The sequence below is a fragment of the Shewanella avicenniae genome, assembly GCF_017354945.1.
GTDB lineage: Bacteria > Pseudomonadota > Gammaproteobacteria > Enterobacterales > Shewanellaceae > Shewanella > Shewanella avicenniae.
Genome location: NZ_CP071503.1, coordinates 3,976,799 through 4,034,469 on the forward strand (window position 1 = coordinate 3,976,799; position 57,671 = coordinate 4,034,469).

At 50.2% G+C, this 57,671-nt stretch carries 54 protein-coding genes and 3 rRNA genes (1 of these 57 cut by a window edge); 26 read left to right on the plus strand and 31 right to left on the minus strand.

The genetic code is table 11. The annotated features are described in order from the left end of the window. Nucleotides 1-295: 295 nt before the first annotated feature. From rrf to JYB87_RS17595, 3 genes are all read right to left on the minus strand, one after another. Nucleotides 296-411: ribosomal RNA gene (gene rrf, locus JYB87_RS17585) — 5S ribosomal RNA — on the minus strand. Between the two features lie 136 nt (nucleotides 412-547). Then, nucleotides 548-3,437: ribosomal RNA gene (locus tag JYB87_RS17590) — 23S ribosomal RNA — on the minus strand. 267 nt (nucleotides 3,438-3,704) lie between these two features. After that, nucleotides 3,705-5,247, minus strand: a 16S ribosomal RNA gene (locus JYB87_RS17595). Together the 16S, 23S and 5S rRNA genes form the textbook arrangement of a ribosomal RNA operon. A 523-nt stretch (nucleotides 5,248-5,770) precedes the next feature. Between JYB87_RS17595 and JYB87_RS17600 the strand changes: the two genes are divergently transcribed. Next, nucleotides 5,771-6,220 (plus strand): RNA-binding protein, encoded by a 450-nt coding sequence (locus tag JYB87_RS17600; protein ID WP_207354717.1) that lies wholly within the window; start codon nucleotides 5,771-5,773, stop codon nucleotides 6,218-6,220. A 17-nt stretch (nucleotides 6,221-6,237) separates the two neighbouring features. Here JYB87_RS17600 and murI read toward each other — a convergent pair whose 3' ends face one another. After that, nucleotides 6,238-7,050, minus strand: a complete 813-nt coding sequence (murI, locus tag JYB87_RS17605) for a glutamate racemase (protein WP_207354718.1) — start codon at nucleotides 7,048-7,050, stop codon at nucleotides 6,238-6,240. A 187-nt stretch (nucleotides 7,051-7,237) separates the two neighbouring features. On the opposite strand from murI, the gene trmA reads away from it, so the two are divergent. After that, the gene (gene trmA, locus JYB87_RS17610; RefSeq protein WP_207354719.1) at nucleotides 7,238-8,341 is read left to right on the plus strand and encodes a tRNA (uridine(54)-C5)-methyltransferase TrmA; all 1,104 of its coding nucleotides are present in this window, start codon (nucleotides 7,238-7,240) and stop codon (nucleotides 8,339-8,341) included. Nucleotides 8,342-8,351: 10 nt separating this feature from the next. Here trmA and fabR read toward each other — a convergent pair whose 3' ends face one another. Next, nucleotides 8,352-8,993 carry an HTH-type transcriptional repressor FabR gene (gene fabR, locus JYB87_RS17615; protein ID WP_207354720.1) on the minus strand — a complete coding sequence of 214 codons (642 nt, stop codon included), beginning with the start codon at nucleotides 8,991-8,993 and terminating at the stop codon, nucleotides 8,352-8,354. A gap of 142 nt (nucleotides 8,994-9,135) precedes the next feature. On the opposite strand from fabR, the gene JYB87_RS17620 reads away from it, so the two are divergent. From JYB87_RS17620 to mnmH, 3 genes are all read left to right on the plus strand, one after another. Further along, nucleotides 9,136-10,242: a fatty acid desaturase gene (locus tag JYB87_RS17620; RefSeq protein ID WP_207354721.1), complete on the plus strand. Its 1,107-nt coding sequence runs from the start codon at nucleotides 9,136-9,138 to the stop codon at nucleotides 10,240-10,242. A gap of 102 nt (nucleotides 10,243-10,344) precedes the next feature. Continuing rightward, nucleotides 10,345-11,379, plus strand: a complete 1,035-nt coding sequence (gene selD, locus JYB87_RS17625) for a selenide, water dikinase SelD (protein ID WP_207354722.1) — start codon at nucleotides 10,345-10,347, stop codon at nucleotides 11,377-11,379. After that, nucleotides 11,380-12,489, plus strand: coding sequence for a tRNA 2-selenouridine(34) synthase MnmH (gene mnmH, locus JYB87_RS17630; RefSeq protein WP_207354723.1), 1,110 nt, complete (start codon nucleotides 11,380-11,382; stop codon nucleotides 12,487-12,489). On the opposite strand, the gene cysQ is transcribed toward mnmH, so the two are convergent. Beyond that, nucleotides 12,490-13,302, minus strand: a complete 813-nt coding sequence (gene cysQ / locus JYB87_RS17635; protein ID WP_207354724.1) for a 3'(2'),5'-bisphosphate nucleotidase CysQ — start codon at nucleotides 13,300-13,302, stop codon at nucleotides 12,490-12,492. Nucleotides 13,303-13,349: 47 nt separating this feature from the next. Next, nucleotides 13,350-13,904: an ADP compounds hydrolase NudE gene (nudE, locus tag JYB87_RS17640; protein WP_207354725.1), complete on the minus strand. Its 555-nt coding sequence runs from the start codon at nucleotides 13,902-13,904 to the stop codon at nucleotides 13,350-13,352. Between the two features lie 81 nt (nucleotides 13,905-13,985). On the opposite strand from nudE, the gene yrfG reads away from it, so the two are divergent. Further along, nucleotides 13,986-14,669, plus strand: a complete 684-nt coding sequence (yrfG, locus tag JYB87_RS17645; RefSeq protein ID WP_207354726.1) for a GMP/IMP nucleotidase — start codon at nucleotides 13,986-13,988, stop codon at nucleotides 14,667-14,669. Here the strand turns inward: yrfG and JYB87_RS17650 are convergent. The 12 genes from JYB87_RS17650 to gspC are packed head-to-tail and all read right to left on the minus strand — an operon-like array spanning nucleotide 14,666 to nucleotide 26,038. Then, nucleotides 14,666-15,424, minus strand: a complete 759-nt coding sequence (locus JYB87_RS17650) for a type II secretion system protein N (protein WP_228729904.1) — start codon at nucleotides 15,422-15,424, stop codon at nucleotides 14,666-14,668. The genes yrfG and JYB87_RS17650 overlap by 4 nt on opposite strands. Before the next feature lie 3 nt (nucleotides 15,425-15,427). Beyond that, nucleotides 15,428-15,913 (minus strand): type II secretion system protein M, encoded by a 486-nt coding sequence (locus JYB87_RS17655; protein WP_207354728.1) that lies wholly within the window; start codon nucleotides 15,911-15,913, stop codon nucleotides 15,428-15,430. A gap of 1 nt (nucleotide 15,914) precedes the next feature. Next, nucleotides 15,915-17,102: a type II secretion system protein GspL gene (gene gspL, locus JYB87_RS17660; RefSeq protein WP_207354729.1), complete on the minus strand. Its 1,188-nt coding sequence runs from the start codon at nucleotides 17,100-17,102 to the stop codon at nucleotides 15,915-15,917. A gap of 41 nt (nucleotides 17,103-17,143) precedes the next feature. Continuing rightward, a complete protein-coding gene (gene gspK, locus JYB87_RS17665) occupies nucleotides 17,144-18,136 on the minus strand; it encodes a type II secretion system minor pseudopilin GspK (RefSeq protein WP_407695855.1) in 993 nt (330 codons plus the stop codon). A 2-nt stretch (nucleotides 18,137-18,138) separates the two neighbouring features. Continuing rightward, a complete protein-coding gene (gspJ, locus tag JYB87_RS17670; protein ID WP_207354731.1) occupies nucleotides 18,139-18,858 on the minus strand; it encodes a type II secretion system minor pseudopilin GspJ in 720 nt (239 codons plus the stop codon). Next, nucleotides 18,839-19,207 carry a type II secretion system minor pseudopilin GspI gene (gene gspI / locus JYB87_RS17675; RefSeq protein ID WP_207354732.1) on the minus strand — a complete coding sequence of 123 codons (369 nt, stop codon included), beginning with the start codon at nucleotides 19,205-19,207 and terminating at the stop codon, nucleotides 18,839-18,841. The genes gspJ and gspI overlap by 20 nt, the downstream gene beginning before the upstream one ends. Continuing rightward, nucleotides 19,194-19,769, minus strand: coding sequence for a type II secretion system minor pseudopilin GspH (gspH, locus tag JYB87_RS17680; protein WP_207354733.1), 576 nt, complete (start codon nucleotides 19,767-19,769; stop codon nucleotides 19,194-19,196). The genes gspI and gspH overlap by 14 nt, the downstream gene beginning before the upstream one ends. Then, nucleotides 19,769-20,203, minus strand: a complete 435-nt coding sequence (gene gspG / locus JYB87_RS17685; RefSeq protein WP_207354734.1) for a type II secretion system major pseudopilin GspG — start codon at nucleotides 20,201-20,203, stop codon at nucleotides 19,769-19,771. Before gspG ends, gspH begins: the two co-directional genes overlap by 1 nt. A 37-nt stretch (nucleotides 20,204-20,240) precedes the next feature. Further along, nucleotides 20,241-21,464, minus strand: coding sequence for a type II secretion system inner membrane protein GspF (gene gspF, locus JYB87_RS17690; protein WP_207354735.1), 1,224 nt, complete (start codon nucleotides 21,462-21,464; stop codon nucleotides 20,241-20,243). A 3-nt stretch (nucleotides 21,465-21,467) separates the two neighbouring features. Continuing rightward, nucleotides 21,468-23,036 (minus strand): type II secretion system ATPase GspE, encoded by a 1,569-nt coding sequence (gene gspE / locus JYB87_RS17695; protein ID WP_207356759.1) that lies wholly within the window; start codon nucleotides 23,034-23,036, stop codon nucleotides 21,468-21,470. A 4-nt stretch (nucleotides 23,037-23,040) separates the two neighbouring features. Next, nucleotides 23,041-25,128 (minus strand): type II secretion system secretin GspD, encoded by a 2,088-nt coding sequence (gspD, locus tag JYB87_RS17700; RefSeq protein WP_207354736.1) that lies wholly within the window; start codon nucleotides 25,126-25,128, stop codon nucleotides 23,041-23,043. 25 nt (nucleotides 25,129-25,153) lie between these two features. After that, nucleotides 25,154-26,038 (minus strand): type II secretion system protein GspC, encoded by an 885-nt coding sequence (gene gspC / locus JYB87_RS17705; protein WP_207354737.1) that lies wholly within the window; start codon nucleotides 26,036-26,038, stop codon nucleotides 25,154-25,156. Nucleotides 26,039-26,300: 262 nt separating this feature from the next. Here gspC and hslR point away from each other — a divergent pair, with 262 nt between their 5' ends. After that, a complete protein-coding gene (hslR, locus tag JYB87_RS17710; protein ID WP_207354738.1) occupies nucleotides 26,301-26,702 on the plus strand; it encodes a ribosome-associated heat shock protein Hsp15 in 402 nt (133 codons plus the stop codon). A gap of 12 nt (nucleotides 26,703-26,714) precedes the next feature. Beyond that, complete coding sequence (gene hslO, locus JYB87_RS17715) at nucleotides 26,715-27,578, plus strand: Hsp33 family molecular chaperone HslO (RefSeq protein WP_207354739.1); 864 nt, start codon at nucleotides 26,715-26,717, stop codon at nucleotides 27,576-27,578. 84 nt (nucleotides 27,579-27,662) lie between these two features. On the opposite strand, the gene rpoH is transcribed toward hslO, so the two are convergent. From rpoH to ftsY, 4 genes are all read right to left on the minus strand, one after another. Further along, nucleotides 27,663-28,523 (minus strand): RNA polymerase sigma factor RpoH, encoded by an 861-nt coding sequence (rpoH, locus tag JYB87_RS17720; RefSeq protein WP_207354740.1) that lies wholly within the window; start codon nucleotides 28,521-28,523, stop codon nucleotides 27,663-27,665. Between the two features lie 204 nt (nucleotides 28,524-28,727). Then, entirely contained in the window at nucleotides 28,728-29,693 is a 966-nt protein-coding gene (gene ftsX, locus JYB87_RS17725) for a permease-like cell division protein FtsX (protein ID WP_207354741.1), read from the minus strand. Nucleotides 29,694-29,703: 10 nt separating this feature from the next. Beyond that, nucleotides 29,704-30,387: a cell division ATP-binding protein FtsE gene (ftsE, locus tag JYB87_RS17730; protein WP_207354742.1), complete on the minus strand. Its 684-nt coding sequence runs from the start codon at nucleotides 30,385-30,387 to the stop codon at nucleotides 29,704-29,706. A gap of 1 nt (nucleotide 30,388) precedes the next feature. Beyond that, nucleotides 30,389-31,972 carry a signal recognition particle-docking protein FtsY gene (gene ftsY / locus JYB87_RS17735; protein ID WP_207354743.1) on the minus strand — a complete coding sequence of 528 codons (1,584 nt, stop codon included), beginning with the start codon at nucleotides 31,970-31,972 and terminating at the stop codon, nucleotides 30,389-30,391. Nucleotides 31,973-32,228: 256 nt separating this feature from the next. Here ftsY and rsmD point away from each other — a divergent pair, with 256 nt between their 5' ends. Together rsmD and JYB87_RS17745 are read left to right on the plus strand one after the other, a co-directional pair. Continuing rightward, nucleotides 32,229-32,819: a 16S rRNA (guanine(966)-N(2))-methyltransferase RsmD gene (gene rsmD, locus JYB87_RS17740; protein WP_207354744.1), complete on the plus strand. Its 591-nt coding sequence runs from the start codon at nucleotides 32,229-32,231 to the stop codon at nucleotides 32,817-32,819. Then, nucleotides 32,813-33,100, plus strand: a complete 288-nt coding sequence (locus JYB87_RS17745) for a DUF1145 domain-containing protein (protein ID WP_207354745.1) — start codon at nucleotides 32,813-32,815, stop codon at nucleotides 33,098-33,100. The genes rsmD and JYB87_RS17745 overlap by 7 nt, the downstream gene beginning before the upstream one ends. An 18-nt stretch (nucleotides 33,101-33,118) precedes the next feature. On the opposite strand, the gene JYB87_RS17750 is transcribed toward JYB87_RS17745, so the two are convergent. The 5 genes from JYB87_RS17750 to JYB87_RS17770 form a co-directional block, all read right to left on the minus strand. Continuing rightward, nucleotides 33,119-33,466, minus strand: coding sequence for a DUF4870 domain-containing protein (locus JYB87_RS17750; protein ID WP_228729905.1), 348 nt, complete (start codon nucleotides 33,464-33,466; stop codon nucleotides 33,119-33,121). A 5-nt stretch (nucleotides 33,467-33,471) separates the two neighbouring features. Further along, on the minus strand, nucleotides 33,472-34,167 hold the full coding sequence (locus JYB87_RS17755; RefSeq protein WP_228729906.1) for an MOSC domain-containing protein: 696 nt from the start codon (nucleotides 34,165-34,167) through the stop codon (nucleotides 33,472-33,474). A 27-nt stretch (nucleotides 34,168-34,194) separates the two neighbouring features. After that, nucleotides 34,195-35,652: a sensor domain-containing diguanylate cyclase gene (locus JYB87_RS17760; protein ID WP_207354747.1), complete on the minus strand. Its 1,458-nt coding sequence runs from the start codon at nucleotides 35,650-35,652 to the stop codon at nucleotides 34,195-34,197. Between the two features lie 389 nt (nucleotides 35,653-36,041). Beyond that, the gene (locus tag JYB87_RS17765; RefSeq protein WP_207354748.1) at nucleotides 36,042-36,887 is read right to left on the minus strand and encodes a PfkB family carbohydrate kinase; all 846 of its coding nucleotides are present in this window, start codon (nucleotides 36,885-36,887) and stop codon (nucleotides 36,042-36,044) included. Nucleotides 36,888-36,914: 27 nt separating this feature from the next. Then, nucleotides 36,915-37,769: a patatin-like phospholipase family protein gene (locus JYB87_RS17770; protein WP_207354749.1), complete on the minus strand. Its 855-nt coding sequence runs from the start codon at nucleotides 37,767-37,769 to the stop codon at nucleotides 36,915-36,917. 148 nt (nucleotides 37,770-37,917) lie between these two features. Here JYB87_RS17770 and JYB87_RS17775 point away from each other — a divergent pair, with 148 nt between their 5' ends. Continuing rightward, nucleotides 37,918-38,226: an excalibur calcium-binding domain-containing protein gene (locus JYB87_RS17775; protein ID WP_207354750.1), complete on the plus strand. Its 309-nt coding sequence runs from the start codon at nucleotides 37,918-37,920 to the stop codon at nucleotides 38,224-38,226. Between the two features lie 83 nt (nucleotides 38,227-38,309). Here JYB87_RS17775 and JYB87_RS17780 read toward each other — a convergent pair whose 3' ends face one another. Further along, nucleotides 38,310-40,481, minus strand: a complete 2,172-nt coding sequence (locus JYB87_RS17780) for a TonB-dependent siderophore receptor (RefSeq protein ID WP_207354751.1) — start codon at nucleotides 40,479-40,481, stop codon at nucleotides 38,310-38,312. Nucleotides 40,482-40,721: 240 nt separating this feature from the next. On the opposite strand from JYB87_RS17780, the gene JYB87_RS17785 reads away from it, so the two are divergent. From JYB87_RS17785 to JYB87_RS17815, 7 genes are all read left to right on the plus strand, one after another. Then, nucleotides 40,722-41,318 (plus strand): DUF4919 domain-containing protein, encoded by a 597-nt coding sequence (locus JYB87_RS17785; RefSeq protein WP_207354752.1) that lies wholly within the window; start codon nucleotides 40,722-40,724, stop codon nucleotides 41,316-41,318. Between the two features lie 164 nt (nucleotides 41,319-41,482). Further along, a complete protein-coding gene (locus tag JYB87_RS17790; RefSeq protein ID WP_207354753.1) occupies nucleotides 41,483-42,640 on the plus strand; it encodes an iron-containing alcohol dehydrogenase in 1,158 nt (385 codons plus the stop codon). A gap of 140 nt (nucleotides 42,641-42,780) precedes the next feature. Further along, nucleotides 42,781-43,548, plus strand: a complete 768-nt coding sequence (locus JYB87_RS17795; protein WP_207354754.1) for a CDP-diacylglycerol diphosphatase — start codon at nucleotides 42,781-42,783, stop codon at nucleotides 43,546-43,548. Between the two features lie 133 nt (nucleotides 43,549-43,681). Next, complete coding sequence (locus tag JYB87_RS17800) at nucleotides 43,682-44,452, plus strand: S1/P1 nuclease (RefSeq protein ID WP_207354755.1); 771 nt, start codon at nucleotides 43,682-43,684, stop codon at nucleotides 44,450-44,452. Between the two features lie 406 nt (nucleotides 44,453-44,858). Further along, complete coding sequence (locus JYB87_RS17805) at nucleotides 44,859-47,114, plus strand: TonB-dependent receptor (protein ID WP_207354756.1); 2,256 nt, start codon at nucleotides 44,859-44,861, stop codon at nucleotides 47,112-47,114. 85 nt (nucleotides 47,115-47,199) lie between these two features. Next, nucleotides 47,200-47,874: a Fe2+-dependent dioxygenase gene (locus JYB87_RS17810; protein ID WP_207354757.1), complete on the plus strand. Its 675-nt coding sequence runs from the start codon at nucleotides 47,200-47,202 to the stop codon at nucleotides 47,872-47,874. A gap of 427 nt (nucleotides 47,875-48,301) precedes the next feature. Beyond that, a complete protein-coding gene (locus tag JYB87_RS17815) occupies nucleotides 48,302-48,955 on the plus strand; it encodes a DUF4937 domain-containing protein (RefSeq protein WP_207354758.1) in 654 nt (217 codons plus the stop codon). A gap of 63 nt (nucleotides 48,956-49,018) precedes the next feature. On the opposite strand, the gene JYB87_RS17820 is transcribed toward JYB87_RS17815, so the two are convergent. After that, the gene (locus JYB87_RS17820) at nucleotides 49,019-50,065 is read right to left on the minus strand and encodes a CDP-glycerol glycerophosphotransferase family protein (RefSeq protein WP_207354759.1); all 1,047 of its coding nucleotides are present in this window, start codon (nucleotides 50,063-50,065) and stop codon (nucleotides 49,019-49,021) included. Between the two features lie 215 nt (nucleotides 50,066-50,280). Here JYB87_RS17820 and JYB87_RS17825 point away from each other — a divergent pair, with 215 nt between their 5' ends. The 8 genes from JYB87_RS17825 (at nucleotide 50,281) to JYB87_RS17860 (ending at nucleotide 55,756) form a co-directional block, all read left to right on the plus strand. After that, nucleotides 50,281-50,709: a hypothetical protein gene (locus JYB87_RS17825; protein WP_207354760.1), complete on the plus strand. Its 429-nt coding sequence runs from the start codon at nucleotides 50,281-50,283 to the stop codon at nucleotides 50,707-50,709. Between the two features lie 98 nt (nucleotides 50,710-50,807). Continuing rightward, nucleotides 50,808-51,275: a hypothetical protein gene (locus JYB87_RS17830; protein ID WP_267459554.1), complete on the plus strand. Its 468-nt coding sequence runs from the start codon at nucleotides 50,808-50,810 to the stop codon at nucleotides 51,273-51,275. Between the two features lie 60 nt (nucleotides 51,276-51,335). Next, entirely contained in the window at nucleotides 51,336-51,653 is a 318-nt protein-coding gene (locus JYB87_RS17835; protein ID WP_207354762.1) for an MliC family protein, read from the plus strand. A 136-nt stretch (nucleotides 51,654-51,789) separates the two neighbouring features. Beyond that, the gene (locus JYB87_RS17840) at nucleotides 51,790-52,326 is read left to right on the plus strand and encodes a hypothetical protein (RefSeq protein WP_207354763.1); all 537 of its coding nucleotides are present in this window, start codon (nucleotides 51,790-51,792) and stop codon (nucleotides 52,324-52,326) included. Between the two features lie 71 nt (nucleotides 52,327-52,397). Then, nucleotides 52,398-52,922 (plus strand): hypothetical protein, encoded by a 525-nt coding sequence (locus tag JYB87_RS17845; protein WP_207354764.1) that lies wholly within the window; start codon nucleotides 52,398-52,400, stop codon nucleotides 52,920-52,922. Between the two features lie 3 nt (nucleotides 52,923-52,925). Further along, the gene (locus tag JYB87_RS17850) at nucleotides 52,926-53,072 is read left to right on the plus strand and encodes a hypothetical protein (RefSeq protein WP_207354765.1); all 147 of its coding nucleotides are present in this window, start codon (nucleotides 52,926-52,928) and stop codon (nucleotides 53,070-53,072) included. Nucleotides 53,073-53,190: 118 nt separating this feature from the next. Continuing rightward, a complete protein-coding gene (yqfB, locus tag JYB87_RS17855) occupies nucleotides 53,191-53,559 on the plus strand; it encodes a N(4)-acetylcytidine aminohydrolase (protein WP_207354766.1) in 369 nt (122 codons plus the stop codon). Between the two features lie 112 nt (nucleotides 53,560-53,671). Beyond that, on the plus strand, nucleotides 53,672-55,756 hold the full coding sequence (locus tag JYB87_RS17860; protein WP_207354767.1) for a M13 family metallopeptidase: 2,085 nt from the start codon (nucleotides 53,672-53,674) through the stop codon (nucleotides 55,754-55,756). Nucleotides 55,757-55,856: 100 nt separating this feature from the next. Here JYB87_RS17860 and JYB87_RS17865 read toward each other — a convergent pair whose 3' ends face one another. Continuing rightward, nucleotides 55,857-57,671, minus strand: the 3' portion of a protein-coding gene (locus JYB87_RS17865; RefSeq protein ID WP_207354768.1) for an EAL domain-containing protein. Its footprint extends 237 nt past the window's final position; only the last 1,815 of its 2,052 coding nucleotides appear in the window; its start codon lies off the right edge, out of view; it ends in the stop codon at nucleotides 55,857-55,859.

Sequence of the window (57,671 nt, forward strand, 5' to 3'; positions counted from 1 at the left end):
ACGACTAAGCTGAAATAGTCGTTGCGCCACAAAGTTCACATCGCACCAAGAGTGGGCATAAATGCACCAATAGAACACTAGTTTGGTGACGCAGAACTCACGTTTTGAATCAGAACTGAAATGATAGCTGCGCAAGTAGAACGAGTTTTGAGATGCTATAAAGAGATGTTTGCAAGCAAATTTTGGACGAATAAACCAGCTTAACTGTCTAAATTAACACCGGCTTTCTATAAGAAAATTTAAAAACTCACAAAGTGAAAAGGCCACCCGTTTGGGTGGCCTTCTCTAATTGGGCGTCTGGCGATGACCTACTCTCACATGGGGAAACCCCACACTACCATCGGCGCGATTGTGTTTCACTTCTGAGTTCGGGATGGGATCAGGTGGGACCACAATGCTATTGTCACCAGACAAATTCTTTTCTGTTTCCGCCTTCTAGGCAAAAACAATAATTCGGAAAGCTGCTTTTTTCTAGTAGTTCGTTCTCATACTTCAAATCAAGTATTTCTTTATTCTATCAAGGTTCACCAAAACCCATCGGGGTTGTATGGTTAAGCCGCACGAGTCATTAGTACAGGTTAGCTAAACGCCTCACAACGCTTACACACCCTGCCTATCTACGTCCTGGTCTTGAACGGCTCTTTAGTAGACTTAAAGTCTAAGGGATGACTCATCTTGAGGCTCGCTTCCCGCTTAGATGCTTTCAGCGGTTATCGATTCCGAACGTAGCTACCGGGCAATGCCATTGGCATGACAACCCGAACACCAGCGGTTCGTCCACTCCGGTCCTCTCGTACTAGGAGCAGCCCCTCTCAATCATCCAACGCCCACGGCAGATAGGGACCGAACTGTCTCACGACGTTCTGAACCCAGCTCGCGTACCACTTTAAATGGCGAACAGCCATACCCTTGGGACCGACTTCAGCCCCAGGATGTGATGAGCCGACATCGAGGTGCCAAACACCGCCGTCGATATGAACTCTTGGGCGGTATCAGCCTGTTATCCCCGGAGTACCTTTTATCCGTTGAGCGATGGCCCTTCCATTCAGAACCACCGGATCACTATGACCTACTTTCGTACCTGCTCGACGTGTCTGTCTCGCAGTTAAGCTGGCTTGTGCCATTACACTAACCGTACGATGTCCGACCGTACTTAGCCAACCTTCGTGCTCCTCCGTTACTCTTTAGGAGGAGACCGCCCCAGTCAAACTACCCACCAGGCACTGTCCCTAACCCCGATTAGGGGCCAAGGTTAGAACACCAACACTGCAAGGGTGGTATTTCAAGGTCGACTCCATCAGGACTAGCGTCCTAACTTCATAGTCTCCCACCTATCCTACACATGCAGGGTCAATGTTCAGTGCCAAGCTATAGTAAAGGTTCACGGGGTCTTTCCGTCTAGCCGCGGGTATACGGCATCTTCACCGCAATTTCAACTTCACTGAGTCTCGGCTGGAGACAGCCTGGCCATCATTACGCCATTCGTGCAGGTCGGAACTTACCCGACAAGGAATTTCGCTACCTTAGGACCGTTATAGTTACGGCCGCCGTTTACCGGGGCTTCGATCATGAGCTTCTCCGAAGATAACCCAATCAATTAACCTTCCGGCACCGGGCAGGCGTCACACCGTATACTTCCTCTTGCGAGTTCGCACAGTGCTGTGTTTTTGATAAACAGTTGCAGCCAGCTGGTATCTGCGACTCCCGTCAGCTTAGAGAGCAAGTCTCATCACCAACAGGAGCGTACCTTCTCCCGAAGTTACGGTACCATTTTGCCTAGTTCCTTCAGCCGAGTTCTCTCAAGCGCCTTGGTATTCTCTACCCGACCACCTGTGTCGGTTTGGGGTACGATTCCTACTAACCTGAAGCTTAGAAGATTTTCCTGGAAGCTTGGCATCAACCACTTCATCACCTTAGTGACTCGTCATCAGCTCTCAGTGTAAATGTGCCCGGATTTGCCTAAGCACAACACCTACTACCTTAAACGCGGACTACCAACGCCGCGCTGGCCTAGCCTTCTCCGTCTCTCCATCGCAGTTAGCAGAAGTACGGGAATATTAACCCGTTTCCCATCGACTACGCCTTTCAGCCTCGCCTTAGGGGTCGACTCACCCTGCCCCGATTAACGTTGGACAGGAACCCTTGGTCTTTCGGCGTGGAGGTTTTTCACCCCCATTATCGTTACTCATGTCAACATTCGCACTTCTGATACCTCCAGTGTGGGTTACCCCTTCACCTTCAACGGCTTACAGAACGCTCCTCTACCGCACATACAAAGTATGTACCCGTAGCTTCGGTGTATTGCTTAGCCCCGTTACATCTTCCGCGCAGGCCGACTCGACTAGTGAGCTATTACGCTTTCTTTAAATGATGGCTGCTTCTAAGCCAACATCCTAGCTGTCTAAGCCTTCCCACATCGTTTCCCACTTAGCAATAACTTTGGGACCTTAGCTGACGGTCTGGGTTGTTTCCCTTTTGACGACGGACGTTAGCACCCGCCGTCTGTCTCCCGAGTAGTACTCATTGGTATTCGGAGTTTGCAAAGGGTTGGTAAGTCGGGATGACCCCCTAGCCTTAACAGTGCTCTACCCCCAATGGTATTCGCTCGAGGCGCTACCTAAATAGCTTTCGAGGAGAACCAGATATCTCCCGGTTTGATTGGCCTTTCACCCCCAGCCACAGGTCATCACCGTCTTTTTCAACAGACGTGTGTTCGGTCCTCCAGTTGATGTTACTCAACCTTCAACCTGCCCATGGCTAGATCACCGGGTTTCGGGTCTACACCTAGCAACTAAACGCGCAGTTAACACTCGGTTTCCCTACGGCTCCGCTATTCGCTTAACCTTGCTACTAAATGTAAGTCGTTGACCCATTATACAAAAGGTACGCAGTCACGGTCTCAAGAACCGCTTCCACTGCTTGTACGTATACGGTTTCAGGTTCTATTTCACTCCCCTCACAGGGGTTCTTTTCGCCTTTCCCTCACGGTACTGGTTCGCTATCGGTCAGTCAGGAGTATTTAGCCTTGGAGGATGGTCCCCCCATCTTCAGACAACATGTCACGTGTGCCGCCTTACTCGTTTTCACTTAAGGTTAGTTTTCGTGTACGGGACTGTCACCCTGTACCGTTGCGCTTTCCAACGCATTCCACTAACACCCCAAAAGCTTAAGGGCTGGTCCCCGTTCGCTCGCCGCTACTAGGGGAATCTCGGTTGATTTCTTTTCCTCGGGGTACTTAGATGTTTCAGTTCTCCCGGTTTGCCTCATTAAGCTATGTATTCACTTAATGATACTTACTTATGTAAGTGGGTTGCCCCATTCGGAAATCTCAGACTCAAGCGGCTTTTACTGCCTCATCTGAGCTTATCGCAAGTTAATACGTCCTTCATCGCCTCTGACTGCCAAGGCATCCACCGTATACGCTTAGTCGCTTAACCATACAACCCGGATGAGTTTCCTCGACCGAATCGCATGCACGACCCATATGGTTTGTTTTCGCCTTGATTGTGTCCTTTCGAACACATGAATATCCAAAACACTTGATTGAAGTATTTTGAGAACTCAATTTCGATTAAATATCGCTATTTAATCTCTACTATCAGCTTTCCAAATTGTTAAAGAGCACATTAGTTAACAAGAACTAATGACTTGCTTCATCAGCAAGCAATCTGTGTGAACACTCATCAAATCATATATCGCTTAGGTAAGGAGGTGATCCAGCCCCAGGTTCCCCTAGGGCTACCTTGTTACGACTTCACCCCAGTCATGAATCACACCGTGGTAAACGCCCCCCCGAAGGTTAAGCTATCTACTTCTGGTGCAACCCACTCCCATGGTGTGACGGGCGGTGTGTACAAGGCCCGGGAACGTATTCACCGCAACATTCTGATTTGCGATTACTAGCGATTCCGACTTCACGGAGTCGAGTTGCAGACTCCGATCCGGACTACGACCAGCTTTAAGAGATTGGCTCCACCTCGCGGCTTCGCATCCCTCTGTACTGACCATTGTAGCACGTGTGTAGCCCTACTCGTAAGGGCCATGATGACTTGACGTCGTCCCCACCTTCCTCCGGTTTATCACCGGCAGTCTCCCTAAAGTTCCCGGCATTACCCGCTGGCAAGTAAGGATAAGGGTTGCGCTCGTTGCGGGACTTAACCCAACATTTCACAACACGAGCTGACGACAGCCATGCAGCACCTGTCTCACAGTTCCCGAAGGCACTGAGGTATCTCTACCAGATTCTGTGGATGTCAAGAGTAGGTAAGGTTCTTCGCGTTGCATCGAATTAAACCACATGCTCCACCGCTTGTGCGGGCCCCCGTCAATTCATTTGAGTTTTAACCTTGCGGCCGTACTCCCCAGGCGGTCTACTTAATGCGTTAGCTTGAGAGCCCAGTGTTCAAGACACCAAACTCCGAGTAGACATCGTTTACAGCGTGGACTACCAGGGTATCTAATCCTGTTTGCTCCCCACGCTTTCGTGCATGAGCGTCAGTCTTTGTCCAGGGGGCCGCCTTCGCCACCGGTATTCCTCCAGATCTCTACGCATTTCACCGCTACACCTGGAATTCTACCCCCCTCTACAAGACTCTAGCTTGCCAGTTCGAAATGCAATTCCCAGGTTGAGCCCGGGGCTTTCACATCTCGCTTAACAAACCGCCTGCGCACGCTTTACGCCCAGTAATTCCGATTAACGCTCGCACCCTCCGTATTACCGCGGCTGCTGGCACGGAGTTAGCCGGTGCTTCTTCTGCGAGTAACGTCACAGCTAGCAGGTATTAACTACTAACCTTTCCTCCTCGCTGAAAGTGCTTTACAACCCGAAGGCCTTCTTCACACACGCGGCATGGCTGCATCAGGGTTTCCCCCATTGTGCAATATTCCCCACTGCTGCCTCCCGTAGGAGTCTGGACCGTGTCTCAGTTCCAGTGTGGCTGATCATCCTCTCAAACCAGCTAGAGATCGTCGCCTTGGTGAGCCTTTACCTCACCAACTAGCTAATCCCATCTGGGCCTATCCATTCGCGGAAGGTCCGAAGAGCCCCTCCTTTCCCCCGTAGGGCGTATGCGGTATTAGCAGTCGTTTCCAACTGTTATCCCCCTCGAATGGGCAAGTTCCCAGACATTACTCACCCGTCCGCCGCTCGCCGGCAGAGTAGCAAGCTACTCCCCGCTGCCGCTCGACTTGCATGTGTTAGGCCTGCCGCCAGCGTTCAATCTGAGCCATGATCAAACTCTTCAATTGAAAGTTTTGACTCTAATGAATTCTGTTCGTATGAACACTCTTCATAAAGTCGATAAATCGTTGTCGATATATCAACCTGAGAGTGCCCACACAGATTGCTTGATAACTTGTTAAAGAGCAGCCTGAAGAACTCGCTTCAGGTCAGGGCTGCGCATTCTACACTTCCCCGTTCAGGCGTCAAGCTTGATTTCAAACTTATTTTCGCCTTGCGATGAGTCATCCTCATCACCACCTCAACCGCCTTTGCTTTCGCGCTGTGCCGTCTCAGTGGGTGCGCATTATAGGGACATCAGAAAACCGCGCAACCCCTTTTTGCAAAAAAAAAGATCGCTTGCCGATCTTTTCAGCGAAACGCTGTTTTATGCGGCAAAAACATGCGTTATTTCCCAATTTTGACGGATTTATTGGTCGAAATGATGCCTCGATCCGGTCAAGCACTAGTTTAAAACCAAATAATTCATTACCATAGCAAGGTTTGTTAACAAATTATTGCCAATTAGTTATTTTTTGAGATCTTCTGTTTATGCAAAAATCTTTGCTTGTGGTTGCCCTGATTGCAGCACTCGGGGCACTGGCTATCGCCTTCTTAGCGCCAGCATTACCTGCTTATATTGCCTTTGTTATTGGCGCACTTGCGTCAGCGTTAGTATTCGTCGCACTTCCTACTACTTCTAATAGTGGTGCTGTTACCGCGGAAGTTGCTGGGCCGATGACCACACTTTATGTTGGTAACCTGCCATATCGTGCTAACGAAGCTGAAGTGAAAACTCTGTTTGAGCAATACGGTGCCGTGAACTCCGTGAGATTAGTGAGAGACCGTAAGACTGGACGCCGTAAAGGCTTCGGTTTTGTGGAAATCACCGAGGACGGCGCAAAGAAGGCATTATCTAAACTCAATGATGCCATCTTTCAAGAACGTACCTTGAAGGTTCGCGAAGCAAAATCGCAAGATGCGGAGGCCGAAGAGAAGTAAGTTCTCGCTCAGCTTTATTAAGCTACTAAAAACTGACCCTTGGCGGTCAGTTTTTTTATGCCCTGAAATCCCTGCTGCAGTAATAGCTGCTCAAGCCCGTGACTTAACGTTCCAGTGTAATAGGCAGCAACCAGTCCAATATCCGGTTCCGCAGACATCGGTTCAATATTCGGTTGCAACAGTTGTTGTACCCGTCTCGCAATGGCGGCGCCTGAATCGAGTAAGGTAACGCCCTCGCCTAATGCGGCTGAGATTTCCGCTTTCAACATTGGGAAATGGGTACAGCCCAAGACTAATACATCGATATGGGTGTTGATGATAGGTTGCAACAGCTGACGGAACACTGCTGGGTCGAGTGCGATACCAGCGCACTTTTGCTCGGCCAGCATGACGAGTTCTGAACTGCCAAATAGTTCTACATGGCAGTCTTGCGCATATTGGGCAATAAGTTCATGGGTATAACGGCGTTTGATGGTACCGGGCGTAGCGAGTAAGCCAATATGTTTGCTTTGAGTTAGCTTCGCGGCAGGTTTAATTGCGGGCACAACCCCAACAACCGGAATTGTGAGTCGCTCTCTTAATGCGGGTAAAACCAAAGTACTGGCACTGTTACAAGCGATAACCAGAATGTCGGCCTTGATTTGCGCGACTAGCGGGACCAGAAGTTCAACACAGCCGCTGATCAGGGTTTGCTCTTCTAACTCGCCGTAAGGTAGCCGAGCATTGTCGAACAGGTAATGGTAGCGATGCTGCGGCAACAACGCTTGGATCTCCGCCAATATGGATAATCCGCCGACACCCGAGTCGAACACTAAAATTGACTGCGACAATTTCAACCCCTGATTTGAATGATGCTGGTCACTTAACGCTGTCGTTGGGCGAATGCGAAATGACAGGCTATTTTTTCATAGCGATTGCAAAACTGCAAAATGCTGCCACAGCAAATAGTCAGTTTGCTTGAGCTATAGCAACGATATGTTTACTATTGCGGCCGTTTTTACACCGGAGAACCGTTTCATGAAACTCTCATCAATGGATCCAGCACTGTATCCACAGCAATTAGCTGAAAAGCAGCAATCGCTGACACAGGCGTTTGCGCCTTTTTCTGCGCCAACGTTGGAAGTATTTGCATCAGCGCCGGCCCATTATCGTATGCGAGCAGAGTTTCGCGTGTGGCACGACGGTGATGACCTTTATTTCTGCGTTTTTGATCAGGAACTGAAAACCAATCAGCGCTGTGATCAGTTTCTGCCTGCAAGCGAACTGATCAATGAGATGATGCTGGAGCTGGTTGAAGAACTTAAACCCAATATGGTGTTGCGCCACAAATTGTTCCAAGTAGATTTTCTCTCCACGCTTTCTGGCGAGATTTTGGTGTCGCTGCTTTATCATCGTCAACTGGGTGAAGATTGGTTGGCTGAAGCAGAAACACTTAAACAACGTTTATCGCAACGGTTCAAAGTCGATATTATTGGTCGCGCCCGCAAACAGAAGCACGTGTTGCACCGCGAGTTTGTTGTTGAGCAACTGAGTGTGAATGGTCGCCAATATACCTATCAACAAGTCGAAAACAGCTTTACTCAGCCAAACGCTAAAGTGGCTGAGAAGATGTTGGAATGGGCGCTCGACTGTACCCAAAACAGTCAAGGCGACCTGCTTGAGCTTTACTGTGGTAACGGCAACTTCTCGGTAGCCTTGGCGCAAAACTTCAATAAAGTATTAGCGACCGAGTTGGCCAAGCCATCGGTAGAATCGGCACAATACAATATTTCCGCCAATAAGATTGAAAACCTGCAGATCATTCGTATGTCGGCGGAAGATTTTAGTGACGCAATTACCGGTAAGCGTGAATTTAAACGTTTAGGTGACATCGACCTGCAAAGCTATCAGTGCAACACCATCTTTGTCGACCCACCACGTGCTGGGTTAGATCAAGCGACTCTAGCGATGGTGCAGGGCTATGAGCACATCCTTTATATCTCGTGTAACCCTGAGACACTGGCGAACAACCTAGAACAGTTAAGCCAAACTCACCAGATAGTTCGCTTTGCTATGTTTGATCAGTTTCCCTACACAGAACACGTGGAAGCTGGGGTAATGCTGAGCCGAAAACCAGCCTAAGCAACAATAATTAACGGTCTTGTAGCCGCGTACGATGTTCAGGATGTTCCATACGCTGCTGCAAGGCTTCTGCCCCTTTAACCACCATGCGCAACTGAGTAATCAAGCGCTCAGCTAACAGTTTGCGATCCGCCCGCTTCATATCTAACGCGGCGGCGCCTGCGTTAAACACCAAAATCACTAACGCTTCGGCCTGCACTCGCGCAAGGTCAATGTTACGGTTAGCCGTTTCTTCAATGAAGTGCGATAGCTCCGAAATAAAGTGGTCAATCTCGCGCTCTACCGCAGCACGAAATTGTGCAGAAGTGCCCGAACGTTCGTGCAGCAAAATACGAAACACGTTGGGATTGGAATCCAGCACTTCCATAAAGGTTTCCACCGATATACGAATCACACTTCCACCCGCATCGGCACGTTGGCGCCCTTTACGCATCATCTGCCGCAGAGCTAAGCCACCCTCATCCACCATGGTCATGCCCAATTCATTCATATCTTTAAAGTGGCGATAGAAGGAAGTAGGGGCAATATTTGCCTCACGGGCGACCTCTCGCAAGCTCAAGCTGGAAAAACTACGTTCGGCACTTAATTGATTAAATGCGGCATCCACTAATGCACGACGTGTTTTCTCTTTTTGCTGTGCTCTTACGCCCATGTTTTTTCCTTGTTCTGAACCAGTTAGCAAGATAATACCAAGTTTATGCGTTAAACACAGACTAAAGCATACAGGCTGTGATTAGGCTTTTACATTATTTTAGCTTACACTTGTAAGCTAAAACATGTTGGAAAGTAGAGTTATGAACAAACCACGAATTCTATGGCTTAATGTCATTTTCTTCACTTTGACCTTTTCTGGCGCCGTGATTTGGGTACCTTGGCATGGTGTAGTCAACGGATTTGACGCAATAGAATGGTTCACTTTTTTTATTTTGGTATTTGCTTCAGGCATGTCGATTACTGGCGGCTACCATCGCTTATGGTCTCATAAGGCCTACAAAGCCCACCCATTTGTGCGGTTTATGTATGTGCTGGGTGGGGCTTTAGCATTTCAAAACAGTGCCTTGCATTGGGCATCCGACCATCGAGTACACCATAAGCATGTTGACGATAATGACAAAGACCCTTATTCAGCGAACAAGGGTTTCTGGTTTAGTCATATCGGCTGGATGTTGCGTGAGTATCAGCCTGAGCGTTATAGCGATTATCAAAATGCCCGCGATCTGCAAAATGACCCGATTGTGATGTGGCAACACAAATATTATTTGTGGTTAGCACTGGCAATGAACGTGGGGTTACCCACGTTGCTTGGCTGGTTGAATGGCGACGTGATGTCGATGCTGTTATTGGCAGGCTTGCTGCGTTTGGTGTTAGTGCATCACTGTACTTTCTTTATTAACTCGCTGGCTCATGTCTGGGGTTCGCAGCCTTACACAGATAGGAATACCGCCCGTGATAACGGCTTTTTAGCGATTCTGACTTATGGTGAGGGCTACCATAACTTCCACCATATTTTTGAACACGACTATCGCAACGGTATTCGGTGGTGGCATTACGACCCAACCAAATGGATGATTAACGGCTTTGCCGCCGTGGGCCTAGCGACCGAGCTACGCCAAGTGCCTGAAGAGAAGATTGAAGCGGCCAAGCTACAAATGCAGTTAAAGCAAACGCAGAAAAAACTTGCGCGGATGCCGAATGCAGAACAGTTGATGTCACAATTGCAGCATGAATATGAGCAGCTCAAGCAACATTTGGCCGATTACTATCGCGTAAAGAAGGCAGCTTTAGAAGCAAAAGGGCAACAGCTAAAAGAGCAAGATTTACATCAACAAGCAGCCTTATTACGGCAAAAATTCTACCAGCAGCTAAAACGCTGGCAGCAATTCACCGCCCAAATAGCATAAGCGATGCTGAATATTATCGCGGAACATGACAGCGCTATCTTGTAGTGTGATGTAATCGGTTTATGATCACGGGTTCTGTTGTAACGTTCAGGACCCGTTTTTATGTCGCAAGATCCTATCAAGCTGACCGAATACAGCCATGGCGCTGGTTGCGGTTGCAAAATCTCGCCTAAAGTTTTGACCACTATTTTGGCGTCCCAGTTACCGGAATTTGTAGATCCCAACTTATTAGTGGGCAACCACAGTCGTGATGATGCCGCGGTTTATAAACTCGATGATCACACCGGCATCATCAGCACCACCGACTTCTTCATGCCGATTGTGGATGATCCGTTTACCTTTGGCCGCATCGCCGCCACCAATGCCATCAGCGATGTTTACGCCATGGGTGGTAAGCCAATTATGGCAATTGCAATTCTGGGCTGGCCGATTAACAAGTTGTCGGCCGAAGTTGCGCAGCAAGTGGTTGATGGCGGCCGCCAAGCCTGTGCTGACGCCGGCATTATGCTCGCCGGCGGCCATAGTATTGATGCGCCGGAGCCAATCTTCGGCCTGGCAGTGACCGGTACAGTAGCGCTGGAACACCTCAAACAAAACGATACCGCAAAGGCTGGAGACAAGCTGTATCTCACCAAGCCGTTGGGCATCGGTATTCTGACCACGGCGCAGAAACAGAAAAAGCTGGCTGATGCAGATGTGCTGATTGCCCCAGAGGCCATGTGTCAGTTGAACAAAGTCGGTGCCGACGTCGCTAAAATTGCTGGCGTGCATGCCATGACCGATGTGACCGGTTTTGGTTTAGCCGGCCACTTATTAGAGATGTGCCAAGGTTCGAATCTCAGTGCTACTGTTGATGTGGCTGCATTACCATTGCTGCCCAAAGCGCGCGATTATTTGGCTCTCGGGTGTATTCCAGGTGGTACTCAGCGTAATTTTGATAGCTACGGCGAGCATCTCCCTGAGCTGACCGAAGAGCAAAAGGCCTTGTTATGTGATCCGCAAACCAGTGGCGGCTTGTTGATTGCCGTGGCACCAGAGGCAGAAGCGAGCTTAGTGGATACCCTCTGTTCAGCCGGCATTGCGCCGATTGTGGTGGGTGAACTGACCGCACGCGGCCCGCAGTGGATTAACCTGTAAATGACCAAAGTGACTTACCCCGCATCGGATTACAATGCGCTGTTTATTGAAGATCGGCCGCTGGTCGATCTGCGTGCCCCCATTGAATTTACCAAAGGCGCTTTTCCTACCAGCCACAACCTGCCGCTAATGACCGACCGTGAACGCGAGTTAGTAGGCACTTGCTATAAAGAGCAAGGCCCTGACGCCGCCTTAACCCTTGGCCATCAATTGGTGCAAGGTGTGACCAAGCAGCAACGGGTTGACGCTTGGCTAAGCTTTTTTAACGCGCATCCTAACGGATTATTTTACTGTTTCCGTGGCGGTCAAAGATCGCAAATCTCGCAGCAATGGCTAAAAGATGCGGGCATAGAAATCCCCTATATCGCTGGCGGCTACAAGGCGATGCGGCAGCATTTAATCAATGTCATCGACCACGCGCCACAGCAGCAAAACATGCTGGTGCTGTCAGGTATTACCGGTTCAGGTAAGACTGAGTTTCTCGCCGCACGTAAGGAAGCAGTTGATTTGGAAGGCTCAGCTAATCATCGGGGCTCTAGTTTTGGTAAGAAGACCACGCCACAGCCGACCCAAATTAACTTTGAAAACCAATTGGCAGTTGCATTGTTAAAACATCAGCAACGCAGCCCGCATCTGCTATTGCTTGAAGATGAAAGCTATCTGATCGGCCGTAATGCCATCCCTAAAGATTTCTATGCTGGAATGCAACAAGCCAATGTGATCGTGCTCGAAACCACGTTCGAGCAACGCCTGCAGCGACTTCGCCACGAATATGTGGATATTATGCTGACGGATTTTATCCGCCGCGATGGTGAACGAGCGGGTTTGAGCGCCTTTACTGACTATCTGCACCAGAGTATTAACAGCATTCGTAAACGACTCGGTCATCAAAATGCGGATGAGCTTATCGCCATGATTGATGCCGCAATTAATGAGCAGGTGCAGCGCAATAATCCGCAACTGCATTTAGAGTGGATTGGCATGTTGCTGACCAAATACTACGATCCGATGTATGAGTATCAGTTAGCCAAGAAAAGTGCACGAGTGGTATTTCGCGGTAATCAACTGGCGCTGAATCAATGGTTAGATCAGCGCCAGCCGCAAGCGTGATTAGCTGGCGTTGAGAATTTTATGCCATTGCAGATTGGGCGATCCCAGAACGATAAAGTCGGGATTTAACAAACTGTCGCGTTCGTTATAGGTGAGCGGCTGCAACTCGATATCCAGCAGTTGCCCACCGGCTTCCTCAATAATGATTTGCGCGGCACCTGTGTCCCATTCGCCGGTAGGGCCAACCCGCACGTAGCAGTCTGCTTCCCCTTCGGCAACCAAACAACTTTTTAATGCCGCGCCACCGAGGACAACCAGTTCACATTGAGTGGAATGCTGAAATAATCCCAGCACCTTTTTCGGATCTTGACGACGACTCACCGCCAAGCGCAGATGCTGCTCAGTCGCCGTAGACAGTTGTTTGCTTTGAATGCGGCTGATGCTGCCATTAATCTGCTTGTATGCACCTTTACCCGCCAGCGCAAAATAGCAAACTTCGGTCATCGGCACATAGACAATGCCCATGACCGGACGATGGTTTTCAACCAGCGCGATGATCACCGAGAAATCATTACTCCCCGCAATAAACTCACCAGTGCCATCAAGGGGGTCAACCAACCAATAGCGCGGCCACTGTTGCCGTTGTGCCAGTGGGATATCGGCGTCTTCTTCAGAGAGGATTGGCACATCGGGCGTGAGTTGCTGCAGCCGCTCAACAATCAGTTGATGTGATGCGATATCCGCAGAGGTCACCGGCGTATTGTCGTCCTTTATTTCACGCTCAAAACTGCCCTGTTGGTAGATCTCACGAATCAATTTTCCCGCTTGGGTTGCAATGGAAATAGCCTGATCTATCAACGCTTCTGGATTCATAAATACTCCAGTCTCCGAATAAGGGGTCTACAGCAAACCTTAACTACTTACTCGTTAAGTTTGAGTTGTTTAATGGCTAAAAACAAGGCGCTGACACTACGTGATTCGGAAAAATCCGGCTCAACCAGCAGCTCTTGCCAACGGCTTAATTCCCATTGCACCATTTGAATCGGCTCAGGTTCATCACCTTCAAGCTGGCTTTCGAACAGATCTTCCGCCAGAAAAATCTGCATCTTAGAAGCAAAGTAACCCGGCGCTAAGCTTAGCTCTTTCAGATGGGTCAGCTTACGACTGGCAAAGCCAATCTCTTCCTGTAACTCACGATTTGCGGCTTCCAAGGCAGTTTCACCGGGATCAATTAGCCCCTTGGGAAAGCCGAGTTCGTAATTGTCAGTCCCTGCTGCATATTCACTACCGAGCAACAAATGCGCACCGTGCACTGGCACAACCATCACAGCACCACGGTTGTTGCCTTTCATCCGCTCATATACCCGCTCTTGCTGATTGGCAAAGCGCAGATGCACTTGCTCAATCTGAAATAACCGGCTCTTAGCAACGATTTCGCGATGCAAAATATCAGGTTTTTGTTGCCGCTTATTCATTGCTCCCTCGAATATGCAAGCTGAAAAATGTGACTAAGGCTACAATGTTATACCAACCACCAAGAAATGACAGAGGTAAGGATGTTTCCCTGGGCACAAATTGACACCGTGTTACTCGATATGGATGGCACCTTGTTGGATTTGCACTTTGATAATCATTTCTGGCTAACGTTGGTGCCCGAGACATTAAGCCGCCTGCGCAACATCAGTACCAGCGCCGCGATGAACATGGTGCGTGACGCCTATGAACAAGTCGAAGGCACGCTGAACTGGTACTGCTTAGATTATTGGGCGCAGGAGTTGCAGCTGGATATTATGGGCATGCACCGCAGTATCAGCGATAAAATCAAGCTGCGAGATGACACCATTCCCTTTCTTGATGCACTGGCTGAACAAGGCAAAAAGCGCATCCTGTTGACCAATGCCCACCCGTTGGGTTTAGCGTTAAAACTGGAGCATACGCCGTTGGCATCTCATCTTGATGCGATTTTATCGAGCCATCAACTTGGGGTACCGAAAGAATCAGCGCATTTTTGGGAGCAAGTATTTGAGTTGTATCAGCTACAGCCGCAACATTGTTTGTTTGTGGACGACAACGAACATATTTTGCAGGCCGCCAAACAAGCAGGCGTTGGCTATTTACTTGGTGTGAATAATCCCGACAGCCAGCGCCCACATAAGCAGTTTGAACAATTTGCCGCGACAGCGGATTACTTAACCTTGCTACCGGAATTAACCAGCAGCAAGGCAGATGCGGGCCGTTAGAGTTTGCCGCTAAATTTCAGTGGGTAGAAGCCGTTATTATCGGCTTTTCCAAGCAGAGGTAAGGCTTTTTGCAGATCCGCAGGTTGCTCGGCAGTGAGCTTCATTCGGCCATTGAGTTGGTAACGCATCTGATCTTGCAACTGCAACGTGCCCGCAATGCCCAGCTTGTTCTTTTCATCATCAGTGGCTAACTGGATTTGACCGTTGACGCACTGCAACGACAGCTCAATATCGCCTAACGGATACTGCCCAAACTGATTGGTAATACCGATACTGTTGAGAAAGGCTTTGCCCTCAAGCTGCTCACACCAAGGTGAACCTTGCACAAACTGTTGCACAAACACACTGACATCACCACGGGCAACGGTTTTAAAAGGTAAGCGCTGCTTGCCCACCAAAAATGACACCGGCGCATCCATTTTTAACCCGCTGACCTTGATATCACTGCTACCAATACTGAGCGCACCTTTGCCGCTAACCTCAGCGCTGGCATTACCCAGTTGAAAGTCAACATTGGCGCGGCCAGACAGCAATCCCCATGGGCTTAACTGCCATTGCAACTGATCGAATTGTCGACCATCCGCAACCACAGTGTCAGCGCGGCCTTGCCAAACACTGCCACTCACCCCCGAAATCGCCACACCTTGGGGCAATGGCGCCAATGCCACCACCACTCGTGCGGGCAACAACACCAGCAAAAACACCAGATAGAGCAAAACTGCGATAACGACCTTGGCAAATATCTTCAAAATCACACCTTAAGACTGAGAGAATTGGATGCGGCGAACCTGCACCATGCCCGGCGCATCACTTACGGCCACATCCAGATTGTCGAGCGATAACCCTTGCTGCTGCACTAAATCATCGAGGCACGACAGCAGCGCTTCAAAGGGCACATCATCCATCCATACTTGAATTTTATTGCCTTGCGGCTGCATGCGAGTGATGGTGAGGCCAAAACGACCCGCACTTTGGGTTACCAAGGTACTTAAACTGCCGGAGTTCGTTGCGCGCGCATTGGCACCCGATTTTTTCAGTGCCGCAATTTTGCTGGCGGTTTGCTTCACGTAACTCAGCATATTGGCTTGGGCATCGCGCTGCAGCAGCGCCTGTTGTTCGGCATTACTGACTGGCGTCCAAATCCCCCAGTACAGAATACAAACGGCCACCACAACGCCCATCACTGCCACTAACTGCTGCTCACGCTGTGCTAAGTTCCCCCACCAGTGACGCAAATTTTCCATGTTACTTACTCCTCAAGGTCAGCGTACTGGTCACGGCACCATCATTGTTGTTCATCGCCCCTGCATCAATCGTAAAATTGGCTGCAGCGAGTTGACGGAATTTATCAATCTGTTCGTAGGACTTGGCTGACACCTGCATCCGCAGTTCTCCACGACTGCCATCAAACCGCAGAGATTCAGGCGCTAATTCAGGCACCTGCTTAAACGGTTGCTCCAGCTGTTGCAGCATGTTGAACAGCTCGGCACCGCTACCACTGCCCTGCAATGCACGCAAACTGCTATCCAGCTGAGAACGCAGATTGACGATACGGCTGTTACCGGCAACTTGACGATAGATGGCTTCACTTTGGGCTTTCAGATCGGCGGCTTCACTGTTGTAGCGATAGATGCCCAATCCTTTGTTGGCTAAGCCTAACAACAATGCCACCACCGCGATTGCTGCAACCTTTTTCCACGGTTGCAACTGGCCGTTATATTGTTTGCGCGGCTTGTATTGGCCGGTTAACAAGTTCAGCGAAGATTGCAGATGGCCTTTGGCCAATACCAGCATTGGCAAATCTAACGGCTGCAGCTGGCAATCGAGCTGCTCATCGGTAAATTCGGTGTAGCAGGCCACACTCGGCTTACCTTCCACGGAGCTCAATAACTCAGGCAACATCAGCGCCAGCCAATCTTTACCCACAGCAATACCGCTGCCTTCACCAGTGCGCAGCAGATACTGCTCTCCAACCTGCAGTAAGCCCCATTGGCAACCCGCCAAAGGCACGGCCAAACAATCAGGCACTAATTTGCGCGCAGTTAAACCGGCATCCGTTAGCCAAGCCAACCATTGATCCAGCTGTTCATGCGCCACAATGGCCACATTCAGTACGTCACCTTCGCGGGCACCCGGCACAAAATGCAGCTCATCAATGTTCTGCGCTAACGATTCTTCCAGCAAAAATGGCAGCGCTTTCAATGCTTGGCGCTGACCTTTTTCAGGCAGATTAACCTGTGTTAAGCGCACCACATCGCTGGGCACCAACACGTCAACCGGACGATTTCCAGCGCGTTCACTCAGCGTCTGCAGAGCGCTTGCATCTGCCAGTTCACCAGAAGCAATGATCTCCTGTTCCTGTTCGGACCACACCAGCCAACTGCAGGGTTCGCTGCTGTTGCTGCCCAAACGGATAAATAAGCGTTCACTCACTGTGTCTCTCCAGCGGCTTTAATCTAAAACCGCGCCGTGGGTTAATCTTGTCCGCCATACTGACGGGTTAACACTTCCAACTTGTTGCCACCAATCACGTGCAACACGCTGTCTAAGCGGAACAGCGCATCGTCAACTTGCGCCGCAGCTTCGAGCTTAAAAAACTTACTGTTAATCGACATGCTAGATTTCAGTTGATCATCTTGCTGAGCGATTGTCGTCAGTGAGCCTTGCTCCCAAAAATCTTCTATCTTGTCGTAACCGTTGGCACTACGCTGCTCAATAATGTTTTCGGCTTCATTCACCGACACCTTGTTGAGTAACATCGCCGCCAATAACGCCGCTTGCTCAGGCTTGACGGTATTGACATTCAGTACCTGCGAATTGTTACCGGGGATGACACAAATATAGGGCTGTAACTGCTGATACAGCTCTTTGGGAACCCCTAACACCGCCCGCAATTCACTGCGGTCATTCATTAACGTATTGGCTGCGCGATATGGCACTTTGCGCGACTCATATTCTGCGTCTTCTGCCCCGAGTGAACTTACATCACTGTCTTCATCAAGATAATCTTTTATGCGATAAACCAGCTGCTCGGCAGAAAAATCATCCACGCCTAGCGATTCGAGCAGCGCGGCAAATTGGCGCCCCGCCAACGACATTGTTTCTGCTTGGCCGTTTTGGGGCTTAGGCCCATCTTGCGCCAAGGCATTTAGATTAAAACAGCTGCGCAGATCCGATAACTGCCCGCCAATCTGGCCTGACTCGGCTGGCAATACCACGTTAGCTAACGCCCAATATTGCTGCAGATGCACCCGCCCTTCGGAGTCGTCCAAATCTTGCTTTAACACTTTACGGGCTAACTCTTCTGCCGAGAGTGCATACCAATAGGCTTGGTCGTACATCGCCAGATTGATTGTGCGTCGCACCGACAGCTGATTACGGCCGCTAATTGTCGTGGCCAGCACCGCAATAATGGCCACAATCAGCAAAACCATGATGAGCGCGACACCGCGTTGCTTGCTACGCATCATTAATCCTCTGGACTACGGCGTTCTTCATCGCCGCCGTCGCTCTCAGGCTGGTCCGCTTTTTCAGTAGCCGTGTCATCAGTGTTTGGCCCTTGCTGCTCTTCGGTGGTGACCGTCGCCGCGCCTCTTGGCAACAGGAACTTACGCATGATCACACCACGATCTTGCAGCTCAACTTCAATGGACACCGCGTCAGGCAACTTGTCGTATGAACCACCTTGCTGCCATTTACCGTCAATATTGAAGGCATATTTCACCGACAACACTTTGTCCATCAGCACAGTTTTAATTGGCTCGGCACCTTGCTCTGGCTCGGGATAGGGATAAAACCAGCGCTGCAGTTGGCCTTCTTTCACCACGTACGCCACGCTTTGCAGACTTCCACGTGGCAATATGCCGCCCGGATTGAGCCAGCCAAGGCGAAAGAACACAATCGCTTCTGACTCTGAATCCAACATCTCTTTACCAGATTGGATGACGGTTGTTGCCCTGCCACCCTGTGCAGTTCGCGGCTTGCGCGCCACCATCTGACCAATATCTCGCTCAATTGCCCCAAAGCCCTGCTGCAGATTTTTTAACTGCTGCGCAAAGTCTTGGGTCACTTCATCATCTTTAATCACAGTTTGCAGCACGGCGTTGGCCGCCAGCCCCAACATGGCGAAGATGCCGATGGCGACTAACATCTCCAGCAGTGTGAAACCACTATTCCTGCTTGAAGACATAACTGCTTACCTTGGTAATCACACGCTTAAATTTGTCGCTATCACTCACACTGATACGGATCATGCGGAAATTATCATCGGTGGTTTTGACCACCTCACGCTTCCAATACCAGGTTTTTCCGGCCATCTCTTCTTCGCCGGTGTTACTGCCCAGCGGTGGAAATTGTCCAGTAAGGCGTGCATCGACCATTTGGTTATCCGCCACCCATTGGGCAATGGTGCGCTCCTCAAGGATCGGCATATTGGCCATCTGATCCCCGAGACTTTTGGTAATGGCCACCGCAGCCACGGCAAAAATTGCCATTGCTACCATGACTTCGAGCAGAGTCATACCCTTAACTGAGTTCATCAAATTCCCCCAGCACCATGCGCCCAAGGCTGTTACCGCTCACCAGTTTTTCCAGCGGTAAACCTTCATCGCCTGCGGCGATAAAACGCAGTTTAAAACCGGTCATCTCTCCACTCGGCAGCAGCATAATTTGCGGCTCAGGAAACTTCTTGCGCTCGGCAGCATCGGCCTCGATAAAGGGTTCACCAAACCATGATTGCTGCTGTTCATCTTGCTCAAGCGGTAACCCTTCCACTTCTAAGTCGGTGACAATGCCCGCTGGCAGTTGTCGCTCCGACAACAGGTTGTCCTGTTCGATAGGGCGCCACTTGCCCTCTTTCAGCATCACGTAGTGGTACTTTTGCTCTTCCACCACAATGCCAAAGAAGCCGCCACTTAACACCGCTTCATCCTGCAGTGCTTCGGTGGTTGCCATAAAACGTTGTGCTTCGCGGTTCAGTACTTGTTGCTGACCGCCGCTGCCGATAGAAAGCGTGACGGCAGCTGCCATCAATCCCATCAGCAGCACGACCAGCATCACTTCCAGCAGGGTAAAGCCTTGCTGCCGCTGAGCCTTTTTCATTACTGGAAGTTCTGCAGGTTCCAGTTGCCAATGTCATCTTCGGTGCCTGCTTGGCCATCTGGGCCAGCAGTGAAGACGTCAATCTTGCCGTGCTCACCAGGGCTTAACATCAGGTACTCATTGCCCCACGGATCTTGTGGTAAACGCTTGATGTAACCGCCATCACGGTAGTTACGTGGCTCAGGTGAAGAGGTCGGCTTTTGCACTAATGCATCCAACCCTTGTTCTGTGGTTGGGTATTTGCTGTTGTCCAACTTGTACATGTCGAGCTGGTTTTCCAGCGACACGATATCGGAAACCGCTTTTTGTTGATCGGCTTTCTCTTTGTTACCCATAATGTTAGGCACGACCAGTGCGGCCAACATACCCAAAATCACGATCACCACCATGATTTCCAGCAGGGTAAAACCTTGTTGTCTGTTATTGCGTTGCATTGACTTCCTCCAAAAAACGTCAGTGGCACGAATGCCCTTAGCCACTGACCATATTGTTGAGCGCCAGAATAGGCTGCAAAATTGCCATCACGATAAACAGTACAACCACCGCCATACTGACCACCAATGCTGGCTCAAATACCCCGAGCGCTAAATTCACGTGAGATTCAAATTCGCGGTCTTGGTTATCAGCTGCTCGCTCTAGCATCTGCTCCAACTCACCACTCTTTTCGCCAGAGGCGATCATATACAGCATCATAGGTGGAAACAGCTTGGTGTTGGTCAGCGCCGCCCCAAGACTGGTTCCTTCACGCACGCGAGCCGTTGCTTCGGCCACCGCGTCACGCACTTTAACATTCAGCATCACTTCACTGGCGATTCGCATCCCTTCAAGCAATGGCACCGAGCTGGCCGAAAGAATACTCAAGGTACGGGCAAACCGCGCTGTGTTAAGACCACGACTCACGCGACCAACCACAGGCACTTTCAGCAGGAAGGTATGATATTTCATCAGGAATTCTGGCCGCGCCAGCAGCCGTTGAAACACCACCGCAAAGAGCACGATGGCCGCCACCACAAATAGGCCGTAGTTTTGTAGAAATTCAGAAACACTAATCAGCGCCAGTGTTGTGCCCGGCAGCTCCTGTCCCATATGTTGGAACTGACTGACCACTTTTGGCACCACCGCGGTGAGCAACACAGATACAACCCCGATGGCAACCAAGGTCAGCACCGTTGGGTAGATCATTGCCTGCATCAATTTACTTTTCAGCTGTTGGCGCCGCTCGGTGTAATCGGCGAGACGATTGAGCACCACTTCCAAGTGACCTGATTTTTCTCCCGACGCCACCATGGCGCGGTATAAATCATCAAACACATGCGGAAATTCGGCCATCGAGTCAGCCAATGAGTAACCTTCAACAACCCGTGAACGTACCGCCATCACCATAGAAGCCAGCCGATCTTTTTCGCACTGCTGGCCAACCGCTTTTAACGCTTCTTCAACCGGCAAACCTGAGGCAATCAAGGTCGCCAACTGACGAGTGATCAGCGCTAACTCGGCGACCGAGATACGGCGACGGCGAGTGAAGAAATTGGCCGATGCGGCTTTTTTCTCTTTCTCGGTCACTTGTTTGATGTCGAGCGGGATCAGCCGTTGCTCGCGCAACTGGCTACGCGCATGCCGTGGAGTATCAGCTTCGATGACCCCTTTGACCTGTTTGCCCGCACTGTTGAGGGCTTTATAGTCAAATGCTGCCATGAATTACTCCTCGCGGGTGACCCGCAATACCTCTTCGAGCGTCGTCACACCGGCCAACACTTTTTGCATGCCGTCGTGGCGGATACTTGGCGAAATGCCACGCATATATTTCTCGATCGCTAATTCACCTTTACCACTGTGGATCAGCTCACGCACTTTTTCATCCACCAACAGCAGTTCGTGGATCCCAGTACGACCGCGATAACCGTTGTGACCGCATTTTTTACAGCCAACTGCCCGGTAGATCTTCACATCATCTCGGTCTTTCTTGTCCACACCCAGCAGCTGGCATTCCTGCTTACTTGGTTCATGCGCTTCTTTACAGTCATCGCACAAGGTGCGCACTAAACGCTGCGCCAACACGCCCAGCAAACTTGAAGAAACGAGGAATGGTTCAACCCCCATATCTTGCAGACGGGTAATTGCGCCCGAAGCGGTATTGGTGTGCAGCGTAGACAATACTAAGTGGCCAGTCAGCGAGGCTTGCACCGCGATATGGGCGGTTTCTAAGTCACGGATCTCACCAATCATCACCACATCCGGGTCTTGACGCAAAATCGCGCGCAAGCCTCGGGCAAAGGTCATGTCCACTTTGGTGTTCACTTGAGTTTGGCCAATCCCTTCGATTTCATATTCGATAGGATCTTCTACCGTCAGGATATTGATATCCTTGTGGTTAATATCGGTTAGGCCCGCATAAAGCGTGGTACTTTTCCCGGAACCGGTCGGACCGGTCACCAAAATAATGCCGTGGGGTTTGCGGATCAACTGTTCAAACTGCACTTCAATCGCTTTGGTCATCCCCAACTGCACTAAGTCGAGGTTACCGGCGTTTTTATCGAGCAGACGCAATACTACCCGTTCACCGTGGCTTGATGGCATGGTCGATACCCGCACATCCACCGCCCGTCCACCGATACGCAGCGAAATACGACCATCTTGAGGAACGCGTTTTTCGGCGATATCAAGCCGTGCCATTACCTTGATCCGCGACACCAACAAAGACGACAGCTTGCGATTTGGTTTCAATACTTCACGCAGTACACCATCGACACGGAAGCGCACCACGAGTTGCTTCTCGTAGGTTTCGATATGGATATCTGACGCTTCTTCTTTGATCGCTTCCGACAACAAGGCGTTGATCAAGCGAATGATTGGCGCGTCGTCGTCACCTTCCAATAGATCTTCTGTCTGTGGTAGCTCTTCAGCAAGGGTGAACAAGTCCATCTCATTGCCGATATCTTCCATCAGCTGTTGCGCTTCAGAAGAGTTGCTTTGATAGGTTTGAGTTAATTTGGCTTCAAACTGCGCTTCTTCAATTTTGATCAGCTTCAGCTCTTTCGCTGCGTAGCGTTTCGCTTCAAGCAGCGCGCTAATATCGGCGCGTGCGGTGTAAAACAGCGCCAGATCCTCGCCGTCATCGGCAATTAATACGCCATGACGATGGGCAAAGGCAAACGGCAAGCGCTCGCGATTGCCAGCGTACAGTTCATCCGCTTCAACCTCAGTCGCGATACCTAGCTCATCGCTAACCTGAGCCAAGGCTTCATTGCTGGTTTCAAGCTCACTCATAGCGTCAGTCATTGCCTTCTTGCTTGTTAGTGCCTACCCCTTCGCCACGCTTATAGCGTTCCAGAATTTCATTCACTTCTGGCGAGAAGTTGTTAGGGTCCATTTCGTCCAGCACAGGGACATTGGTATCAGGCATCAGATTCACGCCACGCTCAGCTTGTTGCAGCTGCAAGGCGCGGAAGTAGTTGTATTTACGGCCGGCAATACCTTCCATAGTGACCCCATCACGCACGATGGTCGGGCGGATGAAAATCATCAGGTTACGTTTGGTCTTGCGGCTGTTCGATGAGCGGAACAGTTGCCCAATCACCGGAATATCGCCCAGCAATGGCACCTTCTGTACGCTTTCTTGCACTTCTTCGTTGATCAACCCGCCCAGTACCACAATTTGGCCAGAGTCAGCCATCACAGTGGTGGTCAAACGGCGAGTGGCAAAGGTCACGTCAACACTGGTGTTGCCGTTGACGTTCGACACTTCTTGTTCGATGTTCAGCTTAACAGCGTTACCTTCGTTGATCTGTGGTACCACTTTTAGCTTCACACCCACTTCTTTGCGTTCAACGGTTTGGAATGGGTTGCTGTTGCCGTTTTGCGAGTTTTGCGAACCGGTCAAAACCGGCACTTCGTCACCGACAATAAATGAGGCTTCTTGGTTATCCAGCGTGGTAATCGAAGGGGTTGCCAATACGTTGGAGTTGGTATCGGTTGCCACCGCTTGCAGCAGTGCGGCAAAGTCACCAGACACAACGCCTAAAGCAGCACCACTGACATTGCCTAATGCTGAAGCAAGGTTAGTCACGTCGCCATCAATTGTCGGGTTGGTGGTTGTCACTGGGTTACCATTGCTATCAATGGTTGTCACCGAGTTACCATCTTCGCTACGCGCACTCCACACACCGGCGCCAATTTCACCGATGGTTGAGCCCACGTTATTAAACTGTGTCATCGCGCCAGACAGTGAGCCCATCTGTACGCCTAAACCTATGCTGTCACCCTCGGCCACTTCAACGATGATGGCTTCCACCAAGACCTGTGCGCGACGAATATCCAGCTGGTTAATCACATCTTCCAGAGTGCGCATCTGATCAGGCTCAGCATTCAACACCAAGGAGTTGGTTTCTTCATGGGCCATGACGGTGATTTCATTGCGACGTTTCGCCGTTGAACCACCCGCAGCACCGGCGGTTGCCGTGCCATTGGCTTTATCTTCTAACTGCTTAGCAAAGCCGGTTAATACTTCAACCAAATCTTTTGCTTTAGCGTATTTCAGGTAACGCACTTTGGTGTTGCCGCTGCTGGCTTGCTCGGCATCCAAACGGTTAATTAACTCAACAGCGCGTTCACGGCTACGAGGGTCACCACTGACAACGACCGAGTTAGTACGCTCATCGGCGACCACTTTTGGCGCTTGGCCCGGCAGCTGTTGTTGGTTGGCGCTATTGCGGTATAGGTTATCAACAATACGCACAATCTCACCGGCTGAGGCATAGTTCAGCTTCACAACGGTGACATCGACATCGCCTTGTTTATCGACTTGCTTGACGATCTCAACCAGTTTGTTCACTACGGCTGCGCGGCCAGTAATCATCAGCACGTTTGATGGATCGTAGTTAACAACGTTGCCGCCACCGGCGTTATCGTTCAACTGACGCAGTAACGGCGCGAGCTGCTTAGCTTCGGTGTTATACAAGGCAACAATACGAGTCACCATTTCATCACCAAGGCCTGGGGTGCTGTCATCAGCCACGCGAATGTTGGCTACTTTGGCGTCTTTATCTTTCACCACTTTGATGACGTTGTTATCCATTTCAACAACGGCATAGCCATAGACCTGCAGTACGTTTAAGAAAAACTGGTAATACTGCTCATCGTTCAACATGTCATAGCTGCGCACATTGATTTTGCCGCGAATGGTTGGATCAACGATGATGGTCTTGTTCAGGTTTTTACCAACAATATTGATAAATTCCTGAATCTCTGTGCCTTTAAAATTGGCGGCGTACTGTTCAGCCCAAAGCGGTTGTTGGACCAGCATTGCTGCCGAGGCCACGAGACCGGCTATCAGCTTGGAACGAATGCGCTTGTTGTTCATTATGCAACTTCCCCTAAATTCTGCGTCACTGTGGCAAACTGAGTGAAATTTCAGTGAGCTGACCTTCACGTTCAACCATGACAGAAATCTCTGTCAGCTCTGCTAATTGCCCCATAACCTCTAATGCCTGAGATGCATCGGTCAGATCGTAACCGTTGATAGATTTGGCAAGATCATTGGCTTTGAAACCGGCGGTACTAAATGCGGCCGCATTTTTGCCGGGATTGAGTCGGTAGCCCACCAGTTCGCCATCTTGCTGCACAGGTGATACCGCAATGTAGTCACTTAACTTATCTGGATTGGCCAACACTTCATCACGCAAGACGGCAGCGTCTTCTGGTGTCGCCCTCACATCCGCCTTAGCTTGCGCCAGATGGCTATTGGCGTCTTCACCTGCGGTAAATTCCAAACCATCCAACATCAGGGTTTCGTAACGCCCGTTGTTGGTGATGATGATGCGGTCGGCATAGACCTCTTTCAGCGATGCTGATGTGCCTTTAATTTTGTCACCCAAGCCGTAGGTTTCTTGCGAACCAGCAGATTGGATCACCGCCACACCGCGCTGTTCAGCGGTAGACGCGACAACACCGGTTAACAGAATAGACAGTGAAGTTTTAGGTGCATCGGTGATTAACACCGGCGCTTGATTGGCACGTTGCGTTGCAGCAGCATCCGCTTTACCAAACAAGCCAAGATTCTTGATCGTAGCAATATCTATCACACTGCCTTGAGTCACACTCACAGGTGAGGGTTGCCACTGAGTTGCGGTAGGCGACGCAGGAATGGCTTTCCAGGTCACTTGGGCTGCCAGATATAAGGCGAGAATCAACAACAGCCAAAACACCAGATTACTGGCTTGCCGCGCTGGAACTCTGCTGGCTTGTGCAATCGCTTTATCGAGTAAGTCCATATTCCCTGCAGCCTGAAATCAGGCAATTATCGTTATTTTAGTAATTTACAAACAAACCTGCGCCATGCTACCCCATCACACGCAGTGGCAACAAGTGTATAACCTGTTTGCAATTGGCTAAATTTGGCCAATTATGCTACCTTTGCGCGCTAAATAAGGGTGTGATGTGCCCCACTGTTTGACTTGCGTAAACGCTTAAGTTCATAAGCTTTTCGCAACTATGTGAACTTATGCCTCTTTTGACTAATTCAGGAGTTTCGTCATGGTGAACCAAGCTCACCAAAGCGAAGAAGCGGTCCGTCTCGACAAATGGCTTTGGGCTGCTCGCTTTTATAAAACCCGAGCACTCGCGAAAGAGATGGTCAACGCTGGCAAGGTGCACTACAACGGTCAACGTGCTAAGTGCAGTAAAACAGCTGAAGTCGGCGCGCGCATTAAATTACGTCAGGGATATGACGAAAAAGAGATAGTGATCAAAAAAATTTCCGGTATTCGCCAAAGTGCCACGGTCGCTCAGTCGCTTTATGAGGAAACGCCCGAGAGCATTAACAAGCGCGAAGCCAATGCAGAGGCGCGACGCCTGAACATACTGCAAAACCCATCACCCGATGGAAAACCAGATAAGAAGCAGCGGCGTCAGTTGCTGCGAATTAAAGATTATTGATGTGAGACGTAAATGACTAAAGATTCGCTTTATCGCTATCTGTTCGACAATGTCGATGTACGCGGTGAATTAGTACAACTTGAACAATGTTATCAACAGATCGTCACGGCGCACCAATATCCGCTGCGCTTGCAACTGCTGCTGGGTGAACTGTTGGCCGCCACCTCACTGTTAACCGCGACGTTGAAATTTAACGGTGATATCAGCGTACAACTGCAAAGCCAGGGGCCAGTATCGTTGGCGGTAATTAACGGTAACAATCAGCAGCAATTGCGCGGTGTTGCCCGTTGGAACCAAGAGATTGCCGACGATGCGTCGCTGAGCGACATGTTTCCGAACGGCTACATGGTCATTACCCTCACTCCAGTGAAGGGCGATCGCTATCAAGGTGTAGTGGCGCTGGACAAAGACTCTATCGCCGCCTGTTTAGAAAGCTATTTTGCGCAATCAGAGCAGTTGCCAACCGGCATTTGGCTGTTCGCCGATGGCAAACAAGCAGCTGGAATGTTGCTACAAGTACTGCCGGGCGAAGCCACTGAAACCGGTGAATTTGACCACCTGCAACAGTTAACGGCCACCATTACCGCCGATGAATTGTTCGGTCTGCCCGCTGAGCAAGTGCTGCACCGTTTGTATCATCAAGAGCAAGTGCGCTTGTTTGACCCGATTGCGGTGAGTTTTAAATGTACCTGTTCTCGCGAGCGCAGTGCCGCCGCCATCATCACCCTGCCAAAAGCAGAAGTGGATGACATTATTGCCGAACGAGGCGCAGTGGAAATGGGCTGTGAGTTCTGTAATAACCTTTACAGCTTTGATGCCGTGGATATTGACGCCTTGTTTAAAGACGCAGGCAGTGCACCTACACGGCAGCAATAAGCGCGGTAATGGCGTTAGCCCGCTAAAACAAAAACACCCGCAATTGTGCGGGTGTTTTTCTATCAATTTAATGCTGCGTTGACATTATGCTTCCATGCAGGCTTTGAGTTTATTCATCGCGTTCTTTTCTAACTGACGAATACGCTCTGCAGATACTTGATAGGTATCGGCCAGCTCTTGCAGGGTGATTTTGTTATCTTCATCTAACCAACGCGCACGCAGAATATGTTGGCTGCGTTCATCCAAGGTTTTAATAGCTGATAACAATCGGGATTGCGCGTTGGCTTCCCAGTTGTCATGTTCAACTTGTGCAGCAACATCTGACGAGTGGTCCTCAAGATACAATGCCGGTGCAAAGTCGCCATCATCGTCACTGTCGCTAGACATATCAAACGCGGCATCTTGTGCGGCCATGCGTGATTCCATCTCAGTGACATCCTCTTTGGATACCCCAAGATTTTCAGCCACCATGGAGACTTCTTCGTCGCTAAACCAACCAAGACGCTGCTTTGCTTTACGCAGATTAAAGAACAGTTTGCGTTGTGCTTTGGTGGTTGCCACTTTCACGATACGCCAGTTTTTCAACACGTATTCGTGAATTTCAGCTTTAATCCAATGTACCGCAAAAGACACCAAACGTACGCCGACATTTGGATCGAAGCGTTTTACCGCTTTCATCAAACCGATATTGCCTTCTTGAATTAAGTCGGCCTGTGGCAATCCATAACCTGAATAACCACGCGCAATGTGCACGACAAAACGAAGGTGCGACATAATGAGCTGCTTAGCTGCCTGCAGGTCACCTGTTTCCTGCAAACGCTTAGCCAGCGCATATTCTTCTTCGGCTTCCAACATTTTGATGTTGTTTACCGAATGAATATAGGCCTCGAGGCTATGGCTTCCCTGAGGAACCATCAAAGCCATTGATTGCGTTTGTTCAGTCATACACGCTCCCATTTCATTTACCGCAAACCCGCAGCAGAATTCCGCGGGGTTTTGGCACTATCAATGAATTGACATGATATGTCAACCATCGCTACTGCCCAGACACTATTTTCGTCCCGTCAGTAAGACATTTCAAGTGAACATTAGTTCATAGATTCATCAACTGATGGAGTGCTGCAGTCTTCAGCCAAATGCGATTAAGCATCAACTCGGCTCAATCGCTCGCAGATGATGGCGCACTGAAATAAATGAGCCCAACCAACCAAGGAATGAAGCAATCAACACCATGTCGAGCAGCTCGGCGAATGACAAACCTTTCAGGTGCAGATTACTGCCATAAAGCCCCAACAGATGGGTTAAGGCACCATCGAGATACCACACTAAGATATTGATAATCAGCCACGCCAACATGCCACCCACAACCCCATACCAGATACCGGTATAGAGAAACGGCCGCTGAATGAAAGCCTCAGTCGCCCCCACTAACTTCATCACTTCAATTTCGCTGCGGCGATTCATAATCGCGAGGCGAATGGTGTTACCAATGATCAGCACCACCGCCAACACCAGCAGCGCACCAATGGCAATCACGGTGCGCTCCAGCACATGCACCAATGCTTGCAGTCGTTCGAGCCACTCAATATCAAGTCGCCCAAAGCTGACCTCTGGCTCATGTTCCAACTTGGCGAGGAGTTCTCGCGCACCTTGCGGCGTAGAGTAACGTTCGGTGGGGAATACAGTGACGACGGCAGGCAGCGGGTTTTCATCGAGGTAATCAATCGCATCACCAAAGCCTGACAGCTTACGAAACTCATCTAATGCCTGCTCTTTCGAGATAAAGCGCACATCGTCGATTTCGGGGTACACCTTAATCCGAGCGATCAAGCTTTGAATGCTTTTATCTGAACGCGGGCCATCGATAAACAGCGAGATTTGCGCGGCGCTATCCCACGACTGAGTTATGGTTTCGGCGTTTTTCACCATCACTTGTAATGCTGCGGGCAGGCTCAAACTGACACCGAGCACCGCCATGGTCATAATCGATGACACAGGGCTGCGCCACAACTCGCCGAGCGATGCCATGGCATGCTGCAGATGGCGAATGAAGAACATCACAATGCGGCCAGAAATCGGTAATTTACTGCGGGTTAAAGATGCGCTAGTTGCCATGCATTGCCCCTCAGTTCACTGGCATGGCGACATCAGATTCGCCACCTATCATACGACCTTGACGCAAAGTCAGAGTGCGATACTTCATCCGCGCAATCAACCCGAGATCATGGGTCGCAATTAACACGCTAGTGCCTGCATCATTAAAGGTTTCGAACAATCTCAGAATGTCCATCGACAATTTGGGGTCGAGGTTACCGGTGGGCTCATCCGCCAGCAGCAGCGCAGGTTTGTTCACAATTGCGCGAGCAATCCCCACCCGTTGTTGCTCACCACCAGACAACATAATCGGGTTGTGACGTTCTTTGCCGAACAAACCCACCATGTCCAGTGCAGCGGCAACCCGTTTACGGATTTCGCCGAGAGTAAACCCTTCAATCACTAACGGCAGCGCCACGTTGTCGAATACGCTGCGATCCATCAGCAGATGATGGTTTTGGAAAATCATGCCGATTTCTCGGCGCAAGTACGGCACATGGCCACGCTTGATATCGGCAATGTCATGACCGCCGATAAACACGCGGCCGGCACTAGCACGTTCAATCACGGTAATTAATTTGAGCAGGGTACTTTTCCCGGCGCCTGAGTGACCGGTTAAAAATGCCATTTCGCCTTTGCGAAGATGGAAGTTCACCTCGGTCAGCGCTTTCTGACCACCGGGATAGATTTTACTGACCTGCTCAAATCGAATCATATTAACTGTCCGTTTTTTCCTGGCTGAACAGGGCATCGATAAAGTCTTTGGCGACAAAGGTACGCAGATCATCAATCTGCTCTCCAACGCCGATGTGACGAATAGGAATACCAAATTTATCGGCAATCGCAAAGATCACCCCGCCTTTGGCAGTACCATCTAACTTACTGATTGTAATCCCTGTTACACCCACGGCTTCGTTAAACAGTTGTGCTTGGCTAATGGCGTTTTGGCCAGTGCTGGCATCCAAAGTCAGCATCACTTCATGCGGTGCATTCGGGTCGAGTTTCTTCATCACCCGCACCACTTTTTTCAGCTCTTCCATCAAGTGCGATTTGTTTTGCAGACGCCCCGCCGTATCGGCGATCAACACATCAACACCGCGCGCTTTGGCAGCTTGCAGTGCATCGAACAAAACTGAGGCGCTGTCTGCACCAGTATGCTGGGCAATTACCGGAATATTGTTACGTTGCCCCCACACTTGCAGCTGTTCCACCGCCGCCGCACGGAAAGTATCACCCGCCGCCAACATCACGCTCTTACCTTCGCGTTGATACTGCTTCGCCAGTTTACCAATAGTGGTGGTTTTACCCACACCGTTAACGCCAACCATCAGCAACACGAATGGGCCTTCGCTGTTTTCAGGAATGAGCGGCACACTGACGGGCTCGATCATCGCCAGCATTTCATCACGCATCAGGTCATATAAAGCTTCAGCATCTTTCAGTTGTTTGCGACTGGCATGTTCGGTCAAACGGTCGATCAGTTTGCGGGTGGTTTCAACGCCCACATCGGCGATCAACAGTTGCTCTTCTAGCTCTTCAAACAGGTCATCATCAATCTTTTTACCGCGGAACAACCCGATAAAGCCTGAGCCTATGTTTTCGCTAGTGCGCATCAAGCCACGCTTTAGGCGGGCAAACAGGCCTTCGCGTTTTGGTTTTTGTTGCGGCTCTGGCTGCGCTTCTGCTTCTGCTTCTGCTTCTGCTTCTGCTTCTGCTTCTGCTTCTGCTTCTGCTTCTGCTTCTGCTTCTGCTTCTGCTTCTGCTTCTGCTTCTGCTTCTGCTTCTGCTTCTGCTTCTGCTTCTGCTTCTGCTTCTGCTTCTGCTTCTGCTTCTGCTTCTGCTTCTGCTTCTGCTTCTGCTTCTGCTTCTGCTTCTGCTTCTGCTTCTGCTTCTGCTTCTGCTTCTGCAACAGTTGACTCTACTGCAGCAGCCTCTGCAAGGACTACCGGCGCTACTTCAGCAACTTCTGGCTCTGGCTCTGGCTCTGGCTCTGGCTCTGGCTCTGGCTCTGGCTCTGGCTCTGGCTCTGGCTCTGGCTCTGGCTCTGGCTCTGGCTCTGGCTCTGGCTCTGGCTCTGGCTCTGGCTCTGGCTCTGGCAGAGAATCCGCCACGGACGTGGTTTCAACAACCGTTTCTGCTACGGGTGTTATTTCAAGCTGCACTGCATCGTTCGCGTCAACGTTTACAGTGCTGTCAATGCTGGCATCGGTTGATGCCTGCTCAAGCGGTTGTGCTTCAGGAGTAGGCTCCTGCGCTTGCTTATCTTTGCGGAACCAGGAGAAAAAACCTTTCTTAGCCATTCGTTATCAATGCTCAATCGTAATGGGTGGTAACAGGCAGTCGAGCTGAGGTCAACTGCAAATCGGGCGGCTTGCCCAGTGTATTCATGCGCGCTGGCCGCTTTGCGCTTCGCGTTCTTTGGCGAGTTTGTTATAGAATAGCGGCGCTCGCTTTAGCACCGTGACACAGTAAGTAAAAACTGCTGCATTTTGACGGCGTTAAAATAATCGGCACAGTCTACCATTTTATTTGTTCTGGCAAAATCACGGGGGTCAAATGTCCAAAAATCGCCCAGGCAGCGGTCAAGTGCGTATTATTGCGGGGCAGTGGCGCTCGCGGCGCTTGCCCATCCATGATCTGGACGGATTACGCCCCACCACTGACCGAGTACGCGAAACCCTGTTCAATTGGTTGAGCGCTGACATTGCCGGTAGCCAAGTACTGGACTGTTTCGGCGGCAGTGGCGCATTGGCATTAGAAGCGCTATCACGCTACGCCGATTTTGCTCGGATTTATGAACTGCAAACCACGGCGGCAAAACAACTGCAGCAAAATCTGGCCACCTTGAAGTGCGACCATGCCGAGGTGCTAAATCGCGATGTGATTGCCGCACTGAGTCTGCCCGCCGACCGTCACTTTGATCTGGTGTTTATTGATCCGCCATTTCGTAAAGGCTTGGCGACACAAACCATTGACCAACTAGATAAAAACAATTGGCTTAACGAATTAGCGCTGATTTATGTGGAAGTCGAAAGCGAGTTAGGTGCACTGAACGTACCCGCAGGATGGGTACAGCTTAAAGAGAAATTGGCAGGACAAGTATGTTATCGCCTCTATCAACTGCAACGTGAGGCTGAATCATGCTGATTACTTTTGGAAAAATGCTTACCCTGCTGGCGTGGTGTTTGATGGGTTACAATCTGCTGCTACCGTTTGGCGGCAATATTTCGCTGATCCTCAATATCCTGCTCGGTGTCACTGTGATGATGCACCTGCTGCAAACCTTAATGTTTTATTCGGTGTTCAACAGTCTTTTGCCACTCAAGGGCAAGGATTATCTGCAAGCCTTTGTGTTTGGCGTGTTTGCCTTGCTGCAATATCGTAGGCAAGCGATGGCGAAGATCGCCGAGCAGCAATCTTCGCGTTAAACATCGCCCATCGGCACGCTAACGTAAAAAGCGGATGGCAAGGGGGTAATGAAACACCTTGCCTTCGCTCGCTTTAATGGCGGCGATGACGGTAACAATCAGGTTTAGCAGCCCCAAAAGCCCCAGTAATACAAAGCCCACCAGCACAAATGCCAACACAGCACTTATTGCGAAGTAAATCAGCATACTGATCTGAAAATTGAGGCAATTTTTGCCGCACGCTTCAATAAAAGACGAGTCTTCACGCTTCATCAAATACACAATGAGCGGCCCAAGCACATTGCCAAACGGGATCAGGTAGCCAGCAAAACTGGCGCAGTGTACCAGCACTCCCATATCACGTTCTTGCCGAGTGATTGTTTCCATTGTCATCACCATCCTTGATAAAGGTGTTCACTGCCATATAACCGCCCCTGCCAACTTTCGCAGCGATTACTGGCAAGGCGCTTGTGGAGATTTTGCTGCCAGTCGCTGCCAAGCGCAGGTGCAGTCAGCAATCGCTGATAAGCTGCGGCATCAAACGGTTCGGCAAAATAGAGCGCGATGGCTTCAGCAACCGTGATATCCCCATGACGCTGCACAATAGCGACCGCATCGCCTTCGTTAATGGTGCCCGGTGTGAGCACCCGATACAGCCAGCCGCAGCGCGCCGTATCTTGCATGGTACGGGCAAATTCGCGCTGACGAAACTGCAGATTGGTTTTAAAACAGGGGGCGCGCGGTAGGGTGATTTGCAGCAACACCTCACCAATTGCAATCTCATCGCCGATGCAGACATCTTGCTCCAGCAAACCTAGCGTTGAGATATTTTCACCCAAGGCCGGCGCTTGCCGATCGGCCGCCATCAGCCCCTGCTGTTTGAAAAAGGCATAATGCTCTTGCGGGAAGTGATGCAATACGCGTTCATCACCGCCATGGTTTTTCAGGTCAAATCGGGTATCACCTTCAAGATGATCGCGGTGCACGATGAGTTGGCGCATGGTCTGCTTACTGTTGATGCCACTTTGCACCTCTTCAGTAAAGCGGTTGCCCGTTCCGGCATACAATCCTGTTAAGCTGATCGTCATCTTTCGCATCCTATCGAGGTTGAGCCATTAATGACTCAGCACAATGTTATTACGGCCATTTTCTTTGGCTTGATACAAGGCCTTGTCTGCACGATTGAGCAGTTGCTCGCCCGTCTCCTGCGACTGCAACTCAGCAATACCCCCGCTGATGGTCACCACTAGCTCCGCCTTGTTAATCTGCAGTAAGTGTTCACTGATTTTACGCCTGATCAGCTCCGCTTCAGCGGCAGCTTCAGTCAGTTCAGTGCCTTTCAGCAACACAATAAACTCCTCACCGCCCCAACGGCAGACTACTGCGGCATGAGCAAAGTGCTGCTGTAACTGCAAACTCACGCTTTTCAGCACCAAATCACCGATACTGTGGCCGTATTGATCGTTGATGCGTTTGAAGTGGTCAATATCAAATAGCAGCAAAGATAACGGACTGTGTTGTTTGTGTGCCTGCGGAATGGCACGCGTCACCTGTTCCTCAAACACTTGGCGATTGGCTAAGCCAGTCAGCTTGTCAGTAGAGGCCATTTTTTCGAGCCGGCGCTGATAGCGGCCAAGGGTCATATTGGCGGTCAGCAACACAATGGAGGTCACCAATAGGCTGATCCCTAAGTTACTCCATAAGGTGGTCAGCAGTTGTTCATCGCCTTGAGTCCCGCGCTGCTCTACCAACAGATACCATTGAAATTCTGGCACGTAGCGGCTGTTAATGAAGTAGGTTTCGCCTTCGAGCGTGAAGCTAAATGCGGAACTCGGATTCGCCAAAATACGAATCGCATTCTCTGCTAAGCCCGGGGTTTGCTGCAAAGTGGCCGCGCCTGAGTAGTCGACACTGTGCAGCATCACTGTGCCTTGACGGTCAACAAAAAATACTCGACGGTTGTAGCGTTTTTGGTAATGCTCGATCAGCGCTCCGACCTTTTCCACCTCAAGGCCTACCCCTGTGACACCAATGAAATTACCGTCGTAGTCAAACACCTTATTGTTGACAAATACAGTAGTCTTGGTGCGATCTGCAGTATCTAAATCGATATTGATTTCATAGTCTTGCGATTGCGGCAACCCACGGGTGCGGTAGTACCAACTATCGTTCGGGTCGGCTTCACTGATCTGCTTCAAAATGCCGCTCGAATGGTAATAGTTGTGGCTGACGTCTGAAACAAAAAAGCTGGTAACTGTGCCGTATTTCTCTTGGATCTCTTTCAAATAACGGATCAACCGCTCTGGCTGCTGCTCGTTACCTAAGGTCCAATCGCGCACAAAGGTGTCATGCGCCATCAAGGACGAGATAAAGATTGGCTTGAGCAAATCTTGTTGGATTTCGGAATAGATATTGTCGCTGGTCAGCGGCAGCGTATTTTCTTCCACCTGCTGACTCAATGAGCTGTGCGCCACCCAATAACTAAACCCGCTGGTCACCAAAAAGGCACCTAATAGCAACACGGCAAGCAGCCACATTGTTCTCTTTTTATCATTCCAAAGGCTCATGCCCATGCGCCATTCCATCCTACAACTAGCTAAATTTGGGGTGCTTCATATACTTATCGCAATAAGTTGGCAGCTTACCTTAATTCACTAATAGGCGCATTTTTTGATTGTTGAGGAATAAAAAAACCCGTTTTATTACTAAAACGGGGGAACAAATAGGGGTTAAATATCCGTGTTTAGCAACGCTGGGGACGTTGCAATGCACCTGCGCAAGCATGGCAAATCGAGATGACAAGCTGATGACAAAAAAATGCCCCACAAATGTGAGGCCTCTAGAAAACAAACAAAGCTACGAAGGGAGAGTCAAACACGAGTTAAGTTACTAACTCGGAGCACATAGTAGGCATCGCCGATGACAGGCAGATGACGTTTTTAACGTTTTTTGATGACAATCCTTACTGCGCATGCTGCAGATAACAACGCAGCGTTTCACCGGGGATGGAGGTTTCCGATGCCACCGCATGGGCGCCCCACACTGCGGCCTCTTGCATCGCCGCGTCAATCATCATGCCACTGACTAAACCGTGGATCAGCCCTGCAGCATAAACATCGCCCGCACCGGTGCTATCTACCACAGTGGCTGGCTTAGCGACCACATGCAATTCACCGCCGGCGTGGTATAAGCGCGCGCCTTGATCGCCCTCAGTGATAATAAAATACTGCAGCGACTCACCCGCAATGCTGCGGCCATACTCCCACATCGACAAGGGTGTGCGCTCATGCATATCGGATAATGACGACAACAGAATATGGCATGGCCGAGCACGCTCATCTTTCGCCAACTGCGCCACCACCAATGAGTGTGCTAAGGCAGATTTTGCCCAACTGGCCGCGCCCTGTGCAGACGAGTTGAGATACACCGCTTGCCACTCCGACCAATCCGGTGGCGTAGCTAACTGAAACAAGGGCCGCTCAGGACGAATAATCGTGCGCTCGCCATCTGGCGTCATCAGCAGCATGATTTCGCAGGTTTGTTCGGGATGGCGTGACACTCGGCGGCAATCCAAGCCATTTACGCTGGCTTGCGCCAACAGCCAATCGCCCAACTCGTCGCGCCCCACTTGGCTGACCAGCGCCACCTTGTGACCTGCCCACTCGAGGCCAATCCCAGTATTGGCACCGCCACCGCCCAAGCGCCGACCGCCATCTTCATAATGGTAACGACCACCTTTTTGTAGCGTTTTGTTCAGCTGTAAAATGCGATCGCAATTCAGATTGGCGATCAGCAGAATATTAGCCATGCGGACTCCTTGCCTGAAACCTCAGCTTCAAGCGATAAAACGTTGAACGGCCGGCAATGCGGCCTTGCCATCACTCAGCCCCAATTGATACACGGCTTCCACTTTGGACACATCGCGTTCCAGCCGCGACAACCCCAGTGGTTTGGCTGGTTGGATCACCAGCGCGCTGCCTTGCTCAACCCGCTGCGCCAAATCCACCAGCGCATCGTTATAGCGTTGATGCCGTTGCAGTAGCGCCTGTGCCACTTGCGGATAGTGCCGATAGGCTCTTTTAGCCAACCATTTGGGTTTAAATGCCGATTTTCGATAGTCGGCATCTTGGGTCAAAATCACCAGCTGCTTTTGGTAACCATCCTTGCAAGCCTGAGCCACTGGGATAGGTGTAGCAATGCCACCATCCAAATAGGCTTGCCCAGCAATAGTCACCGGCGGCGAAATAAATGGCAGGCTCGACGAGGCGATTAGAATATCCAGCAACTGCTGATGACTGTCAAAATCTGCCATGCCAAAAAAGTCGGTCTCACCGCTTTGGCAGTTAAACGCGCCCACTTTAAATTCGGCATCGCGGCCTAAAAAGGTATCAAAATCAAACGGCACTAACTCATGCGCCATCTGCCGATAAGTGAAATCGACATTGACGTAATTGCCGTTTTTCAACCAATGACGCCAGCCCATGTAGCGTTTATCCGCCAAATAGCGTTGCTGAATCGTTAGGTTACGCCCCAGCTGCTGCGACAAATAAGACGCAGGATAGATCGCCCCAGCGGAAACCCCCACCACATACGGAAAATGTAATTCGGCCGCTAAAAAGGCATCCAAGACACCGGCGGTATAAATGGCACGTAAACCACCCCCTTCTAGCACGAGTGCAGTTGCTGTCATCGAGTTCTCCCTGTATTCGATGCTCCAGCATACTCAAGCCCAACACTTCGGCAAACGTTTACATCAAACAACCACATTTTTTGTTGGAATGGCCACAGAAACGCTGGTATTTTCTTCAAGATTTCAGTTTGGGCAAAGGGAACTGACCATGAAACGGCTACTCTTTTACGCGCTGTTGATTTACGCACTGTGGATGACTTGGGAGCGCTTCGGCGGCGATGAACTACTGCCGCAAAGCAGCATCACCATAAAGCAGGAAGTACGTGACCTGATCAACAAGGAAGCGGACAAACTGCCAAAGTACGGCAGCCAAAACAATTTCCGCTGTGATGGCCGCAAATACTGCTCTGAGATGCGCTCACGAGAAGAGGCAGAATTCTTTTTGAAAAACTGCCCCGATACCCGTATGGATAGTGATAACGATGGCATTCCATGTGAAAACGACAGCCGTTGGTAGGCACCGTTAGCCTTTAAGGCGGAATAATAAAAACGGCGACTAAGATAATGCTTGTCGCCGTTTTTATTTGATAGCAGCTGACGTTAGAAACGATATTTCACGCTGAGGGTGACATTACGCGGCGTACCATAGTGGTACACACTGTAAGGCAGCGTTGAAGCGGCCATGTAAGCGTAATACTGCTTATCCAACAGGTTTTCCACGTTTAGTTGCAGATCGAGATGGTCGTTAATATCGTAACGCGCCATCAAGTCAACCAAGGCATAGCTTCCTTGTTCAATCAGCACGCTGCCACTGTCTGAATAGGCATTACTTTGCCAATTCACCCCACCACCAATGGTCAACTGCGGCAATAGCTGCTGCAACTGATAGGTGGTAAACAGCTTGAACTGCTGTTGCGGCGCATCGGTTTGTACCCGCTTGCCTGCTGCATCTTCAGCATGGAATTGCGAATAACCGGCGCTGATGTTCCAGCCTTCAGTTGGCTCACCCACCACTTCAACCTCAAAGCCGGTACTTTCGGTGCCTTGAATCGCAATCGATGCCGAGGTGATGTTATTGGCTAACTGCTCAGGTGTCGGCACAAAGCTGGTGTCGTTTTGCGCTAAGTTATCTTGGTCGATTTTAAACAACGCAACTGATGTGTGCAGCCGGTCATCAAAAAAGCTGCTCTTTAAGCCAATCTCATAAGCTTTCCCTTGCAGCGGATCGAGCAAGTCACCGTTGGCATCTTTGGCATTTTGTGGATTAAAGATCTCGGTGAAACTGGCGTAAACTCGGTGCTGTTCGCTGAGGTCGTACAGTGCGCCCACGTAAGGCACAAACTCGCCACTATTACCAAAATTCACATCGCCCCAGCTGATCCCTTCGCGGTTCCAACTGGAGATACGTCCACCAGCAATCAACTTCAATTCGTCGGTGATGGCCAGGCGGGTGGCAGCATAAAAACCTTTTTGTTCGGTCGATAGATCTTGGCTACGCGTGGCGGTGTCGCTCCAACTTGGCTCGCCAAAGGTGTTGCCTTGTTGCCAGCTGTAAAAGTTGTCAATTACATGCGCGTCGTAGAAACCGCCCCCCGCAATCGGTGTGGGTTCATGAGTATCGGTATAGCCTTTCTGCTTGCTATACAGCGCGCCCATCACAAATTCATGACTGCGGGAAAACAGCTCATAATCGCCTTTCAACTGCAGATCAAAGTTGTTGGAGTTGTTCTCCGCATGGCTGTTATAACGCTGTCCTGACAAACCTGTACCGCTGGTTTCATCGAGCGCTCCAGACATGTAGATCAACCGCGATGCGCTTTCATACTCCATGCGGTTATAGTTGGCCACCAGCTGCCAGCCATTGCTAAACAAGTGGTTGATGTTGGCAAACAGGTTTTTGTTGGTGGATTCCCATCGGGTCCAATCGGCGCCGGTGGTGGTCGCGACATCCCAATCTGTGCTGCTGCCATCGGCAAACACTGCCGGTAAACCGCCCCACATGGCGCCGTGAGGATCGTTGTTGTTGTAAACTGCGCCCACGCGCAACAGGGTGCTGGTACTGATATCGGCATCCACTACGCCGTAAAGAATGGTTTTGTGGTCTTGGTAATATTGCTGGAACGAGTCGTTATCAACGTATTTCGCCACTATCCGACCGCGTACTGTGCCATCGCTATTGAGCTTGCTGCCTACATCGGCGGTCATCTGCTTTTTATCCCAACTGCCCACATCGAATTGCAGATAGCCGCTAAGCTCTGTCGCATCAGCATGCTTACGCACCAAGTTAATCGATGCGGATGGATCGCCAGCGCCAGTCAGCAAACCCGTGGCACCACGCACCACTTCTACTCGTTCGTAAAGCGCTACATCGGACACGGTTTCCCCCGCATCACCACCTAAGCTCCATGACAAGGGCACGCCATCAATCTGGTAGTTTTGAATCGCAAAACCGCGCGCGCTAAAGCCATTACGCACGTTATCGGTCTTTGAAGAAGACAAGCCCACCGAGTTATTCACCACGTCCACCACAGTATTCAACGCTTGATCGCGGATCCGTTCGTCAGTGATGATGCTGACCGATTGTGGTGTTTCTCTAAGAGTCAGCCCCAGTCCGGTGGCAGTATCGATGGTTTTACTCACGGTATACTTTCCTATGACCGTGATTTTTTCAATCGATGGATTAACGTCAGTTGCCGTCTCGGCTGCTAAAGTTACTGTGGGATACAGTGCTGCGGTAATCGCCGCGGCAAGCGGTAAATGAGCATAGCGCATAGTGAAATTTCAACTTATTGAGTCACAGAAGGCTGGCATACTATATCAAATGATAACCATTATCATTACGATTTATTGTAAATGTGATGTATTTCCCTCTTTGCGGCGTATAGGCAGCATGATGGTTACCCGCTATCTCGGCGCAACAACTGCGAATTGTTTTGACTTTTTCACCGAGAAAACGATAACTATGTGGGCTATCCGCTACTGCCGTTACGCGGAATCAAGTAAGGGAGTTTTATGAAATCGCTGCTGATGTTGGTCACCATAATGCTGTTAACTGCCTGTACTGGGATCACCCATTCCCCCAGCCAGCAAGCCGTTAATTGGGCCGATGATGTCAGTTTTGATGCAATGCGGATTACCGTTGGTTGGGCAGATGATTATCAGCAACGCTGTCACGACCAGCGCCCACTCGGCAAAATTTACGATTTAGCTGATGCGGGCGATTGGCAACAACTGGCCAGTGTTGGCGAGCAGTGGCTACAACAATGCCCAATCGATATCCGTATTCACTACATGACCAGCATGGCGCTGGAGCAGATCAACGATCAGGCGGGTGCCGACGATCACTATCGCTGGTTTGAAGGCTTGATGCAGTCGTTAGTGGCCTCAGGTGACGGTTCAACGCCGCAAACCGCCTATGTCACTGTATCAGTGCAAGAGGAGTATGACGCCATGTACTTCTTTCAAGTGCGCCCCACCCAGCAACGTTTGATTCGCGATCCGCTCTGTGATGAAGTGCAAGTGGTGGATAGCAAGGGCGACGAGATGGTGCTCTATTTTAATCCTTCCGCTCACTTCAATCGCCTCTCCAAAAAGCACGCCCAGCAGTAATGTTACCCAGAGCTATCAAGCCGCAATGCGCCTTGATAGCGTAGAACTTCGCCCATAAACACACAGGCCAGCGTACCAAACGATGAATTTGTGCCCTTGGCACTTAATTTGTCATACAAATTTGAATAATATAGCGGCATCAGCCTTATGTTTTGGATGTCAGCATGTTCAATTTTGATTACCACAACCCAACCAAGATTGTATTCGGCCAAAACCGTTTAGCCGAACTCGATAGCCTGATCCCCGCCGATGCCAAAGTGTTGCTCACTTATGGCAGTGGCAGTGTCAAAAAATTTGGCACCTTAGATGCGGTAAAAGCCGCGTTGGGGCAACGCACAGTGCTGGAGTTTGGCGGGATCGAACCCAATCCGCGTTATCACACCCTGATGCGTGCCGCTGAGTTTGCCAAAGCTGAGCAGATCGATTTTTTGTTAGCGGTTGGTGGTGGCTCGGTGATGGACGGCACCAAGTTTATCGCCTTAGCAACCCACTACCGTGGCGACTGCGCCGAACTGCTATTCAAAGGCACCCAGCAAGTGGATGCCAGCAGCGTACTCCCGTTAGGTACGGTGGCCACGCTACCGGCCACCGGCTCGGAGATGAATGGCAATGCCGTCATCAACCACCCTGATGGCAAACTGGCACTGTCATCGCAGACGGTTTATCCGCAGTTTTCTATTCTCGATCCGAGCCTCACTTTTACCCTGCCGACAATTCAGGTAGCTAACGGTGTGGTCGATGCGTTTGTGCATGTGTGCGAGCAATACATGACCTATCCGGTTGATGCCCGTATTCAAGACCGCATGGCTGAAGGGATTTTGCGCACGCTGATTGAGATCGGTCCGGTGACGATCAATGAACCCAACAACTATGACGCGCGCGCCAACTTAGTGTGGAGTGCCACCAATGCACTGAATGGCTTAATTGGCGTGGGCGTGCCGCAAGATTGGGCGACCCATTGCATTGGCCATGAGTTAACCGCTCGCTTTGGCATTGACCATGCGCAAACCCTAGCGATTGTGATGCCAGCGTTGTGGCAAGCGCATCGCAACCAAAAAGCCGCCAAACTGCTGCAATATGCTGAGCGTGTGTGGGATATTCAGCAAGGCACAGAGGAGCAGCGAATTGACGCGGCAATTGACAAAACCCGAGCGTTTTTTGAAAGTTTGGGGATTCACACCCGCCTAAGTTATTACGTTGCGGATCAACAGTATATCGACGATATCATCGCCGCGCTCGAAGCCCATGGCATGACCCAACTCACCGAAAGCCAAGATCTTGATTTAGCACATAGCCGAGAATTATTACTGGCGGCGTGGTAAACCATTGCTCGGTTGAGCGTCATTTAGCCAAACTGCGCGGCCAACTTGCCGAAGACCGCGCAAACTAGCGCTTGCCGACATGACAGCGTCATGGTTTTCTACGACAATGCGGCGCTCAGGGGTTAACAAGACAGGGATAAATGAAACAATCAACCAAAATCACGCTAATAGGTTTGCCAGTATTAGCAATTATCGGCGCCGTGGCTTGGTGGTTTCTCGCAACCAATTCAACTCACAATGCCAACGCACTGTGGCAATTGATCAGCCAACGCTGTGTGGTTGGGCTTGCCAAAGACGGTAACCCAGCTCCCTGTACCAAGGTGGATAAAGCAAAAGGTTACGTCACCTTAAAAGATCGCAACGGCCCATTGCAGTATCTGTTGATGCCGGTCAGCAAAATTACCGGCACCGAAAGCCCAGCATTGCTGCAACCGCACGCGCCACAATTCTTTTCACTGGCATGGAATGAACGCCAGCTGCTGGAAGAAAAATATGGGCGCCCGATTGATGACCAAGCCTTGTCACTGGCGGTCAACTCCGCGTTTGGTCGCACCCAGAACCAACTGCATATTCATATCTCCTGCTTGCGCGCCGATATCCGGGCACAGCTGGATAAACTGGCACCGCAACTAAACAATCAATGGCAACAATTTTCTTTGGATAACAGCGATTACCAAATCCGCAGCCTCAGCCATGATGAATTTTATGCCCAAAGCGTATTTCAACGGATCGCCAGCGAGCTCAACATTGATAGCGATGATATGGGCAAATACGGCTTAGCCTTAACCACCTTAGCCGATGGGCGCTTTGCATTATTGGCGCTACGCGCCAGTTGGTTCGGCATGGAAAACGCCAGCCCAGAACTGATCCAAGACCATAGTTGTTCAATTTTAGATCCTGCGCCATAGTCTAAAATTCAGCGACTCATTGGCGCGGCAGCGAGGGGGCTTAGCAACACGCCCTTGATAGCGCCAACAAAACAGCATCCACACAACCACAGCGCCGCCGCAACAGGCGACCCAAGATAGTTGGAGACACACTATGTACCGTTTTATCGGATTATTACTGCTGGCAATGAGCAGCCAAGTGCATGCTTGGGGCTTTACTGGCCACAAAGCTTTTTGCCAAGCCGCCTTTGATCTGACGCAGCCTGCAACCCAGCAGGCGCTGAGCGCCATCGCCGCTAAACAGGGCGAATATCATTCCTTTGCCGAGGCATGCACTTGGGCTGATGACATCAAGAAAGATCATCAATGGGATTGGTCGAAACACCTGCACTATGTGAATGTAACACACGACGATCAACAACTGACCGACAGCGATTGTGCGGCTAAAGGCTGTGTGCTCAGCGGCATTCGCGATATGCAAACTCGGCTGCAACAAGATAAGCAAGATTGGCAAGCGCTGTTCTTTTTGGCGCACTTTGTCGGCGATCTACATCAACCGATGCATGTCAGCTTTGCCGATGATTTGGGTGGCAACAAAACCAAGGTGAGCTTCTTTGGTAATCCCGCCAACCTGCACGGTATTTGGGACTACGGCATTATCGAGCACTTGGTTGGCGATGATTGGCATGGCTGGGGCGATAAGCTGGCCGCCAATGCCAAAGCGCAGCATTACACTGCGGAAGGTACAGCGGCGCAATGGGGCGATGAATCACTGCAGCTCACCCAGAAAATTTACGCCAACTATCACGAAAATGCCGAACTAGGCCAAGGTTATGTCAGCGCTAATGCACTGCAGATTGAACAACAGATTGAGCATGGCGCAGTGAGACTCGCCAAGCTGTTAGATCAGCTGTACGGCAACTAATCCCTGTTGTGGCTTAACCGAGTGTGTTTTACAGGTAATTAAGTCTGCGCCACTTACTCGCGGTGATCACGTCAACCAGATTAAAACTCCCTGTTTTTTACGGGGAGTTTTTGTTTTTCACTCCACCACGTTCAACCGTTATTTCCCGCGCTTTTGGCCAATGCAGCCCCTTTTCTCTTTGTTACAAGTGTAAAGATTAACGCGTCAGTGAAATATTAAATTTTCATATTAATCAATATATAAACATTTATTTAACCACATTTTGCGTGCTAATTGATCCAGATCAATTAAATGCAAATGAGAATGATTCTTGATCTGTTTTAATCAAGTCACTATATTAGCCGTCGCTGAAGAGACAACCACCAGCAGTTGTCCACTAACCACTTACTACATCGGGATTTTCAAGATGAAGACGAAGAAACTGCGTCAAGGACGAGTACGGCTAAGCGCGACTGTTTTAGGCTCATTAACATTGGGGATGGCAGTTGCGCCAGTAATGGCCGATGAGCAGGCCACTGCTCAGCAAGAGCAGCATACTAAAGGTCATCACCATAAGGGCGAAAAGGACGAAAAACACCAAGACCACCACGCAAAACGTATCGAACATATTGAAATTAGCGGTGAATACTCAGGTTACAACAACCGCCGTGTCCAGTCCGGCAAGTTTACAGATGACCTGCTTAACAGCGCCAAAACCGTAACTGTTATCAATCAAGATTTGATTAAAGATATGGGCGCGCAAAGCTTTACCGATGCACTGCGTGCCACCCCTGGCATTACCCTTGGTACTGGCGAAGGCGGCAACCCCTATGGCGACCGTCCATTCATTCGTGGTTACGATGCGCAATCGTCAACCTTTATCAACGGCATGCGCGATGTGGGCTCGCAAAACCGCGAAACCTTTAACATAGAGCAAGTCGAAGTATTGAAAGGCCCGAGCTCAGTTTACAGCGGCCGAGGCGCCGTTGGTGGTAGCATCAATATCGTCAGCAAAAAGGCGCGCTTAGGTAACTTTATTAATGCTGATGTGGCGGTGGGCACCGACTCTCTGAAGCGCGCAGCTTTGGATGTAAACCGCATGGTCGGCGAGGACAGCGCCGTACGCATCAACATGATGAGCCATGATGCAGATACACCGGGGCGTGATAGCGTTTCAGGTAACCGTTGGGGCGTGGCACCCTCAATTAGCCTTGGTTTGAACAGCGATACTCAGGTGACGCTCGAGTACTACCACTTTGAGAGCAGCGATGTACCTGATTACGGTATTCCGTACGATCAAACCACCGGCAGCCCAGTGAAAGTTAATCCAGACAACTTCTATGGTTTGTTGGCGCGTGATTTCCGTGACAACAGCAATGACACCGGCTCGGTATTAATCAATCACGATTTCAACGATGAACTGCACCTGAGCTCAACTACCGTGTATGGCCGTACCACCAACCGCTACATTGTCACCAACCCTGATGACTCAACCGGAAACGTGGCGAATGGCTATGTATGGCGCAACACTAAGTCACGTAACTCAGCCACAACATCCCTTGCAACCCAATTACAGTTGTCAGGCGAATTTACCCTTGCCGGGATGCCAAACCGCTTTGCCGTGGGTGCTGAACTGAGCAACGAACAAACCAGTAATCACCCCTACACGATTGCGGTGGGTAATGGCCGTAACGCAGGCTGTGATGCCGATATGCTGGCAAGCTATAACTGCACCTCACTCGATAATCCAAACCCGAACGATCCTTGGGTGGGTGACATCAGTCCAAGTGCCAATCCAACGACTTTAACCGAAACCGATACCCGCTCAGTGTATGGCTTTAACACGCTGGAAATTACCGACAAGGTCTTCGTCAATGCGGGCTTGCGTTGGGACGATTACGAAACCCAATCCAGCGCTGGTGATACCCAACTGAGCAGCCAAGATAGCTTTGTAAACTATCAGCTGTCCGCGCTGTACAAGCCAGCCGACAACGCCAGCATCTACCTGGCTTGGGGCACCTCATCCAACCCACCAGGCACCTCAAATGGTGATGGAACGGAAAGCCTCAGCAGTGCTAACCAAGACTTAGCCCCAGAAGATACTGAAAGCTTAGAGTTAGGCGCCAAGTGGGATCTGTTCCATGGCCGCCTGTCACTCAACAGCTCAGTGTTCAAGATTGAGAAAAACAACGCGCGCGTTGCCACAGAAGCAGGGCGTGGTGCACCGCAAGATAACGTCGGTAAGCAAAAAGTCACCGGCTTTGAGATTGGTCTGTCGGGCGACATTACCAAGCAATGGCACGCCTTTGGTGGATACACCTATCTTGATGCCACCTTAGAAGCGAACGGCTTTAACAGCGCGCTGAACGGCAACCGCTTCCCTAACACGGCGAAACACAGTTTTAGCTTGTTCACCAACTACGACATTACCGAAGACTTCAACGCGGGTATCGGCGCCTATTACATGGGCAAAGTGTATGGCAACACCGCCAATACCTTGTGGATACCCTCTTACTGGCGTTATGACGCAGTGACCTCATACCGCGTGAACGACATGGTCACGCTGCGGCTGAACCTGCAAAACCTGACCGACAAGCGTTATTTCGATAAAGCCTACGGTGCCCATTTTGCCAACATTGCGGCGGGGCGACTGGCAATGTTAAGTGCCGACTTCCGCTTCTAATTTGATGCGACTTGGCTTTTACTAACAGCAACAACCACGGTGCCGATCTTATCGGCGCCGTTTTTCGCGTATTAGGATGTCACTGATGTTAATTGAAATTCCCGCATTATTTACCAAAGAAGAAGTCGCGCTAATACGCGCTAAACTGGATGCCCAACCGTGGATTGACGGCAACCAAACCTCAGGCGAGATGGCGGCCACTCGGAAACGTAATCAACAACTTGATAAAGATAATCCGGTTGCGATTGATATCGGCCAATGGGTGATGGATCGGCTGATGGCGCATCCACTTTATGTGTCTGCTGCGCTGCCACTGCAGTTTTACCCACCTCTATTTAACCGGTATGAAGGCGGCGAAACCTTTGGATATCACATCGATAATGCGATTCGCGCCACCGCTGATGGCTTAGTGCGTACTGATCTGTCCACCACGCTATTTTTGAGCGAGCCAGACAGCTACGAAGGCGGCGAGCTGATCATTCAAGACAGTTACGGAACACAATCCGTCAAACTGGCAGCGGGCTCAGCCATCCTGTATCCATCCACCAGCTTGCATCAAGTTACGCCCGTCACCCAAGGGGAGCGCACTGCCGCCTTTATGTGGCTGCAAAGCATGATTCGAGATGATGGCCAACGCCGTATCTTGTTTGACCTCGACCAATCGATTCAAGCACTCACCGCCGCACAAGCCGATCAACAGCAGCTGTTTAACCTCACCGGCATCTATCACAACTTGCTGCGACGCTGGAGCGAGCTGTAACCAGAGCGCAGCGTCCACTGCACCGACTATTTATCAAGGTATTCAACGACACCGACCATTCGCCAGCAGCGATTATGCGCCAACATCGGCGATTTACCCGCAACGCGGCGATGGTCGGTGTGTATCCGCAGCGGATAGCTGCCCCCCCTAAATAATCTTGTCTGGCGGCTCAATATCGGATCTGCAACATCACCCCGCAATATGCGCTAAACGGTTAAAGTCATAGTAGTTTTTTCAAATGCAATCGCGGATTTTTACAGCAAACTTTTGCCGATGTTTTATACTCAAGGCTAAACTGTAAAATTCTGCGCTTAGCAGCAAATCTGGCTGCATATGGTCGATATACTAGTTAAATGTTGCGATGGACTAGCACATTCCTACCAATAAACAGCGCAATACCCTGCCGCACCGCATTACTGGAGATAAAATGACCGTTCTAAAACTGATCCGCTGCATTGTTCCTCGCGAACGTCGGGAGGCATTTTCTGCATCGCAAAATATCTGGCAGGGGTTAACGTCGATAACAGGCTTTGCAGGGCAAGCCGGCGGTTGGGAAGCAGTCAGTGGTCATGCGGTAATATTCTGTTATTGGCTATCAGAACAAGATTTACTGCGCTTTATGGAAACCGAACATGACCGGTTTCTAGCAAAAAACCGAGATATTCAAGCATTCAGTGAATGCCGAGTTACCCTCTACGACCAAGTCTTAGGGGTACCCACAATGTCGGCTAGCGACGATCAATCGCGCATAGTGCGCACGGTTTACTGCAACGGTGTCAAGGATGAACGCCAGTTTATACGCGATCAACACGCCATGTGGAATCCCGCGCTGGCAAAACAAAACGGCATGCTCGGTGGCTATATCTGGCGTAATCGCATGCGCAGCCGTGACTTTATTTTGCAAACCTATTGGGAAAGCGAACAAGCCCACGACCGCTACACCGAAGACCTACTCCCCGAATTGATGCAAGCCATGCGGCCGATGCGTTATATGCAGGCAATCTCCGGCAGTTTTATTCGCGAAGAACCACAATGGCGAGTGAACCCAGCCCATGGCCACTACGCTGGAGTGCCGGAGTAAAAACGGCTCAGCAGATAATTCAGCTCAATAACCAATCAGGCCATTTTTAGGTTAGTTATTTAACTAAAACCCCCAATAACCCAATTTTTTGCGCTCTTTGAAGCTGCGGATTAGATTGGCGGGCTTTGACTTAAGTTTGCCGTATTGGTGTTGTTTAAAATCATCGATTGCCGCTAACACTCGCTCGCTCGACTTACCGTCTTGGTAGGGATGGGTATCGGCAATAAAAGCATCGATTTTCGCCATCAGCTCATCTGGGCAGCTCAACGCATAGTCAATCGCCTGTTCCAGCGCATCGGCTTCGGTAACATTCAACAAGTGCTCTGTGTTGCCACGAGTTTGGTTTCTGAAGGTCACCACTGGCTTACGTTGTAGCAGGAACATGGTCATCACTGACGAGGTATCACACAGCATCAGGTCCGCCTGTTGCAGCAGCGGGATCACGTTGTCGGTTTCCACAAACGTCAAGTTGTCGTTCTGCAGTGCTTTGTATGCGTCCACCACCTCTTGCGGCATTTTTGGGTGAAACTGCACTAACCAACGCCACTTACCGCTATCGCGCAGTTGACGGATGGTGTCCACCAGTAGCGGGGCGCATGACAGCTCTTTGGTAAAGGTCGAGCACAGCAAAATGGTCTTTTTGCCATCGTCTGGCACAGCTGACGGCAGATTTTGAAATAGCGGATCGATCGCTGACCACCCCGTTTGCCGCACACCAAAAAAGCCATACTTGGCAGCGCGTTGTTCAAAACCCGCCGTAGTGTTTGGCCCTTGGGTGCAGTAAAGATCGAAACAGCCGCGAATATTGAAATGGCCACGATCATCAGGACGGGTGGATTTAGCCACATTAAAGCCGTGAAAAATACCGACTTTGATGCCCGGAATAAACTTAGGCACATGGTTGCCCGGCACTAGCACCACATCAGGATGCCATGCCACCACCTCTTTGATACTATTAAATTTTCGCTCATCCGCGTGCAAATAATCATGACGAATTTCATTGCCCGCTAAGAACCATACGGCTTCGTCGCCACGCTGCAAAATCGCTTGCTGCAAAGGGCGCAAAATCGCGTAGGAGTAGTTCTGTTCGGCGTAAAGGAGATAGCGCATAAATTCCGATAACTCTTGTTGATGAACACTGCTATTTTCAGCAAATCGGCTCGATGAATAGCATGGCTATTGCGAGCTAAGCCAATGAAATTTAGAGTGTCTTAAAAACCATTGTTGTTGGCTGCCAATACTACCGTAAGCCGCACGCGATTGCGCCAATAAATCCGTTGCCAACCATTAGGCCGTTGTTGCTCAAGCATTGAAGGAGTCGTTGCTTGGATAAAGCCCCCAATTATGCCGGTTATAGCATTGATGAACTGCGGCAAGCCCGCGCCAGCATCGATGAACGCCGTTTCCCCGCCAGAAAAGCCCAACTCGATGAGTTGATTGCAGCACATATTGCGACAGCTCGAGCAGAGGATCCCGAACCTGCAGCCGAAGTGACCGATAGCCAAGCCCCCAGTGAGTTCAAATTAGTTATAACAACCCTGATCAGTATTCCGTGCTATCCCATACTCTGCCTCGTTGTCATCGAGGCGCTGTACTCCGGCAGCATCACCAGCAAGTACCATCATGTGTACACTTGGCAACAGCAACCTTGGATGTATAGCTTTCACCTCTTAGTGCTGTGCGTCGTGCTCATCTGCTGGCCGTGGGGTTTAACGCTGATGTGGTTAAAACGTCTAAAGCTGCCAGATCGCTAACTCTGCAATGTCCGCTTTTAGAAAAGTGATCGCCCCAAACGACAGTGGCGTATAAAAGCCAAATAACTACGTCAGCCTAAAACCTAATGAATATCTTTGTGTTAGATGAAAATATTGCCAAGTGCGCCGAGTATCACTGCGATCAGCACGCGATAAAAATGATTTTGGAATCGGTGCAATTGCTGTGTACTGCGCTGAATAAAAAGGGCTTTCGCACGCCATATAAATCAACCCACATCAAACACCCGTGCGTACTTTGGGTGGAGGAGTCTTACGACAACTTTGAATGGCTGGTCAAACTGACGCGGGCGCTAAATGCTGAATACCGTTATCGCTTTGATAAACAAACCGATCACAAGTCGATGGCGGTGTTGGAGCAGATCCTCGATATGCCGTTTGAGCGCCACGGTTTAACGCCATTTCCGCAAGCGATGCCGGATCAGTTTAAGGTGTCCGGTGATGCGGTGCAGGCCTATCGTAACTTCTACATCGGCGACAAAATGCGCTTTGCCAAGTGGACCAAACGCCCCTTACCGCAGTGGTTGCTTGCAGCTGAGGTTCAGTAATCTAGGCGTACACTGGCAGTAATTCGCACAAGTGTGGCCACTGGTCAATAGGAGGATGAGATGCTTAATCGCCACTTGCTGCTGACACTGCTACCACTACTCACACTTTGCAGCGCCTGCCAACAACTGTTACCCACTCGCGCCAATCCTACGGTGAATTTCCTCTGCAAAAATGATACTGCGTTACAAGTTAAGTTTAACAATCAACAGCAATATGCAGAGATTCATTACCAAGGCGAAACAATACAACTTGCCCAACAGCCAAGTGCATCAGGATTTTACTATGCCAATGCGCAGCAACAGCTCCGTGGCAAAGGCAAATCCCTCACCCTGCAATTAAATCCAGCACAACAAATTCAATGTGTTGCATATCCGTAGATGGATCAAATAAGTATAAAAAAACAGATGCTCACTCTGGTATCTCGCTGAAAGAACGTTCAGACTGAACTTCAGCTAACATTTTGTTAACGATAAATGTTAGCCACCCTTGGATACCACAGCACAAGGAGCAGGTATGGATCACGAGTACATTGGCCAATTATTGGGATTTACCTTGGCGCACAGCGCGTCGGTTGTTGAAACGCTGCAAGCCGATGAAGTGATGGTGCCTTACGCCATTACGATCAAGGAAGAACAGCAAGAATTGGTAAATTTTGAAGCAGAAACGCAAGAGCAAGCGATCCAACAGGCGGAATCCAAGCTGGCGGAATTTAGCGAAACCGTTGACGCTTGGTGTTATGGCCAAGAAGGCGCGATTAACCAAGACGACAACACGATCAACGTGCTTTACTTCAAAGTATGGGTTAAGGGAATGACGGCAGCGCTCGAAGCCTATCAACCGATTCAAAAATCCCCCTTTAAACTGCTCAGCAATATTCAAATTCAAAACTTTGCTGAAGCTGGTTTAGACGAAGCCGAAGGCGAGAATTTTATCGCTGGGTTGAATCAAGGCGTGGATATCCACCCAGCCACGGCCTCTCGCTGGGATAGCTGGTTTGACACTGATGCAGCTGAAGATGCAGATGCCAGCACAGATTCAGCTGCAGAATAGCGGCAATATAAGCGATTACGGGACGATCATTGTCCCCACCCAACCTTAGGTATTTGTAGAGAGCAGCAATCATGCAAGCGGTTACCTCCTTTTTTGCTGGACAACTGGATGACATCAACCAGCAACTCACTCCACAGGCTGATACCCTCGTGGCCATTGAAGCAGAACAAACGCTGTTTTACCTGCGCGCAGGGCATAAATTAATTTCGTTGCCGGTGGGCTACCGTTTAGTGGCGCAGCGCTTTTTTAAACACACGCCACCCACCCCAGACGATTTGGAATACGCCATCAATTACATTGAAGATGAGATTGAACGGGCAATTCCCACCATTGGTCCCATCAGCCAACTGGTTAGCCCTACCGCCTATCTGCGCCAGATTGCACAACTCGCAGGCGTACAACAAGGCTCAGTGATGCAGTTACCTCGGCAGGAGATGGAGCGCTTATTTGGCTACTATGCTGAGATTTCTCAAGGGCGGCCACCCTTGCCGTCGGAGCCAGATGTCAGCCCTGAGTTTTATGCCAAACTGCTGATTTTAAGAGAATACATGCACCATCTTAAAGTCACCTCGATCAGTCTATTGAAAACGGAGTAAGCCATGCAACGCTGCGGTAAATGTCGTCATTTCACTCGAACCAAAGATAACAGCAAAGATCTTTGTGGCGCTTGGGAAATGCCAACCCAAGCCACTCGCGTTGCCTGTCAGTTTTTTACTCCAAAAACCAATAATCGCCCGCGCCAATAGGCAGCGCGGCGAATCCACCGATTTGCCGCATATGCCACAATTGACAAAATTTAATTACGCCATCGCCAAATAGCTGTTGTATAACGGTACTCCGTTTAGCATTTGTCTGGCTGAGTTTATGGCTGATTACCCTGAAACTATTACCTTTTTTGAATGGTTAGCGCCGAAGATTATCGCGGGTGACAAGCATATTACAATTCGCAATTACGCCGAGAGTCACTACCGTCCCGGCAGCCGAGTGACCGCCTACACGCTGGAAACTCATCAACGGATTGCCGATATTGAGATCCTCGCGGTAGAGCCGTTATTCATTGAAGATATCAATCAACAACACGCTGAGCAGGAAGGGTTAGCGTTAGAACAACTGCAAGGCTTGATTAGACGCATCTACCCCGATCAGCAACAGTTGTACGTGATCTCATTCCGCCTATTGCCGGAGATCACCGCCGCCACAGAAAGCACTGCGGCGCCAGTAGACACCCCATAAAGCTGCACGGGTAACATTCGATCACAACTTATTCTGCGATACAGTTACTCACCTCCCGTACCAGTTCGAGTACACTGCCAGCATCATTTTATTAACTGCATAAGAGCTTCTCATGTTTAAGCGACTTTTGACCGCCGCTGCGGTGAGCACCCTATTCATTGGTGGTATTAGCGCCACTATGCCTGCCGCAATGGCCAACCAAACTGCCAATGCCGCAGTAGCACAGGCGGGGATCAACCTCGCAGCGATGGATACCCAAGTAAAACCGGGCGATGATTTTTATAACTTCGCCAACGGTCACTGGCAGCGCAACACCGAGATCCCCGCAGACCGTTCAAGCACTGGCGCATTTTTGGTGGCCTTTAACAGCACCGAAAAACATAAAGCGGAATTGATTAACGAATTGGTTAATAGCAAGCATCCTGCTGGCAGCAACCAAACCAAGATTGCCGATTTTTACCAGGCCTACGTCAACACTAAAGCGATTGATGCCGCCGGTATGCAACCGCTGGCCGCAGACTTTGCCCGCTATGCCGCCATCAGCAATGTGCAGCAACTGTCAGGCGTTTTGGGTGCCAACCTGCGCGCTGACGTCGATCCGCTCAACGCCACCCACTACGCCACTGAAAACCTGTTCGGCCTGTTTGTCACCCAAGGTCTAGCCACCCCAGGGGAAGTGTTACCTTACATTCTGCAAGGCGGTTTGGGCTTACCTGAACGCCAATACTATCTGTCTGATGACCCGAAAATGGTGCAACTGCGCCAGCAATACCATGCCTACATCAAACAGTTGCTCACCCTTGCGGGTGTCGATGATGCCGCCGCCAAAGCGGATCGCATCTTCGCCCTTGAAAACAAAATTGCCCGCGCACACGTGAGCCGTGAAGACAGCGAAGACTTCACCAAAGCCTCAGTGGTGTGGAGTCGTGCTGATTTTGACAAAAAAGCCCCCGGCATTGACTGGAACGCCTTCTTTAGTGCCGCTAAGTTAGGTCAGCAAAACCGCTTTGACGCCTACCACGCAGGTGCCATTCCGGCGTTATCAAAACTGGTGGCCAGCGAGCCATTGCAAGCGTGGCAAGATTGGTTAGTGTTCCACCAAATCAATAGCCACACCGATGTGCTGCCAACAGCGCTAGACCAAGCACACTTTGATTTTTACGGCACCACACTGTCAGGCACACCACAACAACGCAGCCGCGATAAACGCGCGCTCAGTGCCTTAGATGCCTACTTAGGCGATGCTGTCGGCCAAGATTATGTTGAGCGCTACTTCCCTGCGGCAGCCAAAGCCAAAGTGAGCCACATGGTGGATAACATTATCCATGCCTTCTACAACCGTGTTGCCGCGTTGGATTGGATGGCGCCAAGTACCCAAAAAGAAGCTTTGGCCAAAGTAAACACGCTCGTAGTGGGCGTTGGCTACCCAGATAAATGGCCGGACTACAGCAGCTATTCCGTCACCGCCAGCAATGCCTACGCCAATGCGGTTGCCGGTGAGCAATATCGCTACACCCAACAGTTAGCCAAAATTGGTAAGCCACAAGATAAACGCGAATGGTGGATGATCCCGCAGATTGTGAACGCGGTGAACCTGCCAGTACAAAACGCGCTGAACTTTCCAGCTGGGATTCTGCAAGCGCCGTTCTTTGATGCCAGCGCAGAAGATGCCTACAACTATGGCGCGATTGGTGCGGTAATCGGCCATGAAATCAGCCATAGCTTTGATAACAACGGTGCAGCCTTTGACTCAACCGGCGCAATGCGTAACTGGTGGACCAAAGCTGACTTTGCCCGTTTTGCAGAGCAAGGCGAAGCGCTGGCAGCCCAGTTTGATACCTATGCACCTTTCCCAGATCTGCACGTGAACGGCAAGCTGACCTTGGGTGAAAACATTGCTGACGTAGCAGGGCTTGCCGCCGCACTGGATGCTTACCATGCTTCACTCAATGGTAAACCAGCCCCAGTGATTGATGGCTACACCGGCGATCAACGCTTCTTTATCGGCTTTGCGCAAACATGGGCGACCAAGATGCGTGATGCAGCGCTGCGCCAACGTATTGCCACCGACGGCCATGCACCGGGCATGTACCGTGCGCTGACCGTGCGTAACTTGGATGCTTGGTATCAAGCCTTTGATGTTAAGCCAGGCGACAAGCTGTATATCGCACCTGAACAACGGGTAAAAATCTGGTAAGCCGCCCGATGGGCGAAACCAACACCGACAAAAGCGCACCTTGAGTGCGCTTTTTGTTGATCTGCTTGCGATGAAATACGCGAATACTACGCCGAATGGACTAACGGGGCTCGAGGGCAATTTTGCGTTGTTGCAGCATGCTGGCAAGCTGTTTGGCCGAATTGGGTTTGGCGTAGAGATACCCTTGCCCCTCTTCACAGCCCAAGCTTTGCAGCAACTTTTGCTGCTCAGTGGTTTCGACCCCTTCGGCGATTACGGTTTTATTGAGTGAATGACCAATATCGACAATCGCCGCCACTAGCTGCTGATCTTTCGCATCGGTTACCGCGTTCATTACAAATGAGCGGTCAATTTTAAGCACTTTGAAGGGCAGATCGCGCAGCCGTGCCAAGCTCGAATGGCCAGTGCCAAAGTCATCAATCGCCAAGACAAAGCCATTTTTCTCGATATCGACCAATTGCCCCATAATTTGGCTCATATTGTCCATGATGTTGCTTTCGGTAATCTCAATCTGCACATAGCGCGGTTCAATATCCATCTGCTCCGCCAACGCCAGCAAGCGATCACTGATATTGCGCCGCATCAGCTGTTTTACCGACACGTTAATCGCCATTTCAAGGTAGATATCTTGCTTTTGCCACTCTCTGAGCTGCCACATGGCTTGTACCAACACCCAATCGCCAAGCTCTACAATCAGCCCTGAATCCTCGGCAATGGGAATAAACTCCGCCGGTGACAACATACCCTCTTCAGGATGCCGCCAACGTATGAGCGCTTCCACCCCAATAATCTCGCCGGTTTTTAACGACACTTTGGGTTGATAGAACAACATCAACTGACCTTCGGCATTTAGCGCTTGACGCAGTTCATGTTCTAACTGAATTCTGCGGGTCATCTTAATTGTCATGGCAGGCTGGAAGAAGCGAAAACAGCTGCCGCCATCCTCTTTGGCGATACGCATCGCGTGGTTGGCATGCATCACTAGCGTATTGGCGTCTTCACCATCATTGGCGTAAACCGCTAACCCGAGCGAAGCGGTTACCTGCAAAACACGTTCATTATGCTCATATGGCTGCGAAATCGATTTTGATAACTGATGCATCAACTGCACTAACTCCAGTTTCTCGTCATCTTGTTCAAGCACAATGGCAAATTCATCGCTCGCCATCCGCGCCACAGTGCCACGATTAGACTCCGCGACGTTTGCCAAACGTTCCCCCAAATCCACTAAAAACAGATCGCCCTGATCATGCCCAAGGCTATCGTTAATGTCTTTGAAACGGTCAACGCCGATGTAAATCACAATGACTTGAGAATGATTATGCTGAGCTAACTCTATGTAAGATTGGATTTTTTCGAGTATAGACAACCGATTGGGTAGATGAGTTAGCGGATCATTGAAGGTTTGGAACTGGATCTGCTCAGCAATCTCCTCATCCATATCCGCCAGCAATGCGTGATATTCCTGCTCACGACGATAGAGTGACAACAGCAGCGGACGAAAGATAAACAAGGCCTCGATTAACAGGGTCAGCAACATACCGCCGAGTGAAAGACGGTTATAACGTTGCAACTGCGAAATTGCCGCTTCACTTTCTCGTTGAAACTGCAACACGACTGCATCAAGCGACTGTAGCATTTCGGCCCGCGCCGCTTGCCGAAGCTGCTTATATGCTTCGTTTCGTTGCGACATGTCCAATGAAGCATCTACGACTCGCTCAGCTAAGACGAGAAATTCCGTCACCTTTTGATGCAGATTCGTCGGGGGCTGGTTAAACATCGCTTTAATTGCATTAGAGCTTGGCGTGGGGATATTGAGCGAACTGGCACCGTTCATTAAGGCGTAATGCATCGTACTCATGGTACTTATCGCATCATAGTAGGAAGCCAGCTCAGCACCGTGTAATTCTTCAGT

Excerpts from the sequence above, each read along its gene's own strand:
- rsmD (WP_207354744.1), top strand. The coding sequence starts at position 32,229 with ATGTCCAAAAATCGCCCAGGCAGCGGTCAAGTGCGTATTATTGCGGGG.
- JYB87_RS17620 (WP_207354721.1), top strand. The coding sequence starts at position 9,136 with ATGAACAAACCACGAATTCTATGGCTTAATGTCATTTTCTTCACTTTG.
- cysQ (WP_207354724.1), bottom strand. The coding sequence starts at position 13,302 with ATGAATCCAGAAGCGTTGATAGATCAGGCTATTTCCATTGCAACCCAA.
- JYB87_RS17820 (WP_207354759.1), bottom strand. The coding sequence starts at position 50,065 with ATGCGCTATCTCCTTTACGCCGAACAGAACTACTCCTACGCGATTTTG.
- mnmH (WP_207354723.1), top strand. The coding sequence starts at position 11,380 with ATGACCAAAGTGACTTACCCCGCATCGGATTACAATGCGCTGTTTATT.
- JYB87_RS17750 (WP_228729905.1), bottom strand. The coding sequence starts at position 33,466 with ATGGAAACAATCACTCGGCAAGAACGTGATATGGGAGTGCTGGTACAC.
- gspF (WP_207354735.1), bottom strand. The coding sequence starts at position 21,464 with ATGGCAGCATTTGACTATAAAGCCCTCAACAGTGCGGGCAAACAGGTC.
- gspJ (WP_207354731.1), bottom strand. The coding sequence starts at position 18,858 with ATGTCTTCAAGCAGGAATAGTGGTTTCACACTGCTGGAGATGTTAGTC.
- JYB87_RS17840 (WP_207354763.1), top strand. The coding sequence starts at position 51,790 with ATGGATCACGAGTACATTGGCCAATTATTGGGATTTACCTTGGCGCAC.
- JYB87_RS17790 (WP_207354753.1), top strand. The coding sequence starts at position 41,483 with ATGTTCAATTTTGATTACCACAACCCAACCAAGATTGTATTCGGCCAA.
- yqfB (WP_207354766.1), top strand. The coding sequence starts at position 53,191 with ATGGCTGATTACCCTGAAACTATTACCTTTTTTGAATGGTTAGCGCCG.
- gspD (WP_207354736.1), bottom strand. The coding sequence starts at position 25,128 with ATGAACAACAAGCGCATTCGTTCCAAGCTGATAGCCGGTCTCGTGGCC.
- JYB87_RS17655 (WP_207354728.1), bottom strand. The coding sequence starts at position 15,913 with ATGGAAAATTTGCGTCACTGGTGGGGGAACTTAGCACAGCGTGAGCAG.
- JYB87_RS17795 (WP_207354754.1), top strand. The coding sequence starts at position 42,781 with ATGAAACAATCAACCAAAATCACGCTAATAGGTTTGCCAGTATTAGCA.
- JYB87_RS17800 (WP_207354755.1), top strand. The coding sequence starts at position 43,682 with ATGTACCGTTTTATCGGATTATTACTGCTGGCAATGAGCAGCCAAGTG.
- JYB87_RS17785 (WP_207354752.1), top strand. The coding sequence starts at position 40,722 with ATGAAATCGCTGCTGATGTTGGTCACCATAATGCTGTTAACTGCCTGT.
- JYB87_RS17745 (WP_207354745.1), top strand. The coding sequence starts at position 32,813 with ATGCTGATTACTTTTGGAAAAATGCTTACCCTGCTGGCGTGGTGTTTG.
- gspG (WP_207354734.1), bottom strand. The coding sequence starts at position 20,203 with ATGCAACGCAATAACAGACAACAAGGTTTTACCCTGCTGGAAATCATG.
- rpoH (WP_207354740.1), bottom strand. The coding sequence starts at position 28,523 with ATGACTGAACAAACGCAATCAATGGCTTTGATGGTTCCTCAGGGAAGC.
- selD (WP_207354722.1), top strand. The coding sequence starts at position 10,345 with ATGTCGCAAGATCCTATCAAGCTGACCGAATACAGCCATGGCGCTGGT.
- nudE (WP_207354725.1), bottom strand. The coding sequence starts at position 13,904 with ATGAATAAGCGGCAACAAAAACCTGATATTTTGCATCGCGAAATCGTT.
- JYB87_RS17775 (WP_207354750.1), top strand. The coding sequence starts at position 37,918 with ATGAAACGGCTACTCTTTTACGCGCTGTTGATTTACGCACTGTGGATG.
- JYB87_RS17815 (WP_207354758.1), top strand. The coding sequence starts at position 48,302 with ATGACCGTTCTAAAACTGATCCGCTGCATTGTTCCTCGCGAACGTCGG.
- gspI (WP_207354732.1), bottom strand. The coding sequence starts at position 19,207 with ATGAACTCAGTTAAGGGTATGACTCTGCTCGAAGTCATGGTAGCAATG.
- ftsX (WP_207354741.1), bottom strand. The coding sequence starts at position 29,693 with ATGGCAACTAGCGCATCTTTAACCCGCAGTAAATTACCGATTTCTGGC.
- JYB87_RS17810 (WP_207354757.1), top strand. The coding sequence starts at position 47,200 with ATGTTAATTGAAATTCCCGCATTATTTACCAAAGAAGAAGTCGCGCTA.
- JYB87_RS17755 (WP_228729906.1), bottom strand. The coding sequence starts at position 34,167 with ATGACGATCAGCTTAACAGGATTGTATGCCGGAACGGGCAACCGCTTT.
- gspK (WP_407695855.1), bottom strand. The coding sequence starts at position 18,136 with ATGCGTAGCAAGCAACGCGGTGTCGCGCTCATCATGGTTTTGCTGATT.
- JYB87_RS17860 (WP_207354767.1), top strand. The coding sequence starts at position 53,672 with ATGTTTAAGCGACTTTTGACCGCCGCTGCGGTGAGCACCCTATTCATT.
- JYB87_RS17845 (WP_207354764.1), top strand. The coding sequence starts at position 52,398 with ATGCAAGCGGTTACCTCCTTTTTTGCTGGACAACTGGATGACATCAAC.
- yrfG (WP_207354726.1), top strand. The coding sequence starts at position 13,986 with ATGTTTCCCTGGGCACAAATTGACACCGTGTTACTCGATATGGATGGC.
- ftsE (WP_207354742.1), bottom strand. The coding sequence starts at position 30,387 with ATGATTCGATTTGAGCAGGTCAGTAAAATCTATCCCGGTGGTCAGAAA.
- gspC (WP_207354737.1), bottom strand. The coding sequence starts at position 26,038 with ATGGACTTACTCGATAAAGCGATTGCACAAGCCAGCAGAGTTCCAGCG.
- JYB87_RS17770 (WP_207354749.1), bottom strand. The coding sequence starts at position 37,769 with ATGACAGCAACTGCACTCGTGCTAGAAGGGGGTGGTTTACGTGCCATT.
- hslO (WP_207354739.1), top strand. The coding sequence starts at position 26,715 with ATGACTAAAGATTCGCTTTATCGCTATCTGTTCGACAATGTCGATGTA.
- gspE (WP_207356759.1), bottom strand. The coding sequence starts at position 23,036 with ATGAGTGAGCTTGAAACCAGCAATGAAGCCTTGGCTCAGGTTAGCGAT.
- hslR (WP_207354738.1), top strand. The coding sequence starts at position 26,301 with ATGGTGAACCAAGCTCACCAAAGCGAAGAAGCGGTCCGTCTCGACAAA.
- JYB87_RS17835 (WP_207354762.1), top strand. The coding sequence starts at position 51,336 with ATGCTTAATCGCCACTTGCTGCTGACACTGCTACCACTACTCACACTT.
- JYB87_RS17780 (WP_207354751.1), bottom strand. The coding sequence starts at position 40,481 with ATGCGCTATGCTCATTTACCGCTTGCCGCGGCGATTACCGCAGCACTG.
- JYB87_RS17765 (WP_207354748.1), bottom strand. The coding sequence starts at position 36,887 with ATGGCTAATATTCTGCTGATCGCCAATCTGAATTGCGATCGCATTTTA.
- JYB87_RS17805 (WP_207354756.1), top strand. The coding sequence starts at position 44,859 with ATGAAGACGAAGAAACTGCGTCAAGGACGAGTACGGCTAAGCGCGACT.
- gspH (WP_207354733.1), bottom strand. The coding sequence starts at position 19,769 with ATGAAAAAGGCTCAGCGGCAGCAAGGCTTTACCCTGCTGGAAGTGATG.
- JYB87_RS17850 (WP_207354765.1), top strand. The coding sequence starts at position 52,926 with ATGCAACGCTGCGGTAAATGTCGTCATTTCACTCGAACCAAAGATAAC.
- fabR (WP_207354720.1), bottom strand. The coding sequence starts at position 8,993 with ATGGGCGTAAGAGCACAGCAAAAAGAGAAAACACGTCGTGCATTAGTG.
- JYB87_RS17600 (WP_207354717.1), top strand. The coding sequence starts at position 5,771 with ATGCAAAAATCTTTGCTTGTGGTTGCCCTGATTGCAGCACTCGGGGCA.
- JYB87_RS17760 (WP_207354747.1), bottom strand. The coding sequence starts at position 35,652 with ATGGGCATGAGCCTTTGGAATGATAAAAAGAGAACAATGTGGCTGCTT.
- trmA (WP_207354719.1), top strand. The coding sequence starts at position 7,238 with ATGAAACTCTCATCAATGGATCCAGCACTGTATCCACAGCAATTAGCT.
- ftsY (WP_207354743.1), bottom strand. The coding sequence starts at position 31,972 with ATGGCTAAGAAAGGTTTTTTCTCCTGGTTCCGCAAAGATAAGCAAGCG.